Source organism: Pseudomonas sp. D4002, assembly GCF_013385665.1.
Taxonomy (GTDB): Bacteria; Pseudomonadota; Gammaproteobacteria; order Pseudomonadales; family Pseudomonadaceae; genus Aquipseudomonas.
In genome coordinates, this window is sequence record NZ_JACAPN010000009.1 from 259,167 (window position 1) to 316,837 (window position 57,671).

Consider the following 57,671-nt stretch of genomic DNA (forward strand, 5'->3'; position numbering starts at 1 on the left):
GTGCGGGCATGCCGAGCCTAAGCGAGGCACCGAGTGGTGGGGCAAAGACCTTTTGGTTACTTTTGGGGCGTTTGCCAAAAGTGACCCGCTGTAAGAGCGGAACCCTAAGCCGCCGTTACCGCAGCAACGGATATGTACACCACACCACACCACACCACAACGCCCCCACCCCCTGTTGGCCCACCTCTTGCTAAAGAATCCCCACAGGTAGCCAACGGCGGTTGCCCCCTCCACGACAAAGACGTCGCACACCCGGTTTGCCCCAGCGAACCCGGTGGCGGCGTTTTTTCGTTTTGGCCCCATAGCCCGGGGCCGATGGAGCGGCCCCAGCCGTTCCATCACCAGGCCTTCTCATAAGACCCCTTACCGCTGAGGTGCGTGATGAAATCAAGCTTCTGGAAATCCGGTCACACCCCGACCCTGTTCGCCGCGTTCCTGTATTTCGACCTGAGCTTCATGGTCTGGTACCTGTTGGGCCCATTGGCGGTACAAATCGCCGCCGACCTGCACCTCACCACCCAACAACGCGGCCTGGTGGTCGCCACCCCCATCCTGGCCGGCGCAGTGCTGCGGTTCCTGATGGGCATGCTCGCCGACAAACTCTCCCCCAAGACCGCCGGCCTGATCGGCCAGGTGATTGTCATCGGCGCCTTGTTCGTCGCCTGGAAACTCGGAATCCACAGCTACGAGCAAGCCCTGCTGCTGGGCATGTTCCTCGGCATGGCGGGAGCCTCGTTCGCCGTCGCCCTGCCCTTGGCGTCCCAGTGGTACCCCGCCGAGCACCAGGGCAAGGCCATGGGCATCGCCGGCGCCGGCAACTCCGGGACGGTGTTCGCGGCCCTGCTGGCACCGGTGCTCGCCGCCGCGTTTGGCTGGAGCAATGTGTTCGGCTTCGCACTGATCCCGCTGATCCTGACGCTGATCGTCTTCGCCTGGCTCGCCCGCAACGCCCCGCAACGACCCAAGGCCAAGTCCATGGCCGACTACTTCAAAGCCCTGGGCGACCGCGACAGTTGGTGGTTCATGTTCTTCTACAGTGTGACCTTCGGTGGTTTCATCGGCCTGGCCAGCGCCCTGCCCGGCTATTTCAACGACCAATACGGCCTGAGCCCGGTCACCGCCGGCTACTACACCGCCGCCTGCGTATTCGGCGGCAGCCTGATGCGGCCTTTGGGCGGCGCCCTGGCCGACCGTTTCGGCGGGATTCGCACCCTGCTCGGCATGTACGGCGTGGCAGCGATCTGCATCGCGGCGGTGGGGTTCAACCTGCCAAGCTCCTACGCAGCACTGGCGCTTTTTGTGTGCACCATGCTCGGTTTGGGTGCCGGTAACGGTGCAGTCTTCCAACTGGTGCCCCAACGCTTTCACCGCGAGATTGGTGTGATGACCGGCCTGATCGGCATGGCCGGCGGCATCGGCGGTTTCGCCCTGGCGGCGGGCATGGGCGCGATCAAGCAAGGCACCGGCAGCTATCAGTTGGCGCTGTGGCTGTTCGCCAGCCTGGGCGTGCTGGCCTGGTTCGGCCTGTACGGCGTCAAGCGTCGCTGGAGAACCACTTGGGGCTCGGCTGCGGTGACGGCTGCACGGGTCTGATGAGCCTGCAACTGAGCTTCGCCCAGGCCAGCGCCACCGGCCCGCGGCAGGAAAACCAGGACGCCTTGCGCCTGGTCACCCCCGCCCCGGAGCTGGCCGCCAGCAAAGGCTACCTGTGTGCCATCGCCGATGGCGTCAGCCAATGCGCCGATGGCGGACTGGCTGCGCGCTCGACCTTGCAAGCGCTGGCCCTGGACTATTACGCCACGCCGCAAACCTGGGGCGTGGCCCAGGCCCTGGAACGCTTGCTGGTGGCCCAGAATCGCTGGCTGCAAGCCAACGGCGACGGCCAGCCGTTGCTGACCACCCTCAGCGTCCTGGTGTTTCGCGGCCAGCGTTTCACCCTGGCCCATGTGGGTGATTGCCGGGTGTACCGCTGGCTCGATGGCCAGTTGCAGCGCCTGAGCCAGGAGCATGTGTGGGAGCAACCGGGCATGCAGCATGTGCTCAAGCGCGCCATGGGCCTGGATCAGCATCTGGTGCTGGATTTCCTCGACGGCGAGTTGCGGGCAGGCGAGTGTTTCCTGCTGCTCAGCGACGGCGTGTGGGCGACCCTGGATGACAACAACATCAGCGCAATCCTGCGGGAACAGTCGGACCTGGACCTCGCGGTAAACACCCTGGTCAGCGCCGCGCACCTGGCTGGTAGCCAGGACAACGCCAGCGCCCTGCTGGTCCGCGTCGACCAGCTTGGCGCCGCCACCCTCGGCGATGCGCTGGTGCAGTTGCAGCAATGGCCCCTGCCGCCCCCCCTGAAACCCGGCCAGCGCTTCGAAGGCTGGCAGGTAGAGTCGCTGTTGGGGCAAAGCCGCCAGTCCTTGCTCTATCGGGTGCGCGATGCCCATCAACAGGCGTGGCTGCTGAAGACCTTGCCGCTCAGCCACGACGATGACGTGTTCGCCGCCCAGGCATTGCTGTCAGAGGAATGGTTCCTGCGCCGGGTCGCCGGCCGCGCGTTTCCTGAAGTCCATCCAGCCAGTGGCCGTCAGCATTTGTACTACGTGATGCGTGAATACTCCGGCCAAACCCTGGCCGAACTGTTCAAGCACCAGGGCCCATTGCCCCTGGCGCAGTGGCAAACCCTGGCCGAGCGCCTGTTGCGTGCCGTCGGGCTGCTGCACCGCCGGCAGATCCTGCACCGCGACATCAAGCCGGAAAACCTGCTGCTGGGCGAGGATGGCGAATTGCGTGTGCTGGACTTCGGCCTGGCCTACTGCCCCGGGCTCTCGGAGGATCGCGCGCACCTGTTGCCTGGCACGCCAAGCTTTATCGCCCCGGAAGCCTTCAACGGCGAACGCCCTACCCCGCAACAGGACCTGTATAGCGTCGGTGTGACCTTGTATTACCTGCTCACCGGGCATTACCCCTACGGCGAAATCGAAGCTTTCCAGCGTCCCAGGTTCATTACGCCTGTCGGCGCCAGCCGCTACCGCCCCGACCTGCCCGACTGGCTGCAACAGAGCCTGGAGCGCGCAGTCGCCGCGCAACCCGAGCAACGTTATGAAACTGCCGAGGAATGGTTGCTGGTACTGGAGCAGGCGGATCGCCGCGAGTTGAGCACGCGACCAAAACCGCTGCTGGAGCGCGAACCGCTGAAGGTCTGGCAAACGTTGGCCGTGCTGTCGTTGCTGATCAATCTGGTGCTGTTGTACTGGCTGTTGCACCACTAAGAGGCGAAATTTCTTGATACATCACCGCCTCACTTAGCAAAACCGGCCAAAATCCTACTTGGCACAACCGCTGCATTAGCTTTCCCATCAACACACATATAGCCGCACCTTCAACGTCGAAGGTCGGGCTTCCCGAGAGAACGGGACCAGGACAAAGGCGTCCTCGCTACTTACGTAGCGGGGACGCCTTTTTTTGTTGCGCACGATTTGTCGAGCCACTGCGGAGAACGACATGAAGAAACTCAAACTGGTGATGATCGGCAACGGCATGGCCGGGGTTCGCACCCTTGAAGAATTGCTCAAGCTGAGCAGCGACCTGTACGACATCACCGTTTTCGGCGCCGAGCCCCACACCAATTACAACCGCATTTTGCTGTCGCCGGTGCTGGCCGGTGAGCAGACCTTCGAAGAGATCGTGCTCAATGACTTGAGCTGGTACCTCGATAACAACATCAAGCTGTTGCTTAACCGCAAAGTGGTGCAGATCGACCGGGTCAAACGCAAAGTCATCGCCGAAGACGGCAGCGAGGCCGAGTACGATCGCCTGCTGATCGCCACCGGCTCCACGCCGTTTATCCTGCCGATCCCGGGCAATACGTTGCAGGGTGTGATCGGCTACCGCGACATCGCCGACACCCAGGCCATGATCGACACCGCCAAGACCCACAAGCACGCGGTCGTCATCGGCGGCGGCCTGCTGGGCCTGGAGGCCGCCAACGGCCTGATGCTGCGTGGCATGCACGTGACCGTGGTGCATATCGGCGAATGGCTGCTGGAACGGCAACTGGACAAGACCAGCGGCCAGTTGCTGCAAACCGAACTGGAAAGCCGTGGCCTGGTGTTTCGCTTGAAGGAGCAGACCGAGGCGCTGCATGACGCCGGCAACGGCCGCGTCGGCTCGGTGCAATTCAAGAATGGCGATGTGATCCCCGCCGACCTGGTGGTGATGGCTGCGGGCATCCGCCCCAACACCGAACTCGCGGAAAAATCCGGCATCCCGTGCAACCGTGGGATTCTGGTCAACGACACCCTGCAAACCTACGACCCGCGCATCTATGCCATCGGCGAATGCGCCAGCCATCGCGGGATCGCCTATGGCCTGGTGGCGCCGCTGTTCGAACAGGCCAAGGTCTGCGCCAACCACCTCGCCCAGCTGGGTTTCGCGCGCTATCAAGGCTCGGTGACTTCGACCAAATTGAAAGTCACCGGCATCGACCTGTTCTCCGCCGGGGATTTCATGGGTGGCGAAGGCACCGAAACCATCACCCTTTCCGACCCGATTGGCGGCGTCTACAAGAAGCTGGTGATCAAGGACGACATCCTCGTCGGCGCCTGCCTGTACGGCGATACGGCTGACGGCGGCTGGTATTTCCGGCAGATCCGTGAGAACCATGCCATTGGCGAGATCCGCGATCACCTGATGTTCGGTGAAAACGCTTTGGGCGATGTAGGCCACCAAGGCCAGGACAAAGCCATGAGCATGGCCGACACCGCCGAAGTCTGCGGCTGCAACGGCGTGTGCAAGGGCACCATCGTCAAGGCGATTCAGGAACACGGGCTGTTCAGCGTCGACGATGTGAAGAAGCACACCAAGGCTGCGAGTTCCTGCGGTTCCTGCGCCGGGCTGGTGGAACAGATCCTGATCAACACCGTGGGCGGCGCGGCGGACGTCAAACCGAAAAGCGAAAAAGCCATCTGCGGCTGCAGCGACCTCAACCACGGGCAAATCCGCCAGGCCATCCGCGACCAGCACCTGCTGACCATCGCCGGCACCATGAGCTACCTGAACTGGCGCACCCCGAACGGCTGTGCCACCTGCCGCCCGGCACTCAACTACTACCTGATCTCCACCTGGCCCGGCGAGGCAAAAGACGATCCGCAATCGCGCCTGATCAACGAACGCGCCCACGCCAATATTCAGAAAGACGGCACCTATTCGGTAGTCCCGCGGATGTGGGGTGGTGTGACCAATCCGTCGGAACTGCGGCGCATCGCTGATGTGGCCGACAAGTACAACGTGCCGATGGTCAAGGTTACCGGCGGGCAGCGCATCGATTTGCTCGGCATCAAGAAGCAGGACTTGCCCGGCGTATGGAAAGACCTCGATATGCCATCCGGCCACGCCTACGGCAAATCCATCCGCACCGTGAAGACCTGCGTCGGCAGCGAGTTCTGCCGCTTTGGTACGCAGAACTCGACGCAACTGGGGATTGAGCTGGAACATGACCTGTTCAATATGTGGTCGCCCCACAAGGTCAAGCTGGCAGTGTCCGGCTGCCCGCGCAACTGCTCGGAAGCGGGGATCAAGGACGTGGGAATCATCGGCGTCGATTCCGGCTGGGAGATGTACATCGGCGGTAACGGCGGGATCAAGACCGAGGTCGCCGAGTTCTTCGTCAAGCTGAAAACCGCCGAAGAAGTGCGCGAATACAACGGCGCTTTCCTACAGCTCTACCGGGAAGAAGCCTTCTACCTGGAGCGCACCGTGCACTACCTGCAACGGGTCGGCATGGAGCACATCAAGAAGGCTGTACTGGAAGACCCGGCGCGGCGCCAGGCACTGAATGAACGCCTGCAATTCTCCCTGTCGTTCGAGCAGGACCCGTGGAAAGAACGCCTGGAACAGCCGCTGCTGAAAAAGGAATTCGACACCATCCCCGTCAAACTGCTGGAGGTGCCGGCATGAACTGGCTGGATATCTGCGCCCTCGAAGAAATCAACGCCCTGGGCTCGCGCATCATCAGCGGGCCAAAAGGCGACATCGCGATTTTTCGTACCAGTGACGACGAGGTTTTCGCCCTCGACGACCGCTGCCCGCACAAGGGTGGCCCGCTGTCCCAAGGCTTGATCTACGGCAAGCGCGTGGCCTGCCCGCTGCACAACTGGCAGATCGACCTGGAGTCCGGGGAGGCCCAGGCACCGGACGTCGGCTGCGCCCATCACCACCCGGCCCGTGTGGAAAACGGCCGGGTGATGTTGGCGCTGCGGGACGCCGGTTGATGAACCGCCAGACCACCGCGTCCACCTGCTGCTACTGCGGGGTCGGTTGCGGCGTACTGATCGAGCATGATGGCTCGCAGATCCTCGGCGTCAGTGGCGATCCGAGTCATCCGGCCAACTTCGGAAAATTGTGCAGCAAGGGCTCCAGCCTGCACCTCACCGGAGACCTCGCGGCCCGCGCGTTGTACCCGGAACTGCGGCTGGGCAAAGGCCTGGCCCGCAGCCGCACCGACTGGGATACCGCCCTGGAGCACGCGGCGAACGTGTTTGCCGAAACCATCGCTGAACACGGGCCGGACAGCGTGGCGTTCTATATATCCGGGCAGTTGCTGACCGAGGATTACTACAGCTTCAACAAACTCGCGCGAGCGCTGGTGGGCACCAACAATATCGACAGCAACTCGCGGCTGTGCATGTCTTCGGCGGTGGTCGGCTACAAGCGCAGCCTGGGGGCCGACGCGCCACCGTGCAGCTACGAGGACCTGGAGTCGAGCGACTGCGTGATGATCGTCGGCAGCAATATGGCCTACGCGCATCCGGTGTTGTTCCGACGCCTGGAGGAAGCCAAGGCCCGCCGGCCACAGATGAAAGTGCTGGTAATTGATCCCCGGCGCACCGACACCTGCGACTTGGCGGACCTGCATCTGGCGATTTTGCCGGGTACGGATGTCGCATTGTTCCATGGGATCCTGCACTTGTTGTTGTGGGAAGACTGGATCGACCGCGACTTTATCCAGGCCCATACCGACGGCCTGGTCGAACTCAAACGCCTGGTTCACGACTACACACCGCAAATGGTCACGCAGTTGTGCGGGATCAGTATCGAGCAACTGCACCTGTGTGCGGAATGGGTCGGCACCTCGGCGAGTTTTCTGTCGTTGTGGTGCATGGGGCTCAATCAGTCCACCGCCGGCAGCGCGAAGAACAGCGCCTTGATTAACCTGCATTTGGCGACCGGCACCATCGGCCGCCCTGGCTGCGGACCTTTCTCCCTCACGGGTCAGCCGAATGCCATGGGTGGGCGGGAAACCGGCAGTTTGTCGAATTTACTGCCTGGCCATCGTGAGGCTGCCAACCCCGAACATCGGGCAGAAGTAGCCGCGTATTGGGGGGTCGACCAACTGCCGGCCAGCACCGGGCTGACCGCCATCGAATTGTTTGAACAGATGCAGGCCGGCAAGATCAAGGCCTTGTGGATCGCGTGCACCAACCCCGCCCAATCCCTGCCCGACCAGAACACCGTGCGCCAGGCCCTGGAAGCGTGTCCGTTCGTGGTGCTACAGGAAGCCTTTCGTACAACCGAGACGGCGCGTTACGCCGACCTGTTGCTGCCAGCCGCGAGCTGGGGCGAGAAGGAAGGCACAGTGACCAACTCTGAGCGGCGCATTTCCCACGTTCGCCGAGCCATCGCCCCACCTGGGGAAGCGCGGCCGGACTGGGCAATCACCGTGGATTTTGCCCAACGCCTGGAGCAGCGTCTTTGTCCCGGAAAACCGGGGCTTTTTGCCTTTGAGCAACCGGCACAGATCTTTGATGAATACAAGCTGCTGACCCGTGGCCGGGACCTGGACCTGTCGGGTATCAGCCACGCGCTGCTGGACCGGATAGGCCCGCAGCAATGGCCATTCCCGGCCGATGCGGTGGGCGGAACACCAAGGCTGTACACCGACGGATTTTTCCCTACGGAGACTGGCCGCGCGCACTTTGTCGCCGACCCTTATCGCGCCGCCAAGGAGCAGCGTGACGCGCGCTTCCCACTCACCCTGATCACCGGCCGCCTGCGGGACCAATGGCATGGCATGAGCCGCACCGGCACCGCTGCGCAGCTGTTCGGCCATGTCAGTGAAGCAGTGCTCAGCCTGCACCCGGACGAACTGCGTCGCCATCGCTTGAAGGAAGGGGATCTGGTCAGCCTGAAAAGCCGGCGCGGCAGCGTGATTGTGGCCGTCGGCAGCGATGACAGCGTGCGTCCCGGCCAGGCTTTCCTGCCGATGCACTGGGGCGACCGTTTTCTTAAAGGCGGCGTAAATGCGCTGACCCAGCCGGCATTCGACCCGCTGTCCAAACAGCCGGAACTCAAGCACAGCGGCGTGCGCCTGGAGGCGGTGCGGCTGCCCTGGCACTTGTTTGCGCTGATTGAAGGCGATGTGCAGCAACACTTCGAAGCGTTGCGACCGCTGTGTGACGGCTTTGCCTACGTCAGCCTGAGCCTGACCGGACGCGAGCGGCCTGCCCTGCTGATTCGTGCGGCGCATCACGAGGCGCCCGCCCTTGAACTGCTCAAGCAGATCGACCAACTGCTGGGCCTCAACGACGGCCCCGTGATGGCGTACGACGACCCGCGGCGCTCCATTGGCAAGCGGGTAAAGATTGAAAAAGGCCGTATCACCACGATCCGCCTGGCTGGCGAAACCCTGGCTCGCCACTGGCTGCAAAGCCTGTGGCTGGAAGGTCGCACCGATGAGCAGTTACGCCGCTGGTTGTTGGCGCCATTGAGTGCGCCACCGGGGGGCGGCTCAAGCAGCAACAAGACGCTGTGCAACTGCAAGAACGTCAGCGAAAGCGCGGTCTGCGCCGGCATTGCCCGGGGCCTGGACCTGAACGGGCTGAAGCAGGAACTGGGTTGCGGCACGCAATGCGGCTCCTGTGTGCCGGAAATCAAACGGTTATTGGCGAGTGGCAAGCAGCCAATCGCGATCAGAGTGTGAGGCAAGCATATGAGCGCAAAAGTCTGGCTGGTGGGCGCAGGCCCCGGCGATCCGGAACTGCTGACACTCAAGGCGGTGAGAGCCCTGCGGGAAGCCGATGTGGTGCTGATCGATGATCTGGTCAACCCGGCGCTGCTGGAGCATTGCCCCGCTGCACGGCTGATCACCGTGGGCAAACGCGGTGGCTGCCGTTCCACCCCACAGGCGTTTATCCATCGCCTGATGTTGCGTTATGCCCGGCAGGGTAAATGCGTGGTGCGGCTCAAGGGCGGCGATCCGTGCATTTTTGGTCGCGGCGGCGAAGAGGCGGCGTGGCTCAGGCAGCAAGGGGTGGAAGTGGAGTTGGTCAACGGCATTACGGCAGGGCTGGCCGGGGCAACGAACTGCGATATCTCGCTGACGTTGCGCGGTGTCAGCCGTGGCGTCACGTTGGTCACGGCCCATACCCAGGACGACAGCAGCCTCAATTGGCGGGCCCTGGCCGAGGGCGGCACGACGCTGGTGATCTATATGGGGGTGGCGAAACTGGGGGAAATCCGCCGGCAATTGCTGGAAGGTGGCATGAGCGATGACATGCCGGTGGCGATGATTGAAAACGCTTCACTGCCACAACAGCGCGAATGCCGCAGCAGCCTCGCCCGGATGCAGGATGATGCGCACGAATTCGCGCTCAAGAGCCCGGCTATCCTGGTGATTGGCCGGGTTGCGCAAGCGACGCAGGCGCTTGCGGCCCTGGCCAGCGCCACGGCCTGAGGCAAATTGCAGGCGAAAAAAAGCCCGGCCTAAGCCGGGCTTTTTTCTACAACTCAGTAATTACTGAGCTGCTTGTGCTTCTACCGAGGCTTCTACGCGACGGTTGATAGCACGGCCAGCTTCAGTTGCGTTGTCAGCAACTGGGCGGGATTTGCCATAACCAACCGAGCTTACACGGTTAGGAGCGATACCGTCTTTGACCAGGACTTGCTTAACAGCGTCAGCACGACGCTGGGACAGCTTCTGGTTGTAAGCGTCAGGACCGACGGAGTCAGTGTGACCTTCAACAACGGTGGTGGTTTGTGGGTACTGTTTCATGAAGTCAGCGAGGTTTTTCACGTCGCCGTAGCTGTTAGGCTTAACAACCGACTTGTCGAAGTCGAACTTCACGTCCAGCTCAACACGAACAACCTGAGCAACCGGAGCTTCTGGCTCTGGGGTTGGCTCTGGAGCTGGTGCTGGGGTAGGAGCTGGAGCAGTTTTGCCAGCGTTGCCGCCGAAGTTTACGCCCAGGCCAACCAGTGCGGAGTAGTCCCACTTGCCGTTGTCGATAGCGTAGTCAGCTTCAACACCAGCACGTGCGAACAGGTTGTCGGTGAAGTAGTACTTCACACCAGCGCCAGCAATAGCCAGGGTCGACTGATCGCGACCGCTGTGACCATCAGCCTGCACGTTGGTACGGCTCTGGTGGCCGAAACCGCCCTCTACGTATGGACGCAGGGAGTCGACGCCAGCTTGACCGAAGTGGTACTGGGCAGTAACGCTGCCGGTATCACCTTTGATCTTCTGGTTGCCAGTACCGTCGTTCGAACGGGTGTGGTTGGTAGTGTCGTAGTTCAGGTTGATCGACACGTCGTCGGTCAGGAAGTAACCGATGCTGGCGCCAGGATTGAAGCCGTCTTCGATATGTTTGACGCTATCGTTGAACTGCTTTTTGTAAAACAGCTGGCCTTCAACTGCGCCTTGGCCTTGTGCCAGAGCGCCGACAGAAGTGGCAGCAATAAGAGTACCAATGGCCAAGCCCAAGGTGTTTTTCAGTTTCATCCGTTAAATCCCCATCTGGTGATTGTAAAGCAGTCCCACATACCGGGGGACAACTCGGCGACAAGTCTAACAGAACTTGCCTACACGTAAGAGATATTTGCCACGCACTAAGTTTCAGTGCTGCCCGCAAATTTCTCACGTAATTTATCAAGAGCGCGTTTGTAACGCATTTTTGTAGCACTCAAACCCATATGCATGATGTCAGCGATCTCCTGAAACTCCAGCTCTGCGACAAATCGTAGCACCAGAATTTCCCGGTCAATCGGATTCACATGCACCAACCAGCGATCGAGTCCGCCCTTTTCTTCCGGGGTAGGCGCCTTTTCCTCAGACGCTTCCTCAAGGGGGTCCAGACTCAAAGCATCCATCAAGCGACGCTTTCGCCGTTCCTTCCGATACTGCGTGATGCACTCGTTGTACGTGATGCTATAGAGCCATGTCTTGAACTTCGATTTTCCCTCGAAGTTCTTCAGGCCGTATAGCACCTTGAGCATCACTTCCTGACAGACATCATCCGCATCTCTATCGTTCCCTAAATACCTTGAACAAACGTTGAACAGAGTGCGTTGATACCTGCGCATCAATTCTTCGTACGCGCGTGTTACGTGAAACAGCTCCGTGTGCGAGCGCGCGACCAACTCCTCATCAGAGAGCTCACGGGGGTCATAGCGCGTGGACAGCGTTTGGGCTTTATTCAAAACAAGTCGTGCCGACAGTCAGGTCAATGTCCGCCATGGCCTGGATACCCAGGTTTGCGGCGGCGTACATTAGCAGGATTCGCCGGGTTAGCGGCTAGTCACATGCTGTTCCAGCAGGATCCGGTTCGAAAGCGACACCAGTTCGCCATCGTCCGTCAGCACTGTCGTCTTGACCGTGCCGATCTCCTCGATCTGCCCTTCGACCTCGCCCACACGCACTTGTTGCCCAACCTGATATAGCTCACGCACATAGATTCCCGCAAGAATCTGCCCGGCAATTTCCCGGCTTCCCAGTCCCATGGCCAGCGCAACGGCCAGACCAACGGTAATCAAAACAATCACAATCACATGGTTCAGCAGGTCGGTCTTGACCTCCAGCTGGCTGATCGCGACCGAAATACTGATGATAATCACCAGACCCTGGGCAATTCGCCCCAGGCCGCTGGCATAATCCAGACCCACGCCTTCAGCCGCCCCACGCACCAGGCCATTGGCCAGTTGCGCCAGCAAAACCCCTACCAGCAACACCAGCGCGCCACCGAATACTTTCGGCAAATACAGCGCCAGCATGTCGAGCGTAGCTGAAACTCGCTCAAGTCCAAGGGATTCAGCCGCAGAAACCAGAAAAATCAGCAAAACAAACCAATAAACGATCTTGCCGATCAGTGTCGAGATCGGCACTTGCAACCCGGCACGCCCCAAAATCTTGGTCAGGCCGGTGCCACCCATCAATCGATCAAGACCCAGCTTAGCCAGCAATTTGGAAAGCAGGGTGTCAAGCAGCTTGGCCACGACAAAACCCAGCAGTACCACCACCAGTGCACCAAACAGGTTGGGAATGAAATTCGCCACCTTGGTCCACAACGCAGTCATTGCAGTTACCAGACTCTGGGTCCAGAGATCGAGTTCCATATTCATTCAGCCTTATCAGCAGTGCGTGCAAGAGGTTTACGACGGGAAACCGGTGAGACATGGGCCGAACCATTGTTCAAGGCCATCATCAACGCCGGCAACCAGCGGCCAAGCAGACCGAACAGATCCCCCGCCCCGACCTGGCGGTTGGCGGTTTTCAAGACGCGACCCAGGCAAGCATCGTCGTCCCGGTTGGACGGCGAGGCATTGAGCATGTCACGCAAAGACTGTTCGAACGGATCGTGCATAAAAAACCTCTCGCAAGTGATTTAAAAGACGAGGGTAAAATTCTTCGGGTCACATGACCTCTTTCCACGTTCAGGTCACATTCAGCTCAAACCCAACGTAACCGTCGAAACAACCACCATTGCCCGACCGCCACCGTGACCATCATCAGGCAGGCAATCAGGAACCCGTAAGGGCTGGAAGAGAACGGAATTCCGCCTACATTGATGCCCAGCAAACCGGTCAGGAAACTCATCGGCAGGAAGATCCCGGTGATGATCCCGAAGCGGTACATGGTGCGGTTCATGCGCAGGCTCAAACGCCGGTCTTCGGTCTCCAGCACAAGCCCCACGCGCTCCCGGGCCAGCTCAAGCTCTTCCAGGTAGCGGGTCAGGCTGTTGTTCAATTCGTTCCAGTAGTCAGCATCGTCGTCACAGAACCAGGGCAATTTGATCCGGGTCAACTGCGCGAAAATATCCCGCTGCGGCGACAGGAAACGTTTAAGCCCGGCGGCGCGCCGACGGATCTGCAAAACGCTGCCATGCTCCGGAGTATACCGTTCGTCGGCATCCAGTTTTTCTTCTTCGATATCGACGATTTCGGACAAGTCGCTGACCAGATCCTGAACCTTGTTGGTCAGGTACTGCGCCATATACAGGACCAGTTCCGAGGAAGTCTTCGGCCCCTTGCCGTCTGCCAGTTGCACCAGCAACTCGTCGGTGGCGCGCAATGGGCGCAAACGCAGGGAAATCACCCGCGCTGCCGAGGCAAAGATCCGCACCGAGACCATGTCTTCCGGTTCGGCGCCGGGATTGAGGTTGACCCCGCGCAAAAACAGCAGCAGTTCGGCATCCGGCAGCGGCAACAGGCGTGGGCGAGTGTTCTCCTCCAGCAGCAGGTCACAGGCGAATTCGCTGAGGCCGCTGGATTTGCGCAACCAGGTCTGGGTCTGGGGATGGCTACGGTCCCAATGCAGCCACAGGCTTTCCTGAGGCTGCAGTTGCAGCTCATCAAGCTCTGTCCGGGCAATCGAACGCGCACCACCTTTACCGTCCAGCACCAGGGCATGCACCAGCCCCCACTGCGCGTTTTCTTCCTCGAACATCCTCACCCCTGTCGGCTACTGCTGTTTATTCAGGCATCTTCAGCGGGCTAGGGGAGACGATCACACCGTTATTGTCGGCGTACACGTACTCGCCCGGGCGGAAGGTCACGCCGGCGAATGTCACCGCCACGTTCAAATCGCCAATACCGCGCTTGTCAGTCTTCATCGGGTGGCTGGCCAGGGCCTGCACGCCCAGATCGGTCTGGGCGATTACGTCGACATCGCGGATGCAGCCGTAGATCACCAGCCCTTCCCAGCCGTTTTTCGCGGCTTTCTCGGCGATCATGTCGCCCAGCAACGCGCGGCGCAGGGAACCCCCACCATCGACCACCAGCACCTTGCCGGCCCCATTGAGTTCGGCTTGTTCCTTGACCAGGGAATTGTCTTCAAAGCACTTGATGGTCACGATCTCGCCACCAAAGGAGTCCCGGCCGCCGAAATTGCTGAACATCGGCTCAACCACCTGCACCAGCTCCGGATAGGCGTCACACAGGTCGGGGGTAAGGTAATGGTTCATCGAGAAACTCCTGTAGGTGAAAGAAGGTGTCAAACATCCCACTGTTTACTTACATCTGGAAACGCTTTGCCGTGAAGGTTCTTTAATCCGGGCCGAATAGTCAGGCCCATCGGATAGCAACGCAAGACCCACTGCGCGACTGAATATGACCAGAACCACCCAACGCGTCATATCTTAGCCTCTACGGCAAACAAGCGAAACGCCCCTGATAGAGCCTCGCGCTCAAACCGCCGCCAGTTCCTGCGCCTGCGCCCCCAGCAAAGGTGTAAGCGGATTTTTCAACCAGCGCGTCACCAGCGGCCACACTTCAGCCTGGGCGGCCTTGCTGACGAGCATCTCGACATGCCCGAAATCCCCGCTGAACCCTTGCTGGCGCCCCAGGCACAGGTATTGGCGATGCCCGGAGCCGACCTGCTCAAAGAGCTTGCGACAGGCCCAGTCCGGGTCCTGGTGATCGCCGGCGGCGCTCACCGCCAACAGCGGCACGTCAACCTCGGCCAGGCCTTTCCACCAATCCTGCTTACCTTCGCCAAAGCGGCCGAACAGCCCATTCCAGCGCATGGCTTCAATCAATACGCCCGCCGGCTCGTCCTCCGGGCCGCGTTTCCACCGAGCGCCTGACAATTGGCCGAAACGTTTCAAGAGCAGGCGACCGGTCCACTCCACCGGTGGCAACTTCAACGGCCAATGCGTGCGACTGACCTGGCAGCCAAACAGCGCCACCGAGGCCACTGCCGGCGCGCCAAGGTGCTGCCCACCCAGGGCCGCAGCCAGGGTTGTGCCACCCAGGGAATGCCCGATCCAGTGGGGAATCTGCCCGCTTTGCTCACGCACGAAGGCGGCAATGGCCGGCAAGTCGTAGCGAGCATAGTCGGCGACACGATTCCTGGCGTAGTCCTGGTTGCGCCGGGACAGCCCGTGACCGCGCATTTCCGGGATCCAGACGTCAAACCCTTCGCGCGCCAGGTAGGCGCCCAGGCCGATCCCCTTGGGCGAGTACCAGAAGCGGCGGTTGGAAAAACTGCCATGCAACAAAACCACCGGCACGCCCCGGTTTTCCGGGACGTCAGCCAGGCCCAGGCGGGTCACGGCCAGCTCGACGGTACCGTCAGGGCTGTTGCCGGGTTTCAGCCGATACACATCTTCACTCAGGTCGCCACGACGCTCAGCGCTGATCAAGGCGACGGGAAACAGGTTGCTGCTGCTTTGCATAATGCTCTTGCACAAAAAAGGGCGGCGTCCGGAAGGAGTTCCGCCCTGTACAGAATGAGAAATGCCGGCCAACCGCAAGGTTGACCGGCACTTTTGGGTGTTGCGTGTTACGCCTGGGCTTGACCTTCAGCCAGGAAGAACCAGGTTTCCAGTACGGAATCGGGGTTCAGCGAGACGCTTTCGATGCCCTGCTCCATCAGCCACTTGGCCAGGTCCGGGTGATCGGAAGGGCCCTGGCCGCAGATCCCGATGTACTTGCCGGCCTTGTTGCACGCCTGGATGGCGTTGGCCAGCAGCTTCTTGACCGCAGGGTTACGCTCGTCGAACAGGTGGGCGATGATCCCGGAGTCGCGGTCCAGGCCCAGGGTCAGCTGGGTCAGGTCGTTGGAACCGATGGAGAAGCCGTCGAAGAACTCCAGGAATTCTTCAGCCAGGATGGCATTGGATGGCAGCTCGCACATCATGATGACGCGCAGGCCGTTCTCGCCACGGGACAGGCCGTTTTCAGCCAGCAGGTCCACCACCTGGCTCGCTTCACCCAGGGTGCGCACGAACGGCACCATGATTTCGACGTTGGTCAGGCCCATCTCGTTGCGCACGCGCTTGAGGGCACGGCATTCCAGCTCGAAGCAGTCGCGGAAGGCTTCGCTGATGTAGCGCGAGGCGCCACGGAAGCCGAGCATCGGGTTTTCTTCTTCCGGCTCGTAAAGCTTGCCGCCGATCAGGTTGGCGTACTCGTTGGACTTGAAGTCCGACAGGCGCACGATGACCTTTTTCGGGTAGAACGCCGCTGCCAGGGTGCTGATGCCTTCCACCAGCTTCTCGACGTAGAAGCCCACCGGGTCGTTGTAGCCGGCGATGCGCTTGTCGACGCTTTCCTTGATGTCCGGCGGGAGGCCGTCGTAGTTCAGCAGAGCCTTGGGGTGCACACCGATCATGCGGTTGATGATGAACTCCAGGCGGGCCAGGCCCACACCGGCGTTCGGCAATTGCGCGAAATCGAAGGCGCGGTCCGGGTTGCCGACGTTCATCATGATCTTGAACGGCAGGTCGGGCATGGCGTCGATGGAGTTTTGCTTGATATCGAAGCCCAGCTCACCTTCGAAGATGAAGCCGGTGTCGCCTTCAGCGCAGGACACGGTCACGCCCTGGCCGTCTTTCAACAGTTGGGTGGCGTTACCGCAACCGACCACTGCCGGAATCCCCAGCTCGCGGGCGATGATCGCCGCGTGGCAGGTACGCCCGCCACGGTTGGTGACGATGGCACTGGCGCGCTTCATCACCGGTTCCCAGTCCGGGTCGGTCATGTCGGAGACCAGCACGTCGCCTGGCTGGACCTTGTCCATCTCGGACACGTCCTTGATGATCCGCACCTTGCCGGCGCCGATGCGCTGGCCGATGGCACGGCCTTCCACCAGCACGGTGCCGGTTTCTTTCAACAGGTAGCGTTCCATGACGTTGGCCGAGGTGCGGCTCTTCACGGTCTCAGGGCGGGCCTGGACGATGTATAGCTTGCCGTCGTCGCCGTCCTTGGCCCATTCGATGTCCATCGGGCACTTGTAGTGCTTCTCGATGATCATCGCTTGTTTGGCCAGTTCGCTGACTTCGGCGTCGGTCAGGCAGAAACGCGCGCGTTCGGCCTTGTCGACATCAACGGTTTTCACCGAGCGACCGGCCTTGGCCTCGTCGCCGTAGATCATCTTGATCGCCTTGCTGCCCAGGTTGCGGCGCAGGATGGCCGGGCGGCCGGCTTCAAGGGTGTGTTTATGGACGTAGAATTCGTCCGGGTTCACCGCGCCTTGTACGACGGTTTCGCCGAGGCCGTAGGCGCCGGTGATGAACACCACGTCGCGGAAGCCCGATTCGGTGTCCAGGGTGAACATCACGCCGGCGGTGCCGGTTTCCGAACGCACCATGCGCTGCACACCGGCAGACAGGGCCACCAGCTTGTGGTCGAAACCCTGGTGCACGCGGTAGGAAATGGCGCGATCGTTAAAGAGAGAGGCGAACACTTCCTTGGCCGCGCGGATCACGTTTTCCACGCCGCGGATGTTCAGGAAGGTTTCCTGCTGGCCGGCAAAGGAGGCGTCAGGCAGGTCTTCGGCGGTGGCCGAGGAGCGCACGGCGACAGCCATGTCGGGGTTACCGGCCGACAGCGTGGCAAACGCGGTGCGGATCTCGGCGTTGAGCTTCTCGGGGAACTCGGCTTCCATGATCCATTGACGGATCTGGGCGCCAGTCTTGGCCAGGGCGTTGACGTCATCGACGTCCAGCGCATCGAGGGCGGCATGGATCTGATCGTTGAGGCCGCTCAACTCGAGGAAATCACGGTAAGCCTGGGCAGTGGTGGCAAAACCACCTGGCACCGATACACCGGCACCCGCAAGATTACTGATCATCTCGCCCAGGGATGCGTTCTTGCCCCCTACGTGCTCTACATCATGGACGCCGAGCTTATCGAGGGAAACTACGTACTCTACCAAGGTGATCTCTCCACTTTCTGTGTTGGAAAAGCTCAGGACGCCGGCGGCTCAGTAGGAGCGGTTACCGGCGTTTGTGGCCTGGACCTGGAAAATAAGTGAGAATGCGGCCCACTGCGGGACGGCAAAATCGCGCCTATCATATCCAAGATTCGTCATCAGCTTAAGGCCCAAGGCTCAAATGAAACGATCTGCTTTCTTTATCTCCGACGGCACCGGCATTACAGCCGAAACCCTGGGTCAAAGCCTGCTGGCGCAGTTCGAAAACATTACCTTCAGCAAATTCACGCGACCCTATATCGATAGCGTGGATAAAGCGCGAGCCATGGTACAACAAATCAATCTGGCGGCCGAAAAAGACGGATTTCGTCCGATCATTTTCGACACCATCGTCAATCAGGACATTCGTGAGATCCTCGCCACCTCCAATGGTTTCATGATCGACATCTTCTCTACCTTCCTGGCGCCGCTGGAACAAGAGTTAAGTGAACATTCGTCATACTCTGTCGGAAAATCTCACTCCATTGGCCATAACTCCAACTATATGGAGCGGATCGAGGCGGTGAACTTCGCCCTCGACAACGACGACGGCGCCCGCACCCACTACTACGACAAGGCTGATTTGATCCTGGTGGGCGTGTCCCGCTGCGGCAAGACGCCGACCTGCCTTTATATGGCCATGCAGTTCGGGATTCGCGCGGCCAACTACCCGCTGACCGAAGACGACATGGAGCACCTGACGCTGCCGAGCGCCCTGCGCGCGCACCAGCACAAGCTGTTCGGGCTGACCATCGACCCGGACCGCCTGACGGCGATTCGCAACGAGCGCAAGCCCAATAGCCGTTACTCCAGCTATGCGCAGTGCGAATTTGAAGTGCGGGAGGTGGAAAATCTGTTCCGCCGGGAAAATATTGCGCACATCAATTCCACGCATTTTTCGGTGGAAGAGATTTCGGCGAAGATTCTGGTGGAGAAAGGGGTGGAGCGGCGGTTCAAGTAACTCCGCGCTCTGGCCAAGGTGCTTGTGTGGCGAGGGAGCTTCTGTGGCGAGGCAGCTTGCTCCCGCTCGACTGCGCAGCAGTCGCAAACCAGACGACTGGTATTTAGTGAATGGCTTTGGGGCTGCTTCGCAGCCCAGCGGGAGCAAGCTCCCTCGCCACAGGGGTCATGTTCACAACAAGCTGTTGGGTTCACAGGTGAAACCGCCCCCCGCCCTGCCCCAGCGCCGTCGCCAGCGCATCGAACCCATCCAGCAGCAACTGATCATCCCCCGACGTATTGCAGATGCTCGCCCGAATGAATTGCGGCACCGCCGTCTGCCCCACGGCAAACGCTTCGGCTGTCGCAATCAGGTAATTGTTCTGCTTTAACTCCGCCTCGATTTCCGACGCGCGCCATGGCTCCGGGACTTCGATCCAGAAGTGCGGGCTGTTCAGGTGAGTGCGGTACTCCAGCCCGATCAACAAACCTTCCACCAGTGCCTTGCGGCGGCTGATTTCCTGGATCTGCTGGTGCAACAGGTGTTCCGCCGTGCCGTTTTCGATCCACTGGGTCGCCAGTTCCAGGGTGACCGGCGTGGCCATCCAGCAGGTGGAACGCAAGGCCGCAGAAATCCGGCTGACCAGCGCCGGCGGTGCATGCACGTACCCAACGCGCAAGCCTGCCGATACCGCCTTGCTCAGGCTGCTGATCAGAATCGTACGCTCCGGGGCAAAATGACTCAGGGGCGGCGGACGGTCTTCCACCAGCACACCGTGGGCCTCGTCCTCGAGAATCAGCAGATTGTGCTCGCGGCACACTTTGACCAGCGCCTCACGGCGCGCGACCGATAGCACCGCTGTCGTAGGATTCTGGATGGTCGGCGTGCAGTACAACGCCGACACCCGGTGATTGCGGCAGACTTCATCCAGCGCCCCCGGCAGCAGCCCTTCTTCATCCATTTCCAGGCCGATCAGGCGAATGCCCAGCATGCGCGCGGCGGTGATCAACCCCGGATAGGTCAACTGTTCGGTCACCACCGTATCGCCGGCTCGCAACAGCGCCATCATTGCGCAGAGCAACCCATGTTGGCCGCCGTTCACGCAAATCACCTGCTCGGGAATCGGGTGGAAATCCCGCTGCACCAGCCACTGCGCACCCGCCGCCCGGTAACGCGGCAGCCCGGCATCCGGGGTGTAGGCACTGATGTCCTGCAAGAACTTGGCGTTGTTCGCCAGCGTCTGGAAGCTCTGGGCCAGAAACGTGGTCTCCTGCCCGGGGATGTGCATGTTGCGGCTCATATCAAAGTATTGTCGCGGCTCGTCGCTGAAGTTGCGAAAGCCTTCATCCCGTTGGCGCTCCATCCCACGCTTGCGCACGAAGGTGCCGTCGCCGACCCGCGCCACTACCAGCCCCAGGCGTTCCAGCTCACCGTAGGCGCGGCTGATGGTGCCAATGGTTACCCCCAGATTGTCGGAAAGCACCCGATGAGGCGGCAGTTTTCTTCCCGGTTCAATCAAGCCTTCAAGGATGCCTCGCTCCATGACATCGGACAGGCGCTTGTACTTCACGCCCTGCCCGTTGGAGAGTCCTTCTCGCATAATTGACACCATGTCAATATTTGTTTTGACAGCCATCATTCGCCCTAATAGTGTGCTTTTACGGGTTCAATCACCGAATCATGGCACTCAATATAGAGGTCAATTCGGTCTCATGGAAGCAATGTCACGATGCCAATGTCCGCCGTTCTCGAAAATGCTGAAAAAACAAAAACTCACAAGCAGTGGTTGGCCGGGCTGATTACCAGTGTGATGTTCCTGATCGTGTGTCTCAGCTGGGGCACTACCTGGCTGGGCATCAAGATCGCTGTGGAAAGCGTGCCACCGCTGACCTCCGCCGGGCTGCGGTTCCTGATCGCGTTTCCGCTGTTCCTGTGTTTCGCCTGGGTGCGCCGCGAGCCGATCCTGTTTCCCCGGGAAAGCCGCTGGTTCTTCGTGTTTGTGACGCTGTCCTACTTCAGCATTCCGTATTACCTGCTCAACTACGGCGAGATGCATGTCTCGTCCGGCCTCACCGCGCTGCTGTTCAGCTGCATGCCGGTGTTTATCCTGATTTTCTCCGCGCTGTTCCTGCGCGAGCGCATCTACTTTTCCCAGGTGATCGGTATCGCCATCGGGTTCGGCAGCCTGTACATGATCATCAAGAGCCAGGGCCTGCACCTGGACCATGCCGAGCTCTTCGGCGTGCTGGCGATCCTCGCCGCCGCGATCATGCATGCCTTGTGCTACGTGATTACCAAGAAACAAGGCAGTGCCATCAGCGTGATCACCTACAACACCCTGCCCATCGGCATCGCCGGGTTGATGCTGTTTGTCGCCGGGCTGTGGTTTGAAACCCCGACCTTTGAAGACATCACCCTGCGTTCCTGGAGTGCGCTGTTCTACCTCGGGCTGGTGGCCTCGGTGGGCGGCTTTATCGTGTATTTCATGCTGCTCAAGCGCCTGAGCCCGATCATTCTGTCCTTCGTGTTCATCATCTTCCCGGTGTTCGCGGTGATCATCGGGGCCTGGTACGAGGGCGTGCAGATTTCCAGGGACCTGATGATGTATTCGGCGATCCTGCTGGCCGGCTTTGCCATCACCAAGCTGCCCATCGAAAAGCTCCTGGCGAAGAAAAACTGAGATGAAGGTCCTGAGCCCAAGCGCACTGGAGCAGATCTACGCCCACGCCGACCGCAGCTACCCCGAGGAATGCTGCGGTTTCGTTTTCGCCGATGGCAGCGTGTACCTGGGCAGCAACATCCAGAACGAGCTGCACAGCAAGAACCCGGATATGTATTCACGCAGCGCCGCCAACGGCTACACCTTCTCGGTGGCCGACACGCTGATGATGAACAAGGCGTTTCGCAGTGATAACCCGGTGGTGGTGATCTACCACTCCCACCCTGACGTCGGCGCGTATTTCAGCGACGAAGACCAGGACAAGGCCCTTTTCATGGGCGAGCCGATCTACCCCGTAAGCTACCTGGTAGTGGATGTTCGCCAGGGCAAGACCCAAGGTTCCAAGCTGTTTGCCTGGGATGGCAAACACTTCGCCCAAAAACCCTTCAACGACCTGCAAACGGAGTTGTGCATGAACGCTGTCTCTTTCCCCGACATCCTGGTCCGCGTGGCCAAGCTGCCAGCATCGACCCTCGAGGGTGCCGGATCGACATTGCGCGAAGTCATTGAAAACCTCTGCATCGAGCACCCGCAATTGCGGGCGCACCTGCTCTACGAGAACAACCAGCTCAAGGAACACTTCCTGTTCACCGCCGAAGAGGAACTGATCGACGCCAACGACCGGTTGCCCGAAAAAGCCAAAATCGAAGTGTTGCTGGCCACTTCCGGCGGCATGGACGTCGACCAACTGAGCAACGAAGAAGTGCAGCGCTACGTGCGCCACATCACCCTGCCCGGCGTCGGCCGCGAAGGCCAGTTGAACCTGAAGAAAGCCCGCGTGCTGATCATCGGCACCGGCGGCCTCGGTTCGCCCATCAGCCTGTACCTGGCGGCAGCCGGCATCGGCACCCTGGGGCTGGTGGATTTCGACGTGGTGGAAAGCAGCAACCTGCAACGCCAGATCGTCCACGGCAACAGCACCCTGGGCCTGCCCAAGGTCGAGTCCGCCAAGCAGCGCTTGCAGGACCTCAACAGCCACATCCAGATCAACACCTACGACACCGCCTTCAACACCGACAACGCCCTGGAACTGGTGGGCGCCTATGACCTGGTGATCGACGGCACCGACAATTTCGAAACCCGCTACCTGGTCAACGACGCTTGCGTGCAGTTGGGCAAGCCGTTGGTGTACGGCGCCATCTACCGCTTCGACGGGCAGATCAGCGTGCTCAACTATAAAGGCGGGCCGTGCTATCGCTGCCTGTTTCCCCAGGCACCACCGGCGGAACTGGCGCCCAACTGCAGCGCCGGCGGGGTCATCGGCGTATTGCCCGGGGTGGTCGGAATGATCCAGGCCACCGAGGCGATCAAGCTGCTGATCGGCATTGGCGAACCACTCTCGGGCCGGCTGATGCGCTTTGATGCGCTGGCGATGAAGTTCAGCGAGATCCGCTTCAAGCGCCGCGCCGACTGCCCTTGCTGCTCGGAACTGCGCCACAGCCAAACCATCGCCCCCGCCGTCTGCGCCGACGCCCTGCCAAGCCAACCGTCGCTGGCTGAAGAGCGCTACATCAAGCCGCGGGTGCTCAAGCAACTGCTCGAGCAACACAGCAAGGCCGACGTACTGCTGGATGTGCGGGACGCCAGCGAGCTGGAAGTGTGCAAGTTGCCGGGGGTGGTGCACATCCCGCTGGCCGAGCTCGACGGGCAACTCGCCAACCTCAGCCGCGACAACACCCACTACCTCATCTGCTACGCCGGGACCCGCGCGGAGCAAGCCGCCAGTACCTTGCTGGCCGCCGGATTCGCCAACACCAAAGTACTGCAAGGTGGCATGAAACACTGGGTTCGCGACGTCGAACCCGACATGCCTTTGTACTGATCAGCGGCCATGGGCTCTTACTTGATGTTGCATAACTCGATACTCGACGCCATTGGCCAAACGCCCATCGTGCGCCTGGAACAGTTTTCCGAAGACCTCGGCATCGAGGTCTACGCCAAGCTGGAATCCCTCAACCCCGGCGGAAGCCACAAGGCACGCATCGCCCTGGGCATGATCCTCGACGCCGAGCGCCGGGGCATTCTGATTCGTGGCTCAGGGCAAACCATCATTGAGCCCAGCGGCGGCAACACCGGCATCGGCCTGGTGATGGCCGGTAACGTGCTGGGCTATAAAGTGGTGCTGGTGATCCCCGACAACTACAGCCCCGAGAAGCAGAAACTGCTGCGCCTGTACGGCGCCAGGGTGGTGCTGTCGGACAGCCGCCTGGGCAACAATTCCCACGGCGAAAAGTGCATGGAGCTGCAGCTGGAAAACCCCAGCTACGTGATGCTCAACCAGCAGCGCAACGGCGCCAACCCGCAGACCCACCGTGACACCACCGCCCGGGAAATCATCCGCGCCTTCGGCGAGCTGCGTGTGGACTACTTCGTCAGCGGCATCGGCACCGGGGGCCATATCACCGGCATCGGCGAAACCCTCAAGAGCACCTGGCCGGCGATCCGCGTGATGGGGGTGGAGCCGGAAGAGTGCGATCTGCTCAGCGACCGCCATGCGCCGCACCATATCCAGGGCCTGTCGATCGGCTTGATCCCGAGCATTCTCAACGTCGCGATCATTGACGGGATGCTCAAGGTGTCGCGCCAGGAATGCCTCGACATGATCAAACGCATCATGCGCACCGACGCCATCAGCCTCGGGCTGTCGTCGGCCGCCAACATGGTAGCCATCGCCAAGCTGGCGCCGGAGCTGCCCACCGACACCGTCGTGCTGACCATGGTCTACGACAGTGCCGACAGCTATCTGCCCTGTTTTGAATAACAACTATTGCGGGGGTGCCTCCATGGGGGGCTTTATCGACATGCAACAACTGCACGATGAGTTGCTCACCCACCTCATCACCACGCTCACGCCTGCGCAGTTGAAGCAGCTGGAGGCGCATCTCGCGCCGCTGATCCAGGCGGCGGCCCAGGCGGTGGCCGAAGACCTGATCGCCTATGCCTGGCGCGACCCGGCGTCCCGTGGGCGCGGAGAGCTGATCCTGGAGTCCTACGCCTCGTTCAAGGCCGTGCTGTATTACCGCCTGGCCCACCTGGTGTGGAATTTCCCGGACAAGAACAACGGCGTGTTTTCCGCCATCGCCCTGAAGCTGAGCAACCAGGGCAAGATCCTGTCCGGCGCCGAAATTCACCCCGCGGCGCGGATCGGCCGGCGCTTTGTGCTGGACCACGGTTACGGCACGGTCATCGGTGAAACCTGCGAGATCGGCAACGACTGCTACATCCTCTGCGGCGTGACCCTCGGCGCCCGGGGCATCGCCAACAACCCGGACGGCAAGCGCCACCCGCGGCTGGGCAACAACGTGGAAGTCGGCTCCGGCGCACGGGTGCTCGGTTACGTGCTGATCGGCGACAACGTGTTCATCAGCCCGTCCTGCGTGATCACCCAGGACGTGCCGGCCGGCACCAAGGTCAAGGTGGTCAACCAGATCCAGTTGCAGAAAAACGATGAGTCGGACCACAGCAATTACCTCGGCGCGTTTGCCCTCGACGAACGCCTGCACGTGGTGGGCGAAGTCAACGCCAGCCACAAGGTGACGGTATTGGACGCTGACTTTCATCCCCTGCCCGGCCTGCTGCTGGAGCCGACAGTCAAGGAACGTCATCACCTGCAATTCCGCCTGCGGCACATCGAAACCAACGCCTACCCGCCGCGCCTGCCGCTGAACCTGAAAGTGACCGGGCCCGAATTTGAAATCACCCTGCTATCTCCTCCTGGCTTGAGCGCGATGGTTCGTCGCCTGCTGCAAGCCAGCCCACTGATCGTCGGAGGTTGAACATGTCCGTGCACACCATGGAAACCCTCGCGCTGTTCGACAGCGCGCCTTACCAGAATGCCTTCAGTGCGCGGGTGATTGCCGTCAGCGAACAGGGAATCGCCCTGGAGCACACGCTGTTCTACCCCACCGGCGGCGGCCAACCGGGGGACACCGGTCATTTCATCCTGCCCGACGGCAGCCGCGTGGACATCACCGGCACCGTGCGTGACCCGGTGCTGCGCTCGATCATCTGGCACCAGGTAGAACACTGCCCCGAGCAACTGGCCGCCGGGATGCAGGTAGACGCCAGCCTGGACTGGGAACGTCGCTACCAGCACATGAAAATGCACACCTGCCTGCACCTCCTGTGCTCGATCATCGACGCTCCGGTGACCGGTTGCAGCATCGGCGCCGACAAGGGCCGCCTGGATTTCGACCTGCCGGAAATGACCCTCGACAAAGAGACCATCACCCGTGACCTCAATGCCTTGATCGAACAGGCTCATGGGGTGAAAACCCTGTCCATGCCCGCCTCGGAGTATTCAACCCTGCTGCAGATCACTCGCACCCAGGCGGTGGCGCCACCGGTCATCCAGGGGGCAGTACGGGTGATTGAAATCGCCGGGATCGATATCCAGCCCTGCGGCGGCACCCATGTGACCAATACCGAGGAAATCGGCCGGGTGTTCTGCGAAAAAATCGAGAAGAAGAGCAAACACAATCGCAGGGTGATCCTGCGGTTTGAATAACCGCCGAGCGACGACCGGGGCGCCGACGCCCTAGTCGCCGTTCGTACAGGAAACTGACAGCAAATTTATGCGCTTGTAACATTCAGAAACGTACAATCCCGCCAGCAACGCCTCGTTGCCCCTGACTCGCGAAAACAGCGCCCGCCCTTCTCGGTGGGTCATTCGTGCAGCAGCTAAGCTCACTCCCATCACGCCCCTGAACCTGAACGCTGCAGGAATGACTGCCTATGAAAAGAGTGTTCCGTCACTACATCCCTGCATCCACATTGCGCTTGCTACCCAACCGCTGGGATTTGGTCGCCCTGCCCCTGGTGATCGGCTTTTTACTGTTTTTCTCCATCACTGCACGGGAAACCTGGGCGCCCATCGCCACCCTGCAGAGTGAAGTGATCTCGCTGGACCCGGCCAACCTGCCGGAATACGCGATGCGCACCACGATGCGCATGCTCGCGGCGATGGTTGCAGCGCTGGTGTTCACCCTGTTGTACGGCACCCTGGCCGCCAAAAGCCGGCGCGCCGAGAAACTGCTGGTGCCCGTGCTCGACATCCTGCAATCGGTACCAGTGCTGGGTTACATCTCGTTCACGGTGACGTTCTTCCTGCTGCTGTTCCCCGGGCGTGTGCTCGGCGCGGAGTTCGCGGCCATCTTTGCGATTTTCACCAGCCAGGCCTGGAACATGACGTTCAGCTTCTACCAGTCGCTGCGCATGCTGCCCCATGACCTGGTGGAAGTGTCGACCAACCTGCGACTTTCCGGTTGGCAGCGGTTCTGGAAGCTCGACGTGCCCTTCGCCATGCCCGGGCTGGTGTGGAACATGATGATGAGCATGTCCGGCGGCTGGTTTTTCGTGGTCGCCTCCGAGGCCATTACCGTCGGCGACAAGACCATCACCTTGCCGGGCGTGGGCTCATACCTGGCCCTGGCGATTGCCCAGAAAGACCTGCACGCCGTGGGCTACGTGATCCTGGCGATGATTGTGGTCATCCTGATGTACGACCAGTTCCTGTTCCGCCCACTGGTGGCCTGGGCCGACAAGTTCCGCATGGAGACCACCGCCTCCCAGGGTGCCGCGCCGCAATCCTGGCTGCTGAACCTGATCCAGCGCACGCGCATCGTCCAGCGCGTCCTGCGGCCTGTCACCCGCGCCATCAGCCGCATTGGCAACAAGCGCTTCAGCCTGGCGGGCGGTGCACTCAAGGCGCTGCCGGCAGAAACCCCGAAAGCGTCAAAAGTGATCGACTGGGTATGGGGCGCACTCATCGCGCTGCTGGCCGCTTATGCGCTGTACCACATCGTGCAGTACGTCGGCACCGAAGTGACCCTGGCCGAAGTCGGCCACGTATTTGTGCTGGGCTTCATCACGCTGCTGCGTGTGGCTGGCCTGATCCTGATCGCCTCGCTGATCTGGGTGCCGCTGGGCGTGATGATCGGCTTGCGCCCGGCCCTGGCGGAAAAGATCCAGCCGCTGGCGCAGTTCCTCGCGGCCTTCCCGGCGAACCTGCTGTTCCCGGTGTTCGTCATCGTGATCCTGCACTACAACCTCAACCCGGATATCTGGCTGAGCCCGCTGATTGTGCTGGGCACCCAGTGGTACATCCTGTTCAACGTGATCGCCGGAGCCAGCGCGTTCCCGAATGACTTCAAGGAAGCCGCCGCCAACTTCCGCATTCGCGGCTGGTTGTGGTGGCGCAAGGTGATGCTGCCGGGGATTTTCCCGTACTACGTCACCGGCGCGATTACCGCCTCGGGGGGTGCCTGGAACGCCAGTATCGTGTCCGAGTACGTGTCCTGGGGCCACGACAACGTGGTCGCCCACGGGCTGGGCGCCTACATCGCCCAGACCACCGCGGCCGGCGACTTCCCGAAGATCGCCCTGGGCGTGGTGGTGATGTCGATCTTCGTGGTGGCGTTCAACCGCGCTGTGTGGCGGCCGATGTACGCCATGGCTGAAAACAAACTTCGTCTGAATTGATGGGACTCGCTGTGATGACTACCTATACCGAGCATGCCGCCGACACTCCGGAAATCTACTCGTTGAAAAACGTGAACCGGGTGTTCGGCAAAGGTAAAGACGAGCTGCAAGTCCTCAGCGGCGTGAACTTGAGCCTGCACGAAGGCGAGATTGTCGGCATGCTCGGCCGGTCCGGCTCGGGCAAGTCGACCTTGCTGCGCATCATCGCCGGGCTGATTCAGCCGTCGTCGGGCGAAGTGCGCTACAACGGCGCGCCACTCACCGGCCCGGCCGAAGGCGTGGCCATGGTGTTCCAGACCTTCGCGCTGTTCCCGTGGCTGACCGTGCTGGAAAACGTCGAGGCCGGCCTGCAAGCCTTGCAGGTCGAGCGCAAGGAATCCCGCAGGCGCGCCCTGGCGGCCATCGACCTGATCGGCCTGGACGGTTTTGAAAACGCCTACCCGCGCGAACTGTCCGGCGGCATGCGCCAACGTGTGGGTTTCGCCCGCGGGTTGGTGGTCAACCCGACCCTGTTGCTGATGGACGAACCGTTCTCGGCGCTGGACGTGCTCACCGCTGAAACCCTGCGCACCGACTTGCTGGATCTGTGGAGCGGCAAGCAACTGCCGATCAAGTCGATCCTGATCGTGACCCACAACATCGAAGAAGCCGTGCTGATGTGTGACCGCATCCTGGTGCTGTCGTCCAACCCTGGCCGGGTGGTGGCCGAGATCAAGGTGCCGTTTGCCCACCCGCGCAACCGCCTGGACCCGACCTTCCGGCAAATGGTCGACGACATCTACGCCCTGATGACCGACCGCCGCAGCGCCGACGCGAGCAGAGGTTTGCCTGAGCTGAAAATGGGCAGCCTGTTGCCGGAAGTCTCCACCAACCTGATGGCTGGCCTGATCGAAACCCTGGCCGCCGAGCCCTACAATGGCCACGCCGGCCTGCCGACCGTGGCTGAACGGCGTTTGCTGGAAGTCGACGATCTGTTCCCGGTGGCGGAGATGCTTGAGCATTTGGGCTTCGCCGAACTCAAGGGTGCCGATATCACCCTGACCGATGCCGGCAAACTGTTCGCCGACTACGGCACCCAGGAGCGTAAAACCCTGTTCGCCGAACACTTGATCCGCCACGTGCCATTGGCCGCGCGCATTCACCAGGTGTTGCTTGAGCGCAGCGGCCACCGGGCGCCACGGGTGCGCTTCGAGCAGGAGCTGGAAGACTCGATGACGGAAGCCTTTGTGGAGAAAACCCTGGAAAGCGTGGTGGCCTGGGGGCGGTATGCGGAGATTTTCTCCTATGACGACCATACCGAGACATTCAGCCTGGATGATGTGGAAGGCAGCATGTAGGTTTAATGTGGGAGCGGGCTTGCTCGCGAATGCGGTGGATCAGCCATATATGTATTGGCTGACACTCCGCATTCGCGAGCAAGCCCGCTCCCACATTTGACCAGTGGTGTTCTTCAGATGACGAACAGGTCCACAAACCGGTTTACCGGAGTGGCCTCAAGCCGTGCCTGATCCTTGCACAGCGCAAAAATCTCGGCACTGCGCTGCGCGGTAAACCGGGTCGCCAGGTTGGCCTTGAACTTGTCTTCCAGCAACGGAATGCCATCCACCCGACGGCGACGGTGGCCAATCGGGTATTCCACGGCCACCTGTTCGGTGCTGGAACCATCCTTGAAGAACACCTGCACCGCATTGGCGATGGAGCGCTTGTCGGCCTCCAGGTATTCGCGGCTGTAGCGCGGCTCCTCGACGATGACCATCTTTTCGCGCAGCTCATCGATGATCGGATGGGCCGCGTGGAATTCATCTTCGTATTGCTCGGCCACCAGGTTGCCAAACGCCAGCGGTACAGCGGTCATGTACTGGAGGCAATGATCGCGGTCCGCCGCGTTGGCCAACTGCCCGACCTTGGAGATGATCCGGATCGCCGACTCGTGGGTGGTGATCACAATCCGGTCGATCTCATGCAGGCGGTGCTTCACCTGTGGGTGCAGGGTGACTGCTGCCTCGCAGGCGGTTTGTGCGTGGAACTCGGCGGGGAAGCTGATCTTGAACAGTACGTTCTCCATCACATACGTGCCATAGGGCTGCGACAGGCTGAAGGCGCGCTTGTCTTCGGGCTTGAGCGCCAGGTCCTTGTTGGTGTGGCTGAACAGCACGTCGTAAAAGCCCCACTGCGGCGCGCTCAACACACCGGGAATGCCCATCTCGCCGCGCATGGCGATATCCGCCAGGCGCACCCCGCGACTCGACGCATCCCCCGCCGCCCACGACTTGCGCGAGCCGGCGTTCGGCGCATGACGATAAGTGCGCAATGCCTGGCCATCGACAAACGCCTGGGACAGGGCCGACAGCAGTTGCTCACGGTTGGCGCCCATCAGCTTGGCGGTGACGGCGGTGGAGGCGACTTTCACCAGCAGCACGTGGTCAAGGCCGACACGGTTGAAGGAGTTTTCCAGGGCAATCACACCCTGGATTTCGTGGGCCATGATCATCGCCTCCAGCACTGCCCGCACGGTCAGCGGTGCGTCGCCGTTGGCCAGGCGTTTTTGCGAGAGATGGTCGGCGACCGCGAGGATGCCACCGAGGTTATCGGAAGGGTGACCCCATTCGGCGGCAAGCCAGGTGTCGTTGTAGTCGAGCCAGCGCACGATGCAGCCGATGTCCCATGCGGCCTTGACCGGGTCCAGGCGGAACGAGGTGCCCGGCACCCGTGCGCCGAACGGCACCACCGTGCCTTCGACGATCGGCCCCAGGTGCTTGGTGCACTCCGGGAAACGCAGGGCCAGCAGGCCGCAACCGAGGGTGTCCATCAGGCAGTTGCGGGCGGTGTCGAGGGCATCGCGGGATTCGATCCTGAAACTCAGTACGTAGTCGGCGATGTCCTGCAGGACCTGGTCGTAGTCGGGGCGGTTGTTCTGGTCGACGTTGGCGCTCATGGCAGTACTCCAAAGTGGGTTAGGTGTGGTCCATCCTCAGGGTCAGGGTGTTCGTTCCCACGCTCTGCGTGGGAATGCCGCCTTGGACGCTTCGCGTCCCGTACGGCGCAAGGGTGACGCAGAGCGTCACGGGATGCATTCCCACGCAGAGCGTGGGAACGATCGGTTAGAAAGAGTCGCCGGGGACGCGTACGAACCCTTCCATCAACACTCGCGCACTGCGGCTCATGATGGCTTTTTTCACGACCCATTCACCGTCGACCTGGCTGGCCTCGGCGCCTACGCGCAACGTCCCGGAGGGATGCCCGAACCGCACTGCATTACGCTCCACGCCGCCCGCCGCCAAATTCACCAGCGTGCCGGAAATCGCCGCCGCCGTGCCAATCGCCACCGCCGCCGTGCCCATCATCGCGTGGTGCAACTTGCCCATGGACAGCGCCCGCACCAGCAGGTCGACATCACCCGCCCTGATCGCCTTGCCGCTGGACGCCACGTAGTCCGCAGGCCGCGCCACAAACGCCACCTTCGGCGTGTGCTGACGCTGGGCCGCTTCGTCCAGGTGTTTGATCAAGCCCATGCGCAGCGCACCATGGGCGCGGATGGTTTCAAACATCGCCAGGGCCTTGGGGTCGCCATTGATCGCGCCCTGCAACTCGGCGCCGGTGTAACCCAGGTCCTGGGCGTTGATGAAGATGGTGGGAATCCCGGCGTTGATCAGCGTCGCCTTGAACGTGCCGACACCCGGCACTTCCAGGTCATCCACCAGGTTGCCGGTAGGGAACATCGAGCCACCGCCGCCCTCTTCTTCCGCCGCCGGGTCCATGAATTCCAACTGCACCTCGGCGGCCGGGAAGGTCACGCCGTCGAGTTCGAAGTCGCCGGTTTCCTGCACCGCACCGTCGGTGATCGGTACGTGAGCGATGATGGTCTTGGCGATATTAGCCTGCCACACCCGCACCACGGCCACGCCGTTGTGCGGAATGCGCGCGGCATCTACCAGGCCGGCGCTGATGGCGAACGAACCCACCGCCGCCGACAGGTTGCCGCAGTTGCCGCTCCAGTCCACGAACGGTTTGTCGATGGACACCTGGCCGAACAGGTAGTCCACGTCGTGATCGGCGCGGGTACTTTTGGCCAGGATCACGGTTTTGCTGGTGCTGGAAGTCGCGCCGCCCATGCCGTCGATTTGCTTGTCATACGGGTCGGGGCTGCCGATCACCCGCAACAACAATGCATCCCGCGCCGCGCCCGGCACCTGGGCCGACTCGGGCAAATCCTTGAGGCTGAAAAACACGCCTTTACTGGTGCCGCCACGCATGTAGGTGGCGGGAATCTTGATCTGCGGTACGTGTGCCATGGTGGTCCTCATGGGCCGGGGCGTTGACCCCGACCGCAGTTGTCAGGCAGTTACAGCCGATTCCAGGAAGTCCTGGGCAAAACGTTGCAACACGCCGCCCGCCTCGTAGATCGACACTTCTTCAGCCGTGTCCAGCCGGCAGGTCACCGGCACCTCGACACGCTCGCCGTTCTTGCGGTTGATCAGCAACGTCAGTTGCGCACGCGGGGTGCGTTCGCCGATCACGTCGTAGGTTTCAGTGCCGTCGATCTTCAGGGTCTTGCGGTCGGTGCCCGGCAGGAACTCCAGCGGCAGCACGCCCATGCCCACCAGGTTGGTGCGGTGGATGCGCTCGAAACCTTCGGCGGCAATCGCTTCAACACCGGCCAGGCGTACGCCCTTGGCCGCCCAGTCCCGGGACGAACCCTGGCCGTAGTCGGCGCCGGCAATGATGATCAGCGGCTGCTTGCGCTCCATGTAGGTTTCGATGGCTTCCCACATGCGCGTGACCTTGCCTTCCGGCTCCAGGCGCGCCAGCGAACCCTGCTTGACCTTGCCGTCTTCAACCACCATTTCATTGAACAGTTTCGGGTTGGCGAAGGTGGCGCGCTGCGCGGTCAAGTGGTCGCCACGATGGGTCGCGTAAGAGTTGAAGTCGACTTCCGGCAGGCCCATTTTCGCCAGGTATTCGCCCGCGGCGCTGTCGAGCATGATCGCGTTGGACGGCGACAGGTGATCGGTGGTGATGTTGTCCGGCAGCACCGCCAGCGGGCGCATGCCCTTGAGCGGACGTGCACCGGCCAGGGCACCTTCCCAGTACGGCGGGCGACGGATGTAGGTGCTCTGCGGGCGCCAGTCGTACAGCGGCGTGACCTTCGGGCCGGTGTCTTCGTGGATCGCGAACATCGGGATGTACACCTGGCGAAACTGCTCCGGCTTGACCGACGCCTTGACCACCGCGTCGATTTCTTCGTCGCTTGGCCAGATGTCCTTGAGGCGGATTTCCTTGCCATTGGCGTCCAGGCCCAGCACGTCTTTTTCGATGTCGAAACGGATGGTGCCGGCAATCGCATAGGCCACCACCAGCGGCGGCGACGCGAGGAACGCTTGCTTGGCGTACGGGTGGATACGGCCGTCGAAGTTGCGGTTACCCGAAAGCACGGCGGTGGCGTACAGGTCGCGGTCGATGATCTCTTGCTGGATCACCGGGTCGAGTGCGCCGGACATGCCGTTGCAGGTGGTGCAGGCGAACGCCACGACACCAAAACCGAGTTGCTCCAGTTCGGTGGTCAGCCCGGCTTCGTCGAGGTACATCGCGACGGTTTTCGAACCCGGTGCCAGGGACGACTTGACCCACGGCTTGCGGGCCAGGCCGAGCTTGTTGGCATTGCGTGCCAGCAGGCCGGCGGCAATCACGTTGCGCGGGTTGCTGGTGTTGGTGCAACTGGTGATGGCCGCGATGATCACCGCGCCGTCGGGCATTTGCCCCGGCACGTCATCCCACTGGCCGGAGATGCCCTTGGCCGCCAGGTCGCTGGTGGCGACGCGGGCGTGGGGGTTGCTCGGGCCGGCCATGTTGCGCACCACCGAGGACAAATCGAAGCTCAGGCCACGCTCGTATTGCGCGCCCTTGAGGTCGTCCGCCCACAGGCCGGTGTGGCGAGCGTACTGTTCCACCAGGGTGACTTGTTCGTCTTCACGGCCGGTGAGCTTGAGGTAGGCGATGGTCTGTTGGTCGATGTAGAACATCGCCGCCGTGGCGCCGTATTCCGGGGCCATGTTGGAGATGGTGGCGCGGTCGCCCAGGGTCAGCGCGGAGGCGCCTTCGCCGAAGAACTCGAGCCACGCACCCACGACCTTTTGCTTGCGCAGGAACTCGGTCAGCGCCAGCACCATGTCGGTGGCGGTGATGCCCGGTTGCAGCTTGCCCGTCAGCTCCACGCCAACACTTTCCGGCAGGCGCATCCACGAAGCGCGGCCGAGCATCACGCTCTCTGCTTCAAGGCCACCAACGCCGATGGCGATCACGCCCAAGGCATCAACGTGAGGCGTGTGGCTGTCGGTGCCGACGCAGGTATCCGGGAAGGCCACGCCGTCACGTACCTGGATCACCGGAGACATTTTCTCCAGGTTGATCTGGTGCATGATGCCGTTGCCCGGCGGGATCACGTCGACGTTCTTGAAGGCCTTTTTGGTCCACTCGATAAAGTGAAAACGGTCTTCGTTGCGACGGTCTTCGATGGCGCGGTTTTTCTCGAACGCCTGCGGGTCAGAACCACCGGCTTCGACGGCCAGGGAGTGGTCGACGATCAGTTGGGTCGGCACCACCGGGTTGACCTGGGCCGGGTCACCGCCTTGCAGGGCGATGGCGTCGCGCAGGCCGGCAAGGTCCACCAGGGCGGTCTGGCCGAGGATGTCGTGGCACACCACGCGGGCCGGGAACCACGGGAAGTCGAGGTCGCGTTTGCGCTCGATCAGTTGGCTCAAGGAGGCATTGAGGGTTGCGGGGTCGCAGCGACGCACCAGGTTTTCCGCGAGCACGCGGGAGGTGTACGGCAGTGTGGCGTAGGCGCCGGGGGTGATTGCATCGACTGCCGCGCGGGCGTCAAAGAAATCGAGGCGGCTGCCGGGGAGCGGTTTGCGGTGTTCAGTGTTCATCGTCAGGACTCGGTCACAGTAGTTGCAAAAGGAAGAACCGGTGCTGATCCAAGGTGGAATGCGATCAAAATGTGGGAGCGGGCTTGCTCGCGAAGGCGGTGTGTCATTCAACACACATGGCGACTGTCACACCGCCTTCGCGAGCAAGCCCGCTCCCACATTTTTGATCCGGTTTCACCCCAAGATCAGCGGTTTCTCCACTCAGCGACGTTCGATTGGCACGAACTTGCGCTGCTCAACGCCGATGTACTCGGCGCTCGGACGGATGATGCGGTTGTTGGCTCGCTGCTCGAACACGTGAGCTGCCCATCCTGTCAGCCGCGAGCAGACGAAAATCGGGGTGAACAGCTTGGTCGGGATGCCCATGAAGTGGTACGCCGAGGCATGGTAGAAGTCGGCGTTGGGGAACAGTTTCTTCTGCTCCCACATGGTCTTGTCGATGGCTTCAGAAACCGGGAACAGCACGGTGTCGCCCACTTCGTCGGCGAGTTTTTTCGACCAGGCCTTGATCACTTCATTACGCGGGTCGCTGTCTTTATAGATCGCGTGGCCAAAGCCCATGATCTTGTCCTTGCGCGCCAGCATGCCGAGGGTGCCTTCCACCGCTTCCTGGGCGGAAGAGAAACGCTCGATCATCTCCATCGCCGCTTCATTGGCGCCGCCGTGCAGCGGGCCACGCAGGGAGCCGATGGCGGCAGTCACGCAGGAATACAGGTCCGACAGGGTCGACGCACACACGCGGGCGGTGAAGGTCGAGGCGTTGAATTCGTGCTCGGCGTAGAGAATCAGCGACACGTTCATCACCTTGACGTGCAAGTCGCTGGGCTTCTTGTCGTGCAGCAGGTGCAGGAAGTGCCCGCCGATGCTCGGCTCGTCGGTCACGCAGTTGATGCGCTGGCCGTCGTGGCTGAAGCGGTACCAGTAGCACATGATCGCCGGGAACGCGGCCAGCAGGCGGTCGGTCACGTCGCGCTGCACGCTGAAGTCTCTCTCCGGCTCGATGTTGCCCAGGAACGAGCAACCGGTGCGCATCACGTCCATCGGGTGCGCGTCGGCGGGGATGCGTTCCAGCACTTCTTTCAGCGCCTGGGGCAGGTCGCGCAGTTTGCCGAGCTTGGCGGTGTAGGCGGCCAGTTCGGCTTTGGTCGGCAGTTCGCCGTAGAGCAGCAGGTAGGCGACTTCTTCAAACTGGGCATCGGCGGCGAGTTCGCGCACGTCGTAGCCGCGATAGGTCAAGCCGGCACCGGCCTGGCCCACGGTGGACAGTGCGGTCTGCCCGGCAACCTGGCCACGCAGGCCAGCTCCACTGAGTACTTTTGCTTCGGCCATGGTTATCTCCAATCTTTTAGTTATTAGTGAGGCGCTCGCGTTACTTCTTGGCGGCGAACAGCGCGTCGAGCTTCTGCTCGAAGGTGTGGTAGTCGATGCGATCGTAAAGCTCCATACGGGTTTGCATGGTGTCGATCACGTTCTGCTGGGTGCCGTCGCGACGGATCGCGGTGTAGACGTTCTCGGCGGCCTTGTTCATGGCGCGGAAGGCCGAGAGCGGGTACAGGACGATGGAAACATCCGCAGATTTCAGTTGATCGACGGTATAGAGAGGTGTCGCACCGAATTCGGTGATGTTGGCCAGGATCGGCGCTTTCACGCGAGAGGCGAACAGCTTGTACATCTCAAGCTCAGTGATGGCTTCCGGGAACACCATGTCGGCACCGGCCTCGATGCAGGCGGCCGCACGTTCCAGGGCGGATTCCAAACCTTCCACGGCCAGTGCATCGGTGCGGGCCATGATCACGAAACTGTCATCGGTACGCGCATCCACCGCAGCCTTGATGCGGTCGACCATTTCCTGCTGGGACACGATTTCTTTGTTCGGGCGATGGCCGCAACGCTTGGCGCCCACCTGGTCTTCGATATGGATCGCCGCCGCGCCGAACTTGATCATCGACTTGACGGTGCGCGCCACGTTGAACGCGGAGGAGCCGAAACCGGTGTCCACGTCCACCAGCAGCGGCAGGTCGCACACGTCGGTGATGCGGCGCACGTCCGTCAGCACGTCATCCAGGCCGGTGATGCCCAGGTCCGGCACACCGAGGGAGCCGGCAGCCACCCCGCCACCCGACAGGTAGATCGCCTTGAAGCCGGCGCGCTTGGCCAGCAGCGCATGGTTGGCGTTGATCGCGCCGACTACCTGCAACGGGTGCTCGCTGGCAACCGCGTCACGGAAACGCTGGCCTGGAGTGGTGTTGTTATTGGAACTCATGACTCACCTCGTGATTGGGGAGCGCCGTCCGGGAAGTGACGGGCAATGTTGCGTTTGGAGGCACCGATATGCCGGCGCATCAACAACTCGGCCAGTTCACCGTCGCGATCGGCAATCGCGTCAAGAATGCGGTGATGCTCGGCAAAGGCCTGGCGTGGACGATTGGGGGTGGCGGAGAACTGGATGCGGTACATGCGCACCAACTGATACAGCTCGCCGCACAACATTTGGGTCAGGGTGCGATTACCGGCGCCTTGAATTATCCGGTAATGAAAATCGAAGTCGCCTTCCTGCTGGTAGTAGCCGACACCGGCCTGGAAGGCCGCATCGCGCTCGTGGGTGTGCAACACCTGGCGCAGCTCTTCGATCTCGGCGTCGGTCATGCGCTCGGCGGCCAGGCGGCAGGCCATGCCTTCCAGGGATTCGCGGATTTCGTAGAGTTCGATCAGTTCTTCATGGCTCAACGAGACCACTCGCGCGCCCACATGGGGGATGCGCACCAGCAGGCGCTGGCCTTCCAGGCGATGAATCGCCTCGCGCAGCGGGCCACGGCTGATGCCATAGGTGCGCGCCAGTTCCGGCTCGGAGATCTTGCTGCCGGGGGCGATTTCGCCCTTGACGATGGCGGCCTGGATACGCCGGAAGACGTTCTCGGACATGGTCTGGGAATCGTCTTGGGCCATCACTGGGGTTTCCAGTTGATCCAGCATATTGTCGACACCTTTAAAAGCAATGCCGCAAAAACTAGCCAATCAGCCCCGGATAGTCAAAGAATAAATACACATTGTCGACAATCGTCTAATAACCCGCCTTGCACTCTATCGGGGCATGGCCGGCTGCCAGCGCTGGCGCCAGAAAACCTTCATGTTAGAATGCCGGCCACTTTTGCCTCACATCCCTGGATGAAAAGGCGCACGAGGGAGCTTGCGCAGCAATGCCAGTCGCCTTGAATTGAACATCGCACTGCACCGCGTCAGGATTTATGAGACTCAAGCCCTTCCCCCTTTTGCTTCTACTGTTTATCCCGGGCCTTGGCGTTGCTGCCGAGAAGACCGTTTATGGACTCAATGAATACGCCAAGTTGGCCGGCATTGACCTGGAAGTGGCCGCCAAGCTCGACACCGGGGCCAAGACCGCGTCCTTGAGCGCCCGCGACATCAAGCGCTTCAAGCGCAACGGCGAGTCCTGGGTGCGCTTCTACCTGGCCATCGACACCGCACACTCCCACCCCATCGAGCGTCCCCTGGCCCGCGTGAGCAAGATCAAGCGCCGCGCCGGTGACTACGACCCCGATGAAGACAAGAACTACACCGCCCGTCCAGTCATCGCCCTGGACATCTGCATGGGCACCGCTTTACGCAGTATCGAAGTGAACTTGACTGACCGCAGCGCCTTCCAATACCCGCTGCTGATCGGCTCCGAAGCGCTGAAACGCTTTGATGCGCTGGTCGACCCCAGTCTTAAATACGCGGCGGGCAAACCTGCCTGCGCCTCCGACGCTCATACCGCTGAGTAATTTGAATGCGCTCTCTTAATCTGCACCTGAAAATCCTGATCGCCGTTTTGGTGGTCTTGGGCATTTCGGTCACCGCCTATCAGATTTTCGTGCTGGGGATTCCCGTCACCGAGGACGCCACCGACGACCTGTGGAACATCGACGCCAAGGTCGAGTTCGTCGCCAGCGCCAAGGACCCGGTGAAAATCCAGATGTTCGTGCCGCCCCTGAGCCGCGACTTCGTCAGCCTGAATGAAAGCTTTATCTCGAATAACTACGGCGTCAGCGTCAATCGCCTCGACGGCAACCGCAAGGTCACCTGGTCGGCACGCCGGGCCAAGGGCAACCAGACCCTCTACTACCGCCTGGTGCTGACCAAGCGTTACAGCGGTGAAAAGATCAAGGTCAAGGGCCCGACCTTCCGCGACAGCATCGCCGTCGAAGGCCCGGAAAAAATCGCCGCCGAAGCCCTGCTGGCGCCGATCCGCCAGCACTCGGCCGACGTCGAGACCTTTATCAGCGAAGCCATCAAGCGCACCAACAACCTCAACGACGACAACGTGAAGCTGCTGCTGGCGGGCGACCCGTCGACGCCGCACAAGGCCAAGATCGTCGAGTTGCTGCTGTCCATCGCCCATGTGCCGGTGGAAAAGGTCCACACCATCCGCCTGGTGGCCGACCAGCCGCAAACCCCGGAACTCTGGCTGCGCAGTTTCAATGGCAACGACTGGCTGTACTTCAACCCCGACACCGGCGAGCAAGGCCTGCCGGCCGACCGCCTGCTGTGGTGGACCGGTGATGAAAACCTGATCACCGTCGACGGCGGCAAGAAGGCCATGGTGACCTTCAGCCTCAACAACAGCGAAATGAACGCGATTCGCCTGGCCAAGCTGACGGACGAAAACACCGACGCCAACTTCCTCGAGTACTCGCTGTACGGCCTGCCGCTGCAAACCCAGCAGACCTTCATGATCATGGTGATGATCCCGATTGGCGTGCTGGTGATCCTGATCCTGCGCAACCTGATCGGCCTGCAGACCCTTGGCACGTTTACCCCGGTGCTGATTGCCCTGGCGTTCCGAGAGACACAGCTGGGCTTCGGGATTGTGCTGTTCACCATTATTACGGCGCTGGGGCTGTCGCTTCGGTCTTACCTGGAACACTTGAAGCTGCAGATGCTGCCGAGGCTCTCGGTGGTGCTGACCTTCGTGGTGGTGCTGATCGCCGCCATCAGTCTGTTCAGCCACAAGCTCGGCCTGGAGCGCGGGTTGTCGGTGGCACTGTTCCCGATGGTGATCCTGACCATGACCATCGAACGCCTGTCGATCACCTGGGAAGAACGCGGTGGCGGCCATGCGATGAAAGTCGCGATCGGCACGCTGTTCGCCGCTTCCCTGGCGCACATCATCATGAGCGTGCCGGAACTGATCTACTTCGTGTTCACCTTCCCGGCGATCCTGTTGATCCTGGTGGGCTTCATGCTGGCCATGGGTCGTTATCGCGGCTACCGCCTGACCGAACTGGTGCGTTTCAAGGCCTTCCTCAAGGCTGACTCGTAATGTTCGGCTTCTGGAAGACCTGGAAGGCCCTGGAAGCGCGGGGGATCATGGGCATCAACCGGCGAAATGCCGACTACGTGCTCAAGTACAACAAGCGCAGCCTGTATCCGATCGTCGATGACAAGATCATCACCAAGGAACGGGCCATGGCCGCCGGCATCCACGTGCCGGAAATGTACGGGGTCATTTCCACCGAGAAGGAAATCGACAAGCTCGACGAGATCATCGGCGGGCGCAGCGACTTCGTGATCAAGCCGGCCCAGGGCGCCGGTGGTGACGGTATCCTGGTGATCGCCGACCGTTTTGAAGGGCGCTACCGGACCGTCTCCGGCAAGATCATCAGCCATGAAGAAATCGAGCATCAGATTTCCAGCATCCTCACCGGCCTGTATTCCCTCGGCGGCCACCGGGACCGGGCACTGATCGAATACCGGGTGGTGCCCGACCAGATCTTCAAGAGCATCAGCTACGAAGGCGTACCGGACATCCGCATCATTGTGCTGATGGGCTACCCGGTGATGGCCATGCTGCGCTTGCCCACCCGCCAGTCCGGCGGCAAGGCCAACCTGCACCAGGGCGCGATTGGCGTGGGTGTCGACCTCGCCACCGGCCTGACCCTGCGCGGCACCTGGCTGAACAACATCATCACCAAGCACCCCGACACCACCAATGCGGTGGACGGCGTGCAACTGCCCAACTGGGACGGGTTCATGAAGCTCGCCGCCGGCTGCTACGAGCTGTGCGGCCTGGGCTATATCGGCGTGGACATGGTGCTGGACCAGGAAAAGGGTCCGTTGATCCTGGAACTTAACGCTCGCCCGGGGCTGAACATCCAGATTGCCAACGACTGCGGCCTGACCTTGCGCACCCATGCCGTGGAGGCTCGACTGGAAGAGCTGAAGGCGGCGGGCGTAACGGAAACACCGGAGGAACGGGTTAAGTTTGTGCAGGAAATGTTTGGGCATATTCCGGCGGTCGAGGGATAAACCCAGTGACCTGCTCCGTACACCCGCTGCCCTACCGGGCCAACCCTGCCGAATACTTTGCAGCAATCCGCCATGCGCCCGGCGCGGTGCTGCTGGACAGTGGCCGACCGGCGGCCGAGCGCGGCCGTTATGACCTGCTGAGCGCCTGGCCCGAGACGACCCTGGCGGTACTGCCCGACGAAAGCGGCAGTGATTTCCTACAGCGCCTGCGGGAAAACCTGACGTTGCTGGGTGAAGCCACGATCCCCGCGCCCTACGAACTGCCGTTTGCCGGCGGCCTCATCGGCTACCTGAGCTACGACTTCGGTCGTCATCTTGAGCACCTGCCGCACCTGGCGGTGGACGACCTGCACCTGCCGGATGCACGCTTTGGCCTGTACGCCTGGGCCTTAATCAGCGATCACCAGGCGCAGACCAGCCAACTGGTGTTCCATCCCAAACTGGCGGAAAGCGAACGGCAACGCCTGATTACCTTGTTCGGTCAGCCGACCATCAGCGCATCGGCCACCTTCAAGCTGCAAGGCCCAATGGCCCCGGACGTGACAGCCGACACCTACAAACACGCACTCGCCCGCATCCAGGATTACATCCAGGCGGGTGACTGCTACCAGGTCAACTTTGCCCAACGTTTCCGTGCCCCGTGCAGTGGCGATCCGTGGGTGGCCTACTGCGCCTTGCGCGAAGCGTGCCCGACGCCGTTTTCCGGGTTCCAGAGCCTGCCGGACGACGGCGCAGTGTTGAGCTTGTCGCCGGAACGCTTCGTCAAAATCAGCCAGCGCCAGGTGGAAACCCGCCCGATCAAGGGCACCCGGCCAAGGGGGGCGACGCCCGAGGAAGATGCAGCCAACGCCGCTGAATTGCTGGCCAGCCCCAAGGATCGTGCCGAAAACCTGATGATCGTCGACCTGCTGCGCAACGACCTGGGCCGCACCTGCCGCACCGGCTCGGTGAGGGTCCCGGAGTTGTTCAGCCTGGAAAGCTATCCCAACGTGCATCATCTGGTGAGCAGCGTGACCGGCGAATTGGCCGACGATAAAGACGCCCTCGACCTGATCGCCGGCAGCTTCCCCGGCGGCTCCATCACCGGCGCACCGAAGATTCGCGCGATGCAGATCATCGACGAGCTGGAGCCGACCCGGCGCGGGTTGTATTGCGGTTCGCTGGTGTATCTGGACGTGCGCGGCGAGATGGACAGCTCCATCGCCATTCGCAGCCTGTTGGTCAAGGATGGTCAGGTGTGCTGCTGGGGCGGCGGCGGGATTGTCGCGGACTCGGAGTGGCAGGCGGAGTATCAGGAGTCGATGACCAAGGTGCGGGTGTTGTTACAAACCTTGGAAAGCCTGTAGCACGCAGCCCTCCCTGGCTCTGCGACGCGGAGCCAGGCAGCGGAAAAGACCTGAATCAGTACCGAAGTAGACGGGGTCGAAGCCGGAGGATAGCGTCCGGTTTCAACCGTCCACCAGCCGTCTGTGAAGGATCACATGAAACGACTGCCTACTTGTCAGGAAAGATTTCCGAGATTGCGCATTCCTTATGAGAGTTTGCTGGCAGGGGTCTAGGCTGTGCAGTGGCCACTCCGGCCCCATCGCGAGCAAGCCCGGCTCCCACAGGGGAGCGCGGTCAACATGTGGGAGCTGGCTTGCCTGCGATGAAGGCGTCAGCCACGCCAAAGAACTTACAGGCTCAACGAACGATTCGACGCCTTGATGAACTCCTTCTTCAAATCCTCAAACGTATGCACCGCCGGGAACTGCGGGAACTCGCGAATCACGTTCTCCGGCGCGTGGAACAGAATCCCACGGTCGGCCTCACCCAGCATGGTGGTGTCATTGTAGGAATCACCAGCGGCAATCACGCGGTAGTACAGGGTCTTGAAGGCCAGCACCGACTGACGCTTGGGATCTTTCTGACGCAGCTGGTAGCTCACCACCCGGTCACTCTCGTCGGTGATCAACCGGTGGCACAGCAAGGTCGGGAAACCCAGTTGGCGCATCAGCGGCTGGGAGAACTCATAGAAGGTGTCAGACAGGATCACCACCTGGAAGCGCTCGCGCAGCCAATTGACGAACTCGATGGCGCCGTCCAGCGGCTTGAGGGTGGCGATCACTTCCTGGATGTCCGAGAGCTTCAGCCCATGCTCATCAAGAATGCGCAGGCGCTGTTTCATCAGCACGTCGTAGTCGGGGATGTCCCGGGTGGTGGCCCGCAAGGCTTCAATACCGGTTTTTTCGGCGAAGGCGATCCAGATTTCCGGAACCAGCACCCCTTCCAGGTCGAGACAGGCAATTTCCACAAGACACTCCCATTTAAAGTTATTGAGTTGAGCGAGCAAAAGGACTGCCGAACTCTAGCGATTCACGCTGGCCGCCGCAACGCAGGCGGGATTTTGTTACCATCGCCCCCCTATAGAGCGCTCAGCGCCACTGACCTGTAGGAACCGTCCTGATGAACCAAGCCTTCGACGTCGCTGAACTCGCCGCGACTTACGCCAACAAATCCGCCCAGGACATTCTCAAGCTGGCCTTCAGCCAGTTTGGCGACGACCTGTGGATCTCTTTCAGCGGTGCCGAGGACGTGGTGCTGGTAGACATGGCCTGGAAGCTGAACAAGAACGTCAAGGTGTTCAGCCTCGACACCGGTCGCCTGCACCCGGAGACCTACCGGTTTATCGAGCAGGTGCGTGAGTTCTACAAGATCGACATCGAACTGATCTCGCCGGACCAGAGCAAGCTGGAACCCTTCGTCAAGGAAAAGGGCCTGTTCAGTTTCTACAAGGACGGCCATGGCGAGTGCTGTGGCGTGCGCAAGATCGAACCGCTGCGCCGCAAGCTGTCCGGTGTGAGCGCCTGGGCCACCGGCCAGCGCCGCGACCAGAGCCCCGGCACCCGCAGCCAGGTGGCCGCGCTGGAAATCGATACGGCTTTTTCCACCCCGGAACGCACCCTGTACAAGTTCAACCCGCTGGCGCAGATGACCAGTGAGGAAGTATGGGGTTACATCCGCATGCTGGAGTTGCCGTACAACAGCCTGCACGAGCGCGGTTTTATCAGCATCGGCTGTGAGCCGTGCACCCGTCCGGTACTGCCGAACCAGCACGAACGCGAAGGCCGTTGGTGGTGGGAAGAAGCAACCCAAAAAGAATGCGGGTTGCACGCCGGGAACATCATCAGCAAGGCGTAACGCCTTAGCCAGAATCCTGTACACAGAAATGTCACCATCGGTGCCATTTTTGTGTGCACTTATAAGATCCTGCACCGAAAAGTTACATCCTCCCTCGTCACACCTCTTCTAAAATCCCCGCCCCTCTCTGCGCTACAAAATAAATAGCTGTTCAAACGGTCAATTTATATCGCTTTAAATTCAGTCTGTTATTTCCAATCACGCTAAAAACCAAATCGCCGTGTATTTCACCCGGCGAAAATCTGGCACGCATGTGGCTTAAGGCAAAACACACTTTGTATACAATTAATAAAAAAGATACATACACTTTGACATCAGCCGCTCTCCTGCTGATGTCCAGGAGCCTGCCGGAATGCGTACAAGTCTCTCCAATAACATCGCACTGGATCTGCCCTCCTCCACCCTGAACCCCGAGGCCACGAGCCCCGGCCCGTTGGTCCTCAGCCCGCGCCTGCACAACAAGGACCTGGCGCCTACCAAGGCCGAAGGCCGGCGCTGGGGCCGCTACAGCATCTTTGCCTTGTGGACCAACGATGTGCACAACATCGCCAACTACTCCTTCGCCATCGGCCTGTATGCGCTGGGCCTGGGTGGCTGGCAGATTCTGCTGTCCCTGGGGATCGGCGCGGCGCTGGTGTACTTCTTCATGAACCTGTCGGGCTATATGGGGCAGAAGACCGGCGTACCGTTTCCAGTGATCAGCCGCATCAGTTTTGGCATCCATGGTGCGCAGATCCCGGCACTGATTCGTGCGGTGATCGCGATTGCCTGGTTCGGGATACAGACCTACCTGGCCTCGGTGGTTTTCCGCGTGCTATTGACAGCGGTTCATCCAGGTTTTGCCGACTACGACCACAACTCGATCCTCGGCCTGTCCACCCTGGGCTGGGCGTGTTTTGTGGCGATCTGGTTTGTGCAGCTCGCCATCCTCGCCTATGGGATGGAGATGGTGCGCCGCTATGAAGCCTTCGCCGGGCCGGTGATTCTGCTGACAGTAGCGTCCCTGGCCGGCTGGATGTATTTCCAGGCCGGCGGCCAGATCGCCTGGTCGATCCGCGAGCCGCTGACCGGTGGTGAGATGTGGCGCAATATCTTTGCCGGCGGCGCGCTGTGGCTGGCGATCTACGGCACGCTGATCCTGAATTTCTGCGACTTCGCCCGCTCCTCGCCGTGCCGCAAGACCATCAAGGTCGGCAACTTCTGGGGCCTGCCGGTGAATATCCTGGTGTTCGCGGCCATCACCGTGCTGCTGTGCGGCGGGCAGTTCCACCTCAATGGCCGGGTGATCGAGAGCCCTACGGAAATCATTGCGGCGATACCCAACACATTCTTCCTGGTGCTGGGCTGCCTGGCGTTCCTGATTGTGACCGTGGCGGTGAACATCATGGCCAACTTCGTCGCGCCGGCCTTTGTGCTGAGCAACCTGGCGCCCAAGTACCTGAACTTCCGCCGCGCCGGGCTGATCAGCGCCACCGTGGCGGTGTTGATCCTGCCGTGGAACCTCTACAACAGCCCGCTGGTGATCGTGTATTTCCTCTCAGGGCTGGGCGCACTGCTGGGGCCGTTGTACGGGGTGATCATGGTCGACTACTGGTTGATCCGCAAAAGCCAGGTGGACGTGCCGCAGCTGTATAGCGAAGACCCGAATGGCGCTTATTACTACAGCCGCGGGATCAATTTGCGCGCCGTGGCGGCCTTCATTCCTGCCGCGGTGATCGCCATTCTCCTGGCCCTGCTGCCCGGTTTCGCCCTCGTCTCGCCCTTCTCCTGGCTGATTGGCGCCGGTATTGCAGGGCTGCTGTACCTGCTGTTCGCCAAGCGCCAGCCGTACTACGCCGATGTGAGCGGCGAAAGCATTGCAGTCGATAACGTCAGTCATTAAGTAAGGACATTCCATGCGCATCCTTGTGGTCAACGTCAACACCACCGAGTCCATCACCGAGGCCATCGCCAAACAGGCACGGGCGGTGGCGTCCCCCGGCACCGAGATCGTCGGCCTGACTCCGTTTTTCGGTGCCGAATCGGTGGAAGGCAATTTCGAAAGCTACCTGGCGGCCATCGCGGTGATGGACCGGGTGATGGCTTACGACCAGCCGTTCGATGCGGTAATCCAGGCCGGCTACGGCGAACATGGCCGCGAAGGCTTGCAGGAGTTGCTCAACGTGCCGGTGGTGGACATCACCGAAGCGGCCGCCAGCACCGCGATGTTCCTCGGACATGCCTACTCCGTGGTGACGACTCTGGACCGCACCGTGCCGCTGATCGAGGACCGGCTGAAACTGGCCGGCTTATATCAGCGGTGCGCGTCGGTACGGGCCAGCGGCATGGCGGTATTGGAACTGGAGGAAGACCCGCTGCGGGCCATGGAGGCCATCGTGCGCCAGGCTGAATTGGCGATCAGCGAAGACAAGGCCGAAGTGATCTGCCTGGGCTGCGGCGGCATGGCCGGGCTGGATGAGCAGATTCGCTACCGCACGGGTGTGCCGGTGGTGGACGGTGTGACCTCGGCGGTCACCATTGCCGAAGGCCTGGTGCGGTTGGGGCTGTCGACCTCGAAGATACGCACGTATGCGACGCCGAGGCCGAAGAAAGTGATCGGCTGGCCCGGAAAGTTCGGACATTGAAGATCCAAAATGTGGGAGCGGGCTTGCTCGCGAAAGCGGTGGATCAGTCGATGCATGTGGTGACTGTCACACCGCCTTCGCGAGCAAGCCCGCTCCCACACTTTGATCCCCACAAGGATCAAATGGCGCTGAACCGCCGCCCCAACTCGCGTTCGACAAACTGCTCCAGGATGAAATCCACAAACGCCCGGGTCTTGCCGGGCAGCAGCTTGTGTTCGGCGTAGTACAGCGAGATGTTGCCGTCGTCGACGTACCAGTCGGGCAGCACTCGCACCAGTTGGCCGCTGTCCAGATACGGCACCGCCATCGGCATGCTGACCAGCGCAATCCCCAGGCCCTGGGCACTGGCGCAGCAGGCAGCGCCCGAGTCGCTCATGGTCATGCGCGGCTTGAGCACCAGCGGGCGTTGTTCGCGCGTGCGGTGGGTGAGTTGCCACGAACGCACGCGGCCGGTTTGCGGTGAGCGGATCAGGATGCCGTTGCACACAGACAAGTCCTCGGGCACGACCACCGGCTTGCGTTTGGCGAGGTATTCCGGTGAGGCCAGCAGGATCCGGTGCGCCGGCGCCAGCTTGCGCGCGACCACGCCCTGGGGCAGCTCAAAACCACCGCCGATCGCGGCATCGAAGCCCTGGCCGATCAGGTCCACCTGGCGGTTATCAAAATGCCAGTCGGGGTTGATATCAGGAAAGCGCTTTAGAAACTCCCCCAGCAACGGCACCACATAACGGTTGCCGAACACCGTGCCCATGCTCACTTTCAGCGTGCCCACTGGCCGCCCTTCGGCACTGGCCAGGTTAGCCACGGCGTTTTGAATGGTGGTGAGGCTGCCGCTGACTTCTTCGAGGAAGAGCTTGCCGGCCTCAGTCAGCGTCAGGCGCCGGGTACTGCGCTGGAACAGCCTCACACCCAGGCGCGCCTCCAGCTTGGCCACACTTTTGCCCACGGCCGCCGGGGTCAGGCTCAGGTGCCGGGCAGCTTCGGCAAAACTGCCGCCTTCGGCGCTGCGCACGAAGCATTCGATACTGCCAAAGCTTTCCATATCGCCCCACTCTAAACTTTTGGTTTACACAGACTATAGCAATCACGGTCTACCGGGCGCGCCGGGTGAGGTCGATACTCGACTCCAACCTCAACACACCTTTTGGAGATCGACATGACCACACAGAACCTCAGCGGCAAAGTCGCCTTGATCCAGGGCGGTTCTCGCGGTATCGGCGCCGCCATCGTCAAGCGCCTGGCCGCCCAAGGCGCAGCCGTCGCGTTCACCTATGTCAGCTCGGCCGCCAAGGCCGAAGCATTGCAGAACAGCGTGATCAGCGAAGGCGGCAAAGCCCTGGCGATCCACGCTGACAGCGCCGACGCAGCCGCCATCCGCAGCGCCGTCAACGCCACCGTCGAAGCCTTCGGGCGCCTGGATATCCTGGTCAACAACGCAGGCGTGCTGGCCGTCGGCCCGCTGGAAGATTTCAAGCTGGAAGACTTCGACCGCACCCTCGCCATCAACGTACGCAGCGTATTTGTCGCCACCCAGGAAGCCGCGCGGCACATGGGCGAAGGTGGCCGCATCATCAACATCGGCAGCACCAATGCCGATCGCATGCCGTTTGCCGGTGGCGGCCCGTACGCCATGAGCAAATCGGCGCTGGTCGGCCTGACCAAAGGCCTGGCCCGCGACCTGGGCCCACGGGGCATCACCATCAATAACGTGCAGCCAGGCCCGGTGGACACCGACATGAACCCGGCAAGCGGTGATTTCGCCGAAAGCCTGATCGGCTTCATGGCCGTGGGCCGTTATGGCCATGTAGAAGAGATCGCCAGTTTCGTCGCCTATCTGGCAGGCCCTGAGGCCGGCTACATCACCGGCGCCAGCCTGACCATCGACGGCGGTTTCGGCGCCTGAACCAACGCTGCGACATCACACCACGCTCCGACCTTGGTCGACACTGACTAACGCCAAGCATCATGCGAGACTGTTCGCCCGGGCCGGGAATGCCCGGGCGTTCTTATGTCTGGAGTTCTCATGACGCTGTCCAGCGGGCTGATCGCCGCCGTTGCCCTGGCCTATATGGCCATTATGTTTGCCATCGCCTTTTACGGTGACCGTCGCCATGCGCCGCTGCCGCCGCGGATGCGTGCCTGGGTGTACAGCCTGTCGCTGGCGGTGTATTGCACCAGTTGGACATTCTTTGGTGCTGTAGGCCAGGCAGCCGAACAGTTGTGGGCGTTTTTACCGATCTACCTGGGACCGGTGCTGCTGTTGGTGCTCGCGCCGTGGGTCCTGCAGAAGATGGTGCTGATCAGCAAGCAGGAAAACATCACCTCCATCGCCGACTTTATCGCCGCCCGTTACGGCAAATCCCAATCCCTCGCGGTGGTGGTGGCGCTGATCTGCCTGGTGGGCGTCCTGCCTTATATAGCCTTGCAACTCAAAGGCATCGTGCTGGGGGTGAACCTGCTGATCGGCGCCAGCGCCGACACTACCGGCACCCGCTCCCAGGACACGGCGCTGATCGTGTCGCTGGTATTGGCGTTGTTCACCATTGTGTTCGGTACTCGCAACCTGGACGCCACGGAACACCACCGCGGCATGGTGCTGGCGATTGCCTTTGAATCCTTGGTCAAGCTGTTCGCGTTTCTCGCCGTCGGTGCGTTTGTGACCTACGGCCTGTACGACGGTTTCGACGATTTGTTCAGCCAGGCGATGCTCGCGCCACGGCTGGAGGAATACTGGAAAGAGACCGTCAACTGGCCCTCGATGGTGGTGCAGACCGGCGTCGCGATGATGGCGATCATCTGCCTGCCCCGGCAATTCCATGTCACCGTGGTGGAAAATATCGACCCCCAGGACCTGCGCCTGGCCAAGTGGGTATTCCCGGCCTATCTGATCCTGGCCGCCCTGTTTGTGATCCCGATTGCCCTCGGCGGGAAGATGCTGCTGCCGGGTTCGGTATTGCCGGATTCCTACGTGATCAGCCTGCCGTTGGCCGAAGCCCATCCGGCGCTCGCCGTGCTGGCGTTTATCGGCGGCGCCTCGGCGGCTACGGGCATGGTGATCGTCGCGAGCATCGCCCTGTCGACCATGGTCTCCAACGACATGCTGCTGCCTTGGCTGCTGCGCCGTTCCAGTGCCGAGCGGCCGTTCGAAGTGTTCCGTCACTGGATGCTGTCGGTACGCCGGGTGAGCATTGTCATCATCCTGCTGCTGGCTTACGTCAGTTACCGGCTGCTGGGGTCCTCCGCCAGCCTTGCAACCATTGGCCAGATTGCGTTCGCCGCCGTGACCCAGCTGGCACCGGCGATGCTGGGTGCGCTGTACTGGAAACAGGCCAACCGGCGCGGCGTGTTTGCCGGATTGGCGGCGGGTACGTTCCTGTGGTTCTACACCTTGGTCCTGCCGGTCACCGCGAAAAGTCTCGGCTGGTCGTTCAGCCTTTTCCCGGGCATGACGTGGCTGCATTCGCACCCGCTGGGCTTGTCTGTAACTTCTCTGACGCTGGGCACCGTATTTTCCCTGGCGGGTAACTTCACACTGTTTGTGTGGGTCTCAATGCTGTCCCGCACGCGCGTGTCGGAACATTGGCAGGCCGGGCGTTTTATTGGCCAGGAAATCAGCCAGCGGGCCAGCGCCCGCTCAATGCTTTCGGTGCAGATCAATGATTTGCTCAGCCTCGCAGCGCGGTTTGTCGGTGAAGAACGGGCGCACCAGAGTTTTGTGCGCTTCGCCTATCGCCAAGGCAAAGGGTTTAACCCCAACCAGAACGCTGACAATGACTGGATTGCCCACACCGAACGCCTGTTGGCCGGCGTGCTCGGTGCGTCGTCGACCCGGGCGGTGGTGAAAGCCGCCATTGAAGGCCGGGAAATGCAGTTGGAGGACGTAGTTCGCATCGCCGACGAAGCGTCGGAAGTGCTGCAGTTCAACCGGGCACTGCTGCAAGGCGCCATCGAAAACATCACCCAGGGCATCAGCGTGGTCGACCAGTCCCTGCGGCTGGTGGCGTGGAACCGGCGGTACCTGGAGCTGTTCAATTACCCCGAAGGCCTGATCAGTGTGGGCCGGCCGATAGCCGACATCATTCGCTACAACGCCGAGCGCGGGCTGTGCGGCCCGGGCGAGGCCGAAGTGCACGTGGCGCGCCGCCTGCACTGGATGCGCCAGGGCCGTGCGCATACCTCCGAGCGGCTGTTTCCCAATGGCCGGGTGATCGAACTGATCGGCAACCCGATGCCGGGTGGCGGGTTTGTGATGAGCTTCACCGACATCACCGCGTTCCGCGAAGCCGAGCAGGCGTTGACCGAGGCCAATGAAGGCCTGGAACAGCGGGTGACCGAGCGAACCCACGAACTGTCGCAACTCAACGTCGCGCTGACCGATGCCAAGGGCGTGGCCGAGACCGCCAGCCAGTCGAAAACCCGGTTCCTCGCAGCGGTCAGTCACGACTTGATGCAACCGTTGAACGCCGCAAGGCTGTTCTCTGCCGCCCTCTCCCACCAGAACGACGGCATGTCGCCGGATGCCCGGCAGTTGGTGCAGCATCTGGACAGCTCGTTGCGTTCGGCGGAAGACCTGATCAGCGATCTGCTGGATATTTCCCGCCTGGAAAACGGCAAGATCAATCCGCAGCGCCAGCCCTTCGTGCTCAATGAACTGTTCGATACGCTAGGCGCCGAGTTCAAGGCTCTGGCTCAGGAGCAGGGTTTGCGCTTCCGCCTGCGGGGCAGCCGTTTGCGGGTCGACAGCGACATCAAATTGCTGCGGCGGGTGTTGCAGAATTTCCTCACCAACGCGTTCCGGTATGCCGACGGGCCGGTGCTATTGGGTGTGCGGCGCCGTCGCGGCGAGTTGTGCCTGGAAGTATGGGACCGTGGTCCCGGGATTCCCCAGGACAAGCAAAAAGTCATCTTCGAGGAATTCAAACGCCTGGACAGTCACCAGACCCGTGCCGAGAAAGGCCTGGGACTGGGCCTGGCGATTGCCGATGGCCTGTGCCGCGTGCTCGGGCACCGCTTGAGCGTGCGTTCATGGCCGGGCAAGGGCAGCGTGTTCAGCGTGCGTGTGCCGTTGGCGCGCACTCAGGTCAGCGCGCCTGCCAAGCCGGCGCAGGAAAGCGGCCAGCCGTTGAGCGGTGCACAGGTGCTGTGTGTGGATAACGAAGAAAGCATCCTGATCGGCATGCGCAGTTTGCTCACGCGCTGGGGCTGTGAAGTCTGGACCGCCCGCGACCAGGCGCAATGTGCCGCGTTGCTGGCCGAGGGTGTGCGGCCGCAACTGGCCCTGGTGGATTACCACCTCGACCACGGCGAGACCGGCACCGAGTTGATGGGCTGGCTGCGGGCACAACTGGCAGAGCCGATTCCGGGTGTGGTGATCAGTGCCGACGGGCGGCCGGAGATGGTGGCCCAGGTGCATGCGGCAGGGTTGGATTACCTGGCCAAGCCGGTGAAGCCGGCGGCGTTGCGGGCCTTGTTGAGCCGGCACCTGCCGCTTTAGCCCATGTGGGAGCTGGCTTGCCTGCGATGGCATCGCCTCGGTGTATCTGGAGGAACGAGGTGTCTGCATCGCAGGCAAGCCAGCTCCCACAGAGACCGGTGACTATTCTGGCAACTGCGCCACGCCGTCTTCATCGGTCATCGCCCGTTCCAGCAAGTCGGCCGGCAGGCTTTTGCTGGCGCGGGCGCCGAGCAGCTTCAGTTGCTCGGTACGGCTCACCAGGTTTCCGCGTCCGTCGGTCAGCTTGTTGCGCGCTGCACTGTAGGCTTTATCCAGCTGCTGCAGGCGGTTGCCTACCTCGTCCAGGTCCTGGATAAACAGCACGAACTTGTCGTACAGCCAACCGGCGCGCTCGGCAATTTCCCGGGCGTTCTGGCTTTGCCGTTCCTGTTTCCACAGGCTGTCGATCACCCGCAAGGTGGCCAACAACGTGGTCGGGCTGACAATCACGATGTTGCGGTCGAAGGCTTCCTGGAACAGGTTCGGCTCGGCTTGAAGCGCCGCCGAAAATGCGGCTTCAATGGGCACGAACAGCAGCACGAAATCCAGGCTGTGCAGGCCTTCCAGACGTTTGTAGTCCTTGCCGGCCAGGCCTTTGACGTGGTTGCGCAAGGACAGTACGTGCTGCTTGAGGGCTGCCTGGCCGATCGCCTGGTCGTCCTCGGCGACGTACTGTTGATAGGCGGTCAGGCTGACCTTGGAGTCCACCACTACCTGCTTGTCCCCCGGCAGCATGATCAACACGTCGGGCTGGAAGCGTTCGCCGTCCGGGCCCTTGAGGTTGACCTGGGTCTGGTACTCGCGGCCCTTTTCCAGACCGGCATGTTCCAGCACCCGCTCCAGGATCAACTCGCCCCAGTTGCCCTGGGTTTTCTGGCCCTTGAGGGCGCGGGTCAGGTTGGTGGCTTCATCGGACAGGCGCAGGTTCAGCTGTTGCAGGCGCTCCAGCTCCTTGGCCAGGGAGAACCGCTCGCGGGCTTCGCTCTGGTAGCTTTCTTCGACGCGCTTTTCGAACGACTGGATGCGCTCCTTGAGCGGGTCGAGCAATTGGCCGAGGCGCTGCTGGCTGGTTTCGGCGAAGCGTTGCTCGCGCTCGTCGAAGATCTTCCCGGCGAGTTCAGCGAACTGCGCGCGCAGCTCATCACGGGAACCTTGCAGGTCACTGAGGCGTTGCTGATGGCTTTCCTGTTGCTCGCGAAGTTCGGCGCGCAGGGACGCGGACAAGGCATCCAGGCGGCGCAATTCGGTTTCCTTGGCGGAACGGTCGAGGTTCCAGGCGTGGGCGGCGTCGCGGGCGTTGTCACGGTCGATCTGCAGCAGTTCGACTTCCCGGCGCACGGCGGCCAAATCAGCCTGTTTGGCAGCGTTGGCCTGGCTCAGGTCGCTGATTTCGTCACGGCTGGCGTCCAACTGCGCGGCGAGCCCTTCCTGGGCCATTTGTGCGGTGGCCAGGCGCTCTTCGAGCAATTCCCAGCCGGCCATTCGCGCGCTCAGTCGGCGCTGAATCTGCCAGCACAGCCCCAACAGCGGCAACCCAGCAGCGGCGAGACCCAGCACAACACTGGTCCAGTCAAAAGCCATAGCGATTCCTGCCGTCACCCGAAAAGAAGAAGGTTAACCAAGCCAGCGCATTGAGGACAGCTCAGTCTTCGATCTGGCCCAGTTCACGCTGGGCGATGCGGTCACCGGCGCGGGCGGCCTGGCGCAGCAGTTCGTGGCCGATACGGCGGTCGCGGGCATTGCCGCACTCGCGGCACATCAACTGGCCCAGACGGCTTTGCGCCACTACTACGCCAGCACGAGCGGGTTGCTTGAGCAAATGCCCGGCGAAGTGCTTGACGTTGGGGCTGTGGCCCAGGCGCGGGCTGTCGAGCAACCACAAGGCAACTTTCAGGGAAAAACGCTTGGGTGCGGTAACAACCTGAGGGCTGTCGGTAACAGAAGGTGATACTGAGCGAAACTTCATAAAGCACTGTGGGACAGAACGGAAGGCGCGCCACTCTACTCTTTTTTTCGTACAGGTAAAGCTGAAAAAAGCCTGCACGCCCGTTCTAGAGCAAGCGCTTGGGACAATCCACAGAAGCTGTGGATAACTCAGTGGACAACCGTTCTGTAAGTCCCGCAAAGGCCCATGGAACGGGGGCCGCAGTCAAACTGACGATTTTTTCACCAATAAAAAAAAGCTCGATTTTTCATTGACTTAAATTTTAGTTGCAGGCACCCGGGCGCTTTGCGGGGCGTATGTCAGTTCAGTTACACAGGGCGCCACCAATGTGCACAACTACCCACTCGCCGGTTATATCAACCGCGTTTTTTGCTCAGGCAGCGGCTAAGGAATGTTACCGCAGGCCCAGAACCCGAAAAGTTTTTTGCCTATCACACTTCCTTTCATCGTTTCAATCCGTTACTATCCGCGGCGTTAGTACCAAGCTGAAAGTCAATTCTGGTCGAACAACTCCCTCACGGCACCGCCGACAAAAAGGGATCGACCACCTCGATGGTTTCCAGGTATCACTTGCGACGACACGGCCTTTGAACAATGCAAAGGGTGTCGCGAAGTTTCCATACTCTGAAAGAACCAACCTGCAAATTGATCAGGATCTTCACCCCGGGCCCAGAACCTTTGCCCCTGTTGTGTTGCCTGCCCTCCTAAGTACCTACCTGCCAGCCCAAGCGCGCCAACTTAATAGCGCTTCAAACTGGCTGCTTTGTTCCAGTCGGGTTCTTCGTTCGATCAATGGTGATCAACGTCACTGGAACGTTTTAACGTTGCACGGTTCTTAACCGTGTCATTTGTAGGAACACCAATAATATGTCCACTCAAATCCACACTCAGGATGCCATTCGCACCCTCACCAACGCTTTTGCACCAATGAACTGCCTGATCATGGCCGCTCGCAAAGGCTGCTTCAGCTTTACCCTGGTCAACGAACACGGCATCGCTCGTCACAGCGAACGCCTGTACCCCGATCAATACTCCAGCGCAGAACCGCTGCAGGCCGTGATCGATCGTACTCGCCAGGCACTGGTTGCCTGATCGACCCGAATCGCTGAAACACAAAAACCCCGGTTAAAACCCGGGGTTTTTTATTGCCTGAAATTCAGGCGCGCTAAGTTTAAATTGATATAAACGATATAACTAAATGATGAAAATATTTTAAAAACAGTCCTTTACATCGTAAATATGACACTACACTTCAACTCAAGCGGCATGATCCGCTTCCGGCGGACCTGAGATCCGATTCACCGCTGCCAAGCCCTCGCTCAGGTATCGCCGATTAATTTCATGGATTGAGGCATTTATGGGCATCGCCGCCAGCGAATTGTGTCGTTATGTGATCCGGCCCACCCTGCTTTACCTGGGTCGCCATAACCAGACGGCTGAATCCCTGCTGCTGGGCATCGCCGCCAGCCAGTCGGCGCTCGGCTCAGCCCTGCACGACCGCCGCGGCCATGGCCTCTACAGCATCACCGAGCCGCGCCATCGCGCGCTGTGGGATAACTACCTGGCGCTGGACCCCGAGCGCGCCAGCCTGGTACGCGGACTCGCCAGCCAGCATGCCTTCCTCAGCGGGCCGCAGCTTGAGCTGACGGTCAACCTGCGTTACGCCACCGCCATTGCCTGGCTGCTGGTGGAACAACACCGCCCAAACCTGCCACCGGCCGACGACGTATTGGCGATGGCACGTATCTGGAAAGAAATATTTCACCCTCAAGGCCGGCTCCGGGATTTCACCCAGGCCTGGCAAACCTGTGTTTCACCCATGAATCACGTCGCCTGTTGACCGGGCGATTTGCAAGATTCGGCTAAAAACGTTGATTTTGGTCGGATTGTCCTACAAAACCGCTCTATCTCCTGTGTTTGAGCCTATAGCGCAAACATAAATTTATTGTTACTTTCCGCAGCGGTGATCACCACGGAGTTCTAATAATGAAAAAAGTAATGCTCAAGACGACACTTAGCCTCGCCGTTGCAATGGCATCCTCCCACGTGTTCGCGAGCGGCTTCGCCCTCAACGAACAAGACGTTGCCGGGATGGGTACCGGTTTTGCGGGACGTTCTTCATCTGCCGATAACGCAAGCACTGTTTATGGCAACCCTGCCGGTATGGCTCGCCTTGAAGGCCAGCAAATCACGGGTGGTGTTGCAGCCATCGATGCCTCGACCGACATCAAAGATGCCGGCGGCCGTTCCAGGGGCACCAACAAAGGCGACATGGTGCCCTTCACCGGCGTACCGTTCGGCTTCTACACCAACAAACTCAACGATCAGTGGGCTGTCGGCTTTGGTGTTTACGCACCGTTCGGCCTGGTGACTGATTACGAACGCGGCTTCCAGGGCAGCGGGTTCGGCAGCTACAGCAAAGTATCTGTAATCACTCTGCAGCCAACGGTCAGCTACGCATTCAACGACCGGGTTTCCATCGGTTTCGGTCCTACCATCAACCGGATCTCCGGCAAGCTGGAGTCCGAACTGACCCTGAACCCTGCCGTGCCTTCGACCAACGTCACGATCAAGGGCGACGATACCGCCATTGGTTTCAACGTCGGCGTACTGGTACAGGCCACCGATACCACGCGCGTCGGCCTGACCTACCACTCCAAGGTCAGCTACAAGCTTGACGGCCACACCGAGGTGACAGCGCCTGCCCCGACTGCCGGTGCCATTGGCAGTGGCCGCTACGACGCCTCGCTGAGCATCGACACGCCAGAGTCTTACGACCTGTCGGTAACCCAGGACCTGACTGACGCCTGGAAACTCTATGGCGGTGCTACCTGGACCCGCTGGAGCCGCCTGAAAGACATCACTGTCAAGAACCAGGGTGTAACGGGCGCCAACGGCTTCCTCGCACCGTCGGTCATCGGCACTATCACTGAACCTCAGAACTGGCACGACACCTGGGCCTACGCCCTTGGTACTTCGTACCAGGTCACCAAGCAAGTGGTACTGCGTACCGGCCTGACTTTCGACCAGTCGCCAACCAACAACACTGACCGTTCCCCACGTATTCCTACTGGCGACCGGACCATCTTCAGTGTGGGCCT

General features: G+C 61.2%; 45 protein-coding genes (1 of these 45 only partly in view). 26 read left to right on the forward strand and 19 right to left on the reverse strand.

Annotated elements, in window-relative coordinates; translation table 11 throughout:
• Positions 1–381: 381 nt before the first annotated feature.
• The 6 genes from HX824_RS03710 to cobA all read left to right on the forward strand — a co-directional run bounded on the left by HX824_RS03710 (position 382) and on the right by cobA (position 9,724).
• The gene (locus HX824_RS03710; protein ID WP_177054145.1) at positions 382–1,593 is read left to right on the forward strand and encodes a NarK/NasA family nitrate transporter; all 1,212 of its coding nucleotides are present in this window, start codon (positions 382–384) and stop codon (positions 1,591–1,593) included.
• Positions 1,593–3,263, forward strand: a complete 1,671-nt coding sequence (locus HX824_RS03715) for a bifunctional protein-serine/threonine kinase/phosphatase (protein ID WP_177054146.1) — start codon at positions 1,593–1,595, stop codon at positions 3,261–3,263. The genes HX824_RS03710 and HX824_RS03715 overlap by 1 nt, the downstream gene beginning before the upstream one ends.
• A 232-nt stretch (positions 3,264–3,495) precedes the next feature.
• The gene (gene nirB / locus HX824_RS03720) at positions 3,496–5,949 is read left to right on the forward strand and encodes a nitrite reductase large subunit NirB (RefSeq protein ID WP_003215025.1); all 2,454 of its coding nucleotides are present in this window, start codon (positions 3,496–3,498) and stop codon (positions 5,947–5,949) included.
• The gene (gene nirD, locus HX824_RS03725; protein WP_003215022.1) at positions 5,946–6,263 is read left to right on the forward strand and encodes a nitrite reductase small subunit NirD; all 318 of its coding nucleotides are present in this window, start codon (positions 5,946–5,948) and stop codon (positions 6,261–6,263) included. Before nirB ends, nirD begins: the two co-directional genes overlap by 4 nt.
• Positions 6,263–8,971 (forward strand): nitrate reductase, encoded by a 2,709-nt coding sequence (locus HX824_RS03730; RefSeq protein ID WP_177054147.1) that lies wholly within the window; start codon positions 6,263–6,265, stop codon positions 8,969–8,971. Before nirD ends, HX824_RS03730 begins: the two co-directional genes overlap by 1 nt.
• Positions 8,972–8,980: 9 nt before the next feature.
• Positions 8,981–9,724 (forward strand): uroporphyrinogen-III C-methyltransferase, encoded by a 744-nt coding sequence (gene cobA, locus HX824_RS03735; protein WP_003215019.1) that lies wholly within the window; start codon positions 8,981–8,983, stop codon positions 9,722–9,724.
• A gap of 60 nt (positions 9,725–9,784) precedes the next feature.
• On the opposite strand, the gene HX824_RS03740 is transcribed toward cobA, so the two are convergent.
• The 8 genes from HX824_RS03740 to ppsA all read right to left on the reverse strand — a co-directional run bounded on the left by HX824_RS03740 (position 9,785) and on the right by ppsA (position 17,920).
• Positions 9,785–10,768 (reverse strand): OmpA family protein, encoded by a 984-nt coding sequence (locus tag HX824_RS03740; protein ID WP_102605098.1) that lies wholly within the window; start codon positions 10,766–10,768, stop codon positions 9,785–9,787.
• A 107-nt stretch (positions 10,769–10,875) separates the two neighbouring features.
• Positions 10,876–11,466 carry an RNA polymerase sigma factor SigX gene (sigX, locus tag HX824_RS03745; RefSeq protein ID WP_003215014.1) on the reverse strand — a complete coding sequence of 197 codons (591 nt, stop codon included), beginning with the start codon at positions 11,464–11,466 and terminating at the stop codon, positions 10,876–10,878.
• A gap of 87 nt (positions 11,467–11,553) precedes the next feature.
• A complete protein-coding gene (locus HX824_RS03750; protein WP_008432650.1) occupies positions 11,554–12,378 on the reverse strand; it encodes a mechanosensitive ion channel domain-containing protein in 825 nt (274 codons plus the stop codon).
• 2 nt (positions 12,379–12,380) lie between these two features.
• Entirely contained in the window at positions 12,381–12,626 is a 246-nt protein-coding gene (locus HX824_RS03755; protein ID WP_003215011.1) for a hypothetical protein, read from the reverse strand.
• Positions 12,627–12,712: 86 nt separating this feature from the next.
• Positions 12,713–13,708, reverse strand: coding sequence for a zinc transporter ZntB (locus HX824_RS03760; protein WP_003215009.1), 996 nt, complete (start codon positions 13,706–13,708; stop codon positions 12,713–12,715).
• 25 nt (positions 13,709–13,733) lie between these two features.
• Complete coding sequence (gene rraA / locus HX824_RS03765) at positions 13,734–14,225, reverse strand: ribonuclease E activity regulator RraA (protein ID WP_003215007.1); 492 nt, start codon at positions 14,223–14,225, stop codon at positions 13,734–13,736.
• Between the two features lie 222 nt (positions 14,226–14,447).
• Positions 14,448–15,437 carry an alpha/beta fold hydrolase gene (locus HX824_RS03770; RefSeq protein ID WP_008432653.1) on the reverse strand — a complete coding sequence of 330 codons (990 nt, stop codon included), beginning with the start codon at positions 15,435–15,437 and terminating at the stop codon, positions 14,448–14,450.
• A gap of 107 nt (positions 15,438–15,544) precedes the next feature.
• The gene (ppsA, locus tag HX824_RS03775) at positions 15,545–17,920 is read right to left on the reverse strand and encodes a phosphoenolpyruvate synthase (protein ID WP_003215003.1); all 2,376 of its coding nucleotides are present in this window, start codon (positions 17,918–17,920) and stop codon (positions 15,545–15,547) included.
• A gap of 178 nt (positions 17,921–18,098) precedes the next feature.
• Here ppsA and HX824_RS03780 point away from each other — a divergent pair, with 178 nt between their 5' ends.
• Positions 18,099–18,917: a pyruvate, water dikinase regulatory protein gene (locus HX824_RS03780; protein WP_003215001.1), complete on the forward strand. Its 819-nt coding sequence runs from the start codon at positions 18,099–18,101 to the stop codon at positions 18,915–18,917.
• Positions 18,918–19,107: 190 nt separating this feature from the next.
• Here HX824_RS03780 and HX824_RS03785 read toward each other — a convergent pair whose 3' ends face one another.
• Positions 19,108–20,532 carry a PLP-dependent aminotransferase family protein gene (locus tag HX824_RS03785; protein WP_032899027.1) on the reverse strand — a complete coding sequence of 475 codons (1,425 nt, stop codon included), beginning with the start codon at positions 20,530–20,532 and terminating at the stop codon, positions 19,108–19,110.
• Positions 20,533–20,682: 150 nt separating this feature from the next.
• Between HX824_RS03785 and HX824_RS03790 the strand changes: the two genes are divergently transcribed.
• The 7 genes from HX824_RS03790 to HX824_RS03820 all read left to right on the forward strand — a co-directional run bounded on the left by HX824_RS03790 (position 20,683) and on the right by HX824_RS03820 (position 29,432).
• Positions 20,683–21,576, forward strand: a complete 894-nt coding sequence (locus tag HX824_RS03790) for a DMT family transporter (protein ID WP_177054154.1) — start codon at positions 20,683–20,685, stop codon at positions 21,574–21,576.
• A 1-nt stretch (position 21,577) separates the two neighbouring features.
• Positions 21,578–23,437 carry a molybdopterin-synthase adenylyltransferase MoeB gene (gene moeB, locus HX824_RS03795; protein ID WP_134325939.1) on the forward strand — a complete coding sequence of 620 codons (1,860 nt, stop codon included), beginning with the start codon at positions 21,578–21,580 and terminating at the stop codon, positions 23,435–23,437.
• Between the two features lie 24 nt (positions 23,438–23,461).
• Positions 23,462–24,376: a PLP-dependent cysteine synthase family protein gene (locus HX824_RS03800; protein WP_043225528.1), complete on the forward strand. Its 915-nt coding sequence runs from the start codon at positions 23,462–23,464 to the stop codon at positions 24,374–24,376.
• 22 nt (positions 24,377–24,398) lie between these two features.
• On the forward strand, positions 24,399–25,391 hold the full coding sequence (locus HX824_RS03805; RefSeq protein ID WP_003214992.1) for a serine O-acetyltransferase: 993 nt from the start codon (positions 24,399–24,401) through the stop codon (positions 25,389–25,391).
• A 2-nt stretch (positions 25,392–25,393) separates the two neighbouring features.
• On the forward strand, positions 25,394–26,122 hold the full coding sequence (locus HX824_RS03810) for an alanyl-tRNA editing protein (RefSeq protein WP_003214990.1): 729 nt from the start codon (positions 25,394–25,396) through the stop codon (positions 26,120–26,122).
• A gap of 227 nt (positions 26,123–26,349) precedes the next feature.
• The gene (locus HX824_RS03815) at positions 26,350–28,095 is read left to right on the forward strand and encodes an ABC transporter permease subunit (protein WP_102368360.1); all 1,746 of its coding nucleotides are present in this window, start codon (positions 26,350–26,352) and stop codon (positions 28,093–28,095) included.
• Positions 28,096–28,109: 14 nt separating this feature from the next.
• Positions 28,110–29,432: an AAA-associated domain-containing protein gene (locus HX824_RS03820; protein WP_008432668.1), complete on the forward strand. Its 1,323-nt coding sequence runs from the start codon at positions 28,110–28,112 to the stop codon at positions 29,430–29,432.
• Positions 29,433–29,545: 113 nt separating this feature from the next.
• Here the strand turns inward: HX824_RS03820 and prpD are convergent, their stop codons facing one another.
• The 6 genes from prpD to HX824_RS03850 all read right to left on the reverse strand — a co-directional run bounded on the left by prpD (position 29,546) and on the right by HX824_RS03850 (position 37,997).
• On the reverse strand, positions 29,546–31,030 hold the full coding sequence (gene prpD / locus HX824_RS03825; protein ID WP_087695198.1) for a 2-methylcitrate dehydratase: 1,485 nt from the start codon (positions 31,028–31,030) through the stop codon (positions 29,546–29,548).
• Between the two features lie 166 nt (positions 31,031–31,196).
• Positions 31,197–32,387: a 2-methylaconitate cis-trans isomerase PrpF gene (gene prpF / locus HX824_RS03830; RefSeq protein WP_177054148.1), complete on the reverse strand. Its 1,191-nt coding sequence runs from the start codon at positions 32,385–32,387 to the stop codon at positions 31,197–31,199.
• Between the two features lie 42 nt (positions 32,388–32,429).
• Entirely contained in the window at positions 32,430–35,024 is a 2,595-nt protein-coding gene (gene acnD / locus HX824_RS03835; RefSeq protein WP_102368357.1) for a Fe/S-dependent 2-methylisocitrate dehydratase AcnD, read from the reverse strand.
• A 201-nt stretch (positions 35,025–35,225) separates the two neighbouring features.
• Positions 35,226–36,353, reverse strand: coding sequence for a 2-methylcitrate synthase (gene prpC / locus HX824_RS03840; RefSeq protein WP_177008963.1), 1,128 nt, complete (start codon positions 36,351–36,353; stop codon positions 35,226–35,228).
• A gap of 40 nt (positions 36,354–36,393) precedes the next feature.
• Positions 36,394–37,287: a methylisocitrate lyase gene (gene prpB, locus HX824_RS03845; protein ID WP_003214976.1), complete on the reverse strand. Its 894-nt coding sequence runs from the start codon at positions 37,285–37,287 to the stop codon at positions 36,394–36,396.
• Positions 37,284–37,997 carry a GntR family transcriptional regulator gene (locus tag HX824_RS03850; protein ID WP_008432676.1) on the reverse strand — a complete coding sequence of 238 codons (714 nt, stop codon included), beginning with the start codon at positions 37,995–37,997 and terminating at the stop codon, positions 37,284–37,286. Before HX824_RS03850 ends, prpB begins: the two co-directional genes overlap by 4 nt.
• Positions 37,998–38,269: 272 nt before the next feature.
• Between HX824_RS03850 and HX824_RS03855 the strand changes: the two genes are divergently transcribed.
• Genes HX824_RS03855 through pabB form a run of 4 tightly spaced genes read left to right on the forward strand, consistent with a single transcriptional unit; the run spans position 38,270 to position 42,673 of the window.
• On the forward strand, positions 38,270–38,803 hold the full coding sequence (locus HX824_RS03855; RefSeq protein WP_023659091.1) for an ATP-dependent zinc protease: 534 nt from the start codon (positions 38,270–38,272) through the stop codon (positions 38,801–38,803).
• 5 nt (positions 38,804–38,808) lie between these two features.
• Positions 38,809–40,341, forward strand: a complete 1,533-nt coding sequence (locus tag HX824_RS03860; RefSeq protein WP_008432680.1) for an inactive transglutaminase family protein — start codon at positions 38,809–38,811, stop codon at positions 40,339–40,341.
• Positions 40,341–41,327 carry an alpha-L-glutamate ligase-like protein gene (locus HX824_RS03865; RefSeq protein WP_003214969.1) on the forward strand — a complete coding sequence of 329 codons (987 nt, stop codon included), beginning with the start codon at positions 40,341–40,343 and terminating at the stop codon, positions 41,325–41,327. Before HX824_RS03860 ends, HX824_RS03865 begins: the two co-directional genes overlap by 1 nt.
• A 5-nt stretch (positions 41,328–41,332) precedes the next feature.
• Entirely contained in the window at positions 41,333–42,673 is a 1,341-nt protein-coding gene (gene pabB, locus HX824_RS03870) for an aminodeoxychorismate synthase component I (RefSeq protein WP_177054149.1), read from the forward strand.
• Between the two features lie 329 nt (positions 42,674–43,002).
• Here the strand turns inward: pabB and thrH are convergent, their stop codons facing one another.
• Positions 43,003–43,620: a bifunctional phosphoserine phosphatase/homoserine phosphotransferase ThrH gene (thrH, locus tag HX824_RS03875; protein WP_177054150.1), complete on the reverse strand. Its 618-nt coding sequence runs from the start codon at positions 43,618–43,620 to the stop codon at positions 43,003–43,005.
• A gap of 152 nt (positions 43,621–43,772) precedes the next feature.
• Between thrH and HX824_RS03880 the strand changes: the two genes are divergently transcribed.
• From HX824_RS03880 to HX824_RS03890, 3 genes are all read left to right on the forward strand, one after another.
• Positions 43,773–44,507, forward strand: a complete 735-nt coding sequence (locus HX824_RS03880) for a phosphoadenylyl-sulfate reductase (RefSeq protein WP_003214958.1) — start codon at positions 43,773–43,775, stop codon at positions 44,505–44,507.
• A 352-nt stretch (positions 44,508–44,859) separates the two neighbouring features.
• Positions 44,860–46,389: an NCS1 family nucleobase:cation symporter-1 gene (locus tag HX824_RS03885; protein ID WP_008432689.1), complete on the forward strand. Its 1,530-nt coding sequence runs from the start codon at positions 44,860–44,862 to the stop codon at positions 46,387–46,389.
• A 13-nt stretch (positions 46,390–46,402) separates the two neighbouring features.
• Positions 46,403–47,131, forward strand: a complete 729-nt coding sequence (locus tag HX824_RS03890; RefSeq protein WP_003214954.1) for an aspartate/glutamate racemase family protein — start codon at positions 46,403–46,405, stop codon at positions 47,129–47,131.
• A gap of 118 nt (positions 47,132–47,249) precedes the next feature.
• Here HX824_RS03890 and HX824_RS03895 read toward each other — a convergent pair whose 3' ends face one another.
• Entirely contained in the window at positions 47,250–48,173 is a 924-nt protein-coding gene (locus HX824_RS03895; protein ID WP_008432691.1) for a LysR family transcriptional regulator, read from the reverse strand.
• Positions 48,174–48,287: 114 nt separating this feature from the next.
• Here HX824_RS03895 and HX824_RS03900 point away from each other — a divergent pair, with 114 nt between their 5' ends.
• Positions 48,288–49,034, forward strand: coding sequence for a 3-oxoacyl-ACP reductase family protein (locus HX824_RS03900; protein ID WP_003214950.1), 747 nt, complete (start codon positions 48,288–48,290; stop codon positions 49,032–49,034).
• 120 nt (positions 49,035–49,154) lie between these two features.
• Positions 49,155–52,625, forward strand: coding sequence for a PAS domain-containing hybrid sensor histidine kinase/response regulator (locus HX824_RS03905; RefSeq protein WP_003214948.1), 3,471 nt, complete (start codon positions 49,155–49,157; stop codon positions 52,623–52,625).
• Between the two features lie 102 nt (positions 52,626–52,727).
• On the opposite strand, the gene rmuC is transcribed toward HX824_RS03905, so the two are convergent.
• Together rmuC and HX824_RS03915 are read right to left on the reverse strand one after the other, a co-directional pair.
• Positions 52,728–54,092: a DNA recombination protein RmuC gene (gene rmuC / locus HX824_RS03910; RefSeq protein ID WP_177054155.1), complete on the reverse strand. Its 1,365-nt coding sequence runs from the start codon at positions 54,090–54,092 to the stop codon at positions 52,728–52,730.
• Positions 54,093–54,267: 175 nt separating this feature from the next.
• A complete protein-coding gene (locus HX824_RS03915) occupies positions 54,268–54,591 on the reverse strand; it encodes a sel1 repeat family protein (RefSeq protein WP_023659092.1) in 324 nt (107 codons plus the stop codon).
• An 846-nt stretch (positions 54,592–55,437) separates the two neighbouring features.
• On the opposite strand from HX824_RS03915, the gene HX824_RS03920 reads away from it, so the two are divergent.
• The 3 genes from HX824_RS03920 to HX824_RS03930 all read left to right on the forward strand — a co-directional run.
• The gene (locus HX824_RS03920; RefSeq protein WP_003214941.1) at positions 55,438–55,662 is read left to right on the forward strand and encodes a hypothetical protein; all 225 of its coding nucleotides are present in this window, start codon (positions 55,438–55,440) and stop codon (positions 55,660–55,662) included.
• A gap of 265 nt (positions 55,663–55,927) precedes the next feature.
• Positions 55,928–56,410: a hypothetical protein gene (locus HX824_RS03925; protein ID WP_087695206.1), complete on the forward strand. Its 483-nt coding sequence runs from the start codon at positions 55,928–55,930 to the stop codon at positions 56,408–56,410.
• A gap of 146 nt (positions 56,411–56,556) precedes the next feature.
• Positions 56,557–57,671, forward strand: partial view of an OmpP1/FadL family transporter gene (locus HX824_RS03930; protein ID WP_026078188.1) — the 5' portion only. The gene runs 160 nt beyond the window's last position; the window shows 1,115 of its 1,275 coding nt (coding positions 1–1,115); its start codon is at positions 56,557–56,559; the stop codon falls past the right edge of the window.

What these genes read in the sequence shown, in the direction of transcription:
- HX824_RS03920 (WP_003214941.1), top strand. Translation starts at nt 55,438, where the DNA reads ATGTCCACTCAAATCCACACTCAGGATGCCATTCGCACCCTCACCAAC.
- HX824_RS03800 (WP_043225528.1), top strand. Translation starts at nt 23,462, where the DNA reads ATGTTGCATAACTCGATACTCGACGCCATTGGCCAAACGCCCATCGTG.
- HX824_RS03895 (WP_008432691.1), bottom strand. Translation starts at nt 48,173, where the DNA reads ATGGAAAGCTTTGGCAGTATCGAATGCTTCGTGCGCAGCGCCGAAGGC.
- nirD (WP_003215022.1), top strand. Translation starts at nt 5,946, where the DNA reads ATGAACTGGCTGGATATCTGCGCCCTCGAAGAAATCAACGCCCTGGGC.
- prpD (WP_087695198.1), bottom strand. Translation starts at nt 31,030, where the DNA reads ATGAGCGCCAACGTCGACCAGAACAACCGCCCCGACTACGACCAGGTC.
- HX824_RS03905 (WP_003214948.1), top strand. Translation starts at nt 49,155, where the DNA reads ATGACGCTGTCCAGCGGGCTGATCGCCGCCGTTGCCCTGGCCTATATG.
- moeB (WP_134325939.1), top strand. Translation starts at nt 21,578, where the DNA reads ATGAAGGTCCTGAGCCCAAGCGCACTGGAGCAGATCTACGCCCACGCC.
- HX824_RS03760 (WP_003215009.1), bottom strand. Translation starts at nt 13,708, where the DNA reads ATGTTCGAGGAAGAAAACGCGCAGTGGGGGCTGGTGCATGCCCTGGTG.
- HX824_RS03780 (WP_003215001.1), top strand. Translation starts at nt 18,099, where the DNA reads ATGAAACGATCTGCTTTCTTTATCTCCGACGGCACCGGCATTACAGCC.
- HX824_RS03815 (WP_102368360.1), top strand. Translation starts at nt 26,350, where the DNA reads ATGAAAAGAGTGTTCCGTCACTACATCCCTGCATCCACATTGCGCTTG.
- HX824_RS03730 (WP_177054147.1), top strand. Translation starts at nt 6,263, where the DNA reads ATGAACCGCCAGACCACCGCGTCCACCTGCTGCTACTGCGGGGTCGGT.
- HX824_RS03750 (WP_008432650.1), bottom strand. Translation starts at nt 12,378, where the DNA reads ATGGAACTCGATCTCTGGACCCAGAGTCTGGTAACTGCAATGACTGCG.
- HX824_RS03820 (WP_008432668.1), top strand. Translation starts at nt 28,110, where the DNA reads ATGACTACCTATACCGAGCATGCCGCCGACACTCCGGAAATCTACTCG.
- HX824_RS03710 (WP_177054145.1), top strand. Translation starts at nt 382, where the DNA reads ATGAAATCAAGCTTCTGGAAATCCGGTCACACCCCGACCCTGTTCGCC.
- prpF (WP_177054148.1), bottom strand. Translation starts at nt 32,387, where the DNA reads ATGGCACACGTACCGCAGATCAAGATTCCCGCCACCTACATGCGTGGC.
- HX824_RS03810 (WP_003214990.1), top strand. Translation starts at nt 25,394, where the DNA reads ATGTCCGTGCACACCATGGAAACCCTCGCGCTGTTCGACAGCGCGCCT.
- nirB (WP_003215025.1), top strand. Translation starts at nt 3,496, where the DNA reads ATGAAGAAACTCAAACTGGTGATGATCGGCAACGGCATGGCCGGGGTT.
- HX824_RS03715 (WP_177054146.1), top strand. Translation starts at nt 1,593, where the DNA reads ATGAGCCTGCAACTGAGCTTCGCCCAGGCCAGCGCCACCGGCCCGCGG.
- rraA (WP_003215007.1), bottom strand. Translation starts at nt 14,225, where the DNA reads ATGAACCATTACCTTACCCCCGACCTGTGTGACGCCTATCCGGAGCTG.
- HX824_RS03925 (WP_087695206.1), top strand. Translation starts at nt 55,928, where the DNA reads ATGGGCATCGCCGCCAGCGAATTGTGTCGTTATGTGATCCGGCCCACC.
- HX824_RS03755 (WP_003215011.1), bottom strand. Translation starts at nt 12,626, where the DNA reads ATGCACGATCCGTTCGAACAGTCTTTGCGTGACATGCTCAATGCCTCG.
- HX824_RS03850 (WP_008432676.1), bottom strand. Translation starts at nt 37,997, where the DNA reads ATGCTGGATCAACTGGAAACCCCAGTGATGGCCCAAGACGATTCCCAG.
- HX824_RS03900 (WP_003214950.1), top strand. Translation starts at nt 48,288, where the DNA reads ATGACCACACAGAACCTCAGCGGCAAAGTCGCCTTGATCCAGGGCGGT.
- prpB (WP_003214976.1), bottom strand. Translation starts at nt 37,287, where the DNA reads ATGAGTTCCAATAACAACACCACTCCAGGCCAGCGTTTCCGTGACGCG.
- HX824_RS03805 (WP_003214992.1), top strand. Translation starts at nt 24,399, where the DNA reads ATGGGGGGCTTTATCGACATGCAACAACTGCACGATGAGTTGCTCACC.
- HX824_RS03880 (WP_003214958.1), top strand. Translation starts at nt 43,773, where the DNA reads ATGAACCAAGCCTTCGACGTCGCTGAACTCGCCGCGACTTACGCCAAC.
- HX824_RS03890 (WP_003214954.1), top strand. Translation starts at nt 46,403, where the DNA reads ATGCGCATCCTTGTGGTCAACGTCAACACCACCGAGTCCATCACCGAG.
- HX824_RS03770 (WP_008432653.1), bottom strand. Translation starts at nt 15,437, where the DNA reads ATGCAAAGCAGCAGCAACCTGTTTCCCGTCGCCTTGATCAGCGCTGAG.
- cobA (WP_003215019.1), top strand. Translation starts at nt 8,981, where the DNA reads ATGAGCGCAAAAGTCTGGCTGGTGGGCGCAGGCCCCGGCGATCCGGAA.
- acnD (WP_102368357.1), bottom strand. Translation starts at nt 35,024, where the DNA reads ATGAACACTGAACACCGCAAACCGCTCCCCGGCAGCCGCCTCGATTTC.
- HX824_RS03740 (WP_102605098.1), bottom strand. Translation starts at nt 10,768, where the DNA reads ATGAAACTGAAAAACACCTTGGGCTTGGCCATTGGTACTCTTATTGCT.
- HX824_RS03785 (WP_032899027.1), bottom strand. Translation starts at nt 20,532, where the DNA reads ATGGCTGTCAAAACAAATATTGACATGGTGTCAATTATGCGAGAAGGA.
- HX824_RS03915 (WP_023659092.1), bottom strand. Translation starts at nt 54,591, where the DNA reads ATGAAGTTTCGCTCAGTATCACCTTCTGTTACCGACAGCCCTCAGGTT.
- HX824_RS03865 (WP_003214969.1), top strand. Translation starts at nt 40,341, where the DNA reads ATGTTCGGCTTCTGGAAGACCTGGAAGGCCCTGGAAGCGCGGGGGATC.
- HX824_RS03860 (WP_008432680.1), top strand. Translation starts at nt 38,809, where the DNA reads ATGCGCTCTCTTAATCTGCACCTGAAAATCCTGATCGCCGTTTTGGTG.
- prpC (WP_177008963.1), bottom strand. Translation starts at nt 36,353, where the DNA reads ATGGCCGAAGCAAAAGTACTCAGTGGAGCTGGCCTGCGTGGCCAGGTT.
- HX824_RS03885 (WP_008432689.1), top strand. Translation starts at nt 44,860, where the DNA reads ATGCGTACAAGTCTCTCCAATAACATCGCACTGGATCTGCCCTCCTCC.
- HX824_RS03855 (WP_023659091.1), top strand. Translation starts at nt 38,270, where the DNA reads ATGAGACTCAAGCCCTTCCCCCTTTTGCTTCTACTGTTTATCCCGGGC.